The organism is Enterobacter sp. PTB (assembly GCF_051130085.1).
GTDB classification, from domain to species: Bacteria; Pseudomonadota; Gammaproteobacteria; order Enterobacterales; family Enterobacteriaceae; genus Enterobacter; species Enterobacter ludwigii.
Genome location: NZ_JBDKEE010000024.1, coordinates 1 through 57671, shown reverse-complemented (window position 1 = coordinate 57671; position 57671 = coordinate 1). Strand labels below are relative to the sequence as shown.

At 54.2% G+C, this 57671-nt stretch carries 51 protein-coding genes (1 of these 51 running past the window's edge); 34 read left to right on the top strand and 17 right to left on the bottom strand.

Annotation, left to right across the window (positions count from 1 at the left end):
- Together nagA and nagB are read right to left on the bottom strand one after the other, a co-directional pair.
- Positions 1-114, bottom strand: partial view of an N-acetylglucosamine-6-phosphate deacetylase gene (gene nagA / locus AAIR21_RS22330; RefSeq protein ID WP_044857290.1) — the start only. It extends 1035 nt beyond the left edge of the window; 114 of the gene's 1149 nt are visible here — the first part of the coding sequence; the start codon lies at positions 112-114; the stop codon falls past the left edge of the window.
- Between the two features lie 55 nt (positions 115-169).
- On the bottom strand, positions 170-970 hold the full coding sequence (gene nagB / locus AAIR21_RS22325) for a glucosamine-6-phosphate deaminase (RefSeq protein ID WP_008501061.1): 801 nt from the start codon (positions 968-970) through the stop codon (positions 170-172).
- Between the two features lie 326 nt (positions 971-1296).
- Between nagB and nagE the strand changes: the two genes are divergently transcribed.
- From nagE to chiQ, 4 genes are all read left to right on the top strand, one after another.
- On the top strand, positions 1297-3246 hold the full coding sequence (gene nagE, locus AAIR21_RS22320; RefSeq protein ID WP_183516528.1) for a PTS N-acetyl glucosamine transporter subunit IIABC: 1950 nt from the start codon (positions 1297-1299) through the stop codon (positions 3244-3246).
- Positions 3247-3415: 169 nt separating this feature from the next.
- Positions 3416-5083 carry a glutamine--tRNA ligase gene (glnS, locus tag AAIR21_RS22315; RefSeq protein WP_025204665.1) on the top strand — a complete coding sequence of 556 codons (1668 nt, stop codon included), beginning with the start codon at positions 3416-3418 and terminating at the stop codon, positions 5081-5083.
- A 446-nt stretch (positions 5084-5529) separates the two neighbouring features.
- Positions 5530-6927 carry a chitoporin ChiP gene (gene chiP / locus AAIR21_RS22310; RefSeq protein ID WP_020884980.1) on the top strand — a complete coding sequence of 466 codons (1398 nt, stop codon included), beginning with the start codon at positions 5530-5532 and terminating at the stop codon, positions 6925-6927.
- Between the two features lie 47 nt (positions 6928-6974).
- Positions 6975-7304, top strand: a complete 330-nt coding sequence (gene chiQ, locus AAIR21_RS22305; protein ID WP_183516661.1) for a ChiQ/YbfN family lipoprotein — start codon at positions 6975-6977, stop codon at positions 7302-7304.
- A 108-nt stretch (positions 7305-7412) separates the two neighbouring features.
- Here chiQ and fur read toward each other — a convergent pair whose 3' ends face one another.
- The 4 genes from fur to ybfF all read right to left on the bottom strand — a co-directional run bounded on the left by fur (position 7413) and on the right by ybfF (position 10023).
- On the bottom strand, positions 7413-7859 hold the full coding sequence (gene fur / locus AAIR21_RS22300) for a ferric iron uptake transcriptional regulator (RefSeq protein WP_014169146.1): 447 nt from the start codon (positions 7857-7859) through the stop codon (positions 7413-7415).
- Between the two features lie 288 nt (positions 7860-8147).
- Positions 8148-8678, bottom strand: coding sequence for a flavodoxin FldA (gene fldA, locus AAIR21_RS22295; RefSeq protein WP_008501067.1), 531 nt, complete (start codon positions 8676-8678; stop codon positions 8148-8150).
- A gap of 155 nt (positions 8679-8833) precedes the next feature.
- Positions 8834-9121, bottom strand: a complete 288-nt coding sequence (gene ybfE, locus AAIR21_RS22290; protein ID WP_014169148.1) for a LexA regulated protein — start codon at positions 9119-9121, stop codon at positions 8834-8836.
- A 128-nt stretch (positions 9122-9249) separates the two neighbouring features.
- Complete coding sequence (gene ybfF / locus AAIR21_RS22285) at positions 9250-10023, bottom strand: esterase (RefSeq protein ID WP_014169149.1); 774 nt, start codon at positions 10021-10023, stop codon at positions 9250-9252.
- A 183-nt stretch (positions 10024-10206) separates the two neighbouring features.
- On the opposite strand from ybfF, the gene seqA reads away from it, so the two are divergent.
- Together seqA and pgm are read left to right on the top strand one after the other, a co-directional pair.
- Positions 10207-10755, top strand: a complete 549-nt coding sequence (gene seqA / locus AAIR21_RS22280; protein ID WP_020884977.1) for a replication initiation negative regulator SeqA — start codon at positions 10207-10209, stop codon at positions 10753-10755.
- 24 nt (positions 10756-10779) lie between these two features.
- Complete coding sequence (pgm, locus tag AAIR21_RS22275) at positions 10780-12420, top strand: phosphoglucomutase (alpha-D-glucose-1,6-bisphosphate-dependent) (protein WP_183516527.1); 1641 nt, start codon at positions 10780-10782, stop codon at positions 12418-12420.
- Positions 12421-12489: 69 nt separating this feature from the next.
- On the opposite strand, the gene potE is transcribed toward pgm, so the two are convergent.
- From potE to kdpF, 9 genes are all read right to left on the bottom strand, one after another.
- Positions 12490-13803, bottom strand: coding sequence for a putrescine-ornithine antiporter (gene potE, locus AAIR21_RS22270; RefSeq protein WP_014169152.1), 1314 nt, complete (start codon positions 13801-13803; stop codon positions 12490-12492).
- The gene (gene speF, locus AAIR21_RS22265) at positions 13800-15998 is read right to left on the bottom strand and encodes an ornithine decarboxylase SpeF (RefSeq protein ID WP_020884975.1); all 2199 of its coding nucleotides are present in this window, start codon (positions 15996-15998) and stop codon (positions 13800-13802) included. The genes potE and speF overlap by 4 nt, the downstream gene beginning before the upstream one ends.
- 256 nt (positions 15999-16254) lie before the next feature.
- Positions 16255-16359 carry a leader peptide SpeFL gene (speFL, locus tag AAIR21_RS22260; protein ID WP_106503839.1) on the bottom strand — a complete coding sequence of 35 codons (105 nt, stop codon included), beginning with the start codon at positions 16357-16359 and terminating at the stop codon, positions 16255-16257.
- Positions 16360-16637: 278 nt separating this feature from the next.
- The gene (gene kdpE, locus AAIR21_RS22255) at positions 16638-17315 is read right to left on the bottom strand and encodes a two-component system response regulator KdpE (protein ID WP_014169154.1); all 678 of its coding nucleotides are present in this window, start codon (positions 17313-17315) and stop codon (positions 16638-16640) included.
- Positions 17312-19999 carry a two-component system sensor histidine kinase KdpD gene (kdpD, locus tag AAIR21_RS22250; RefSeq protein WP_014169155.1) on the bottom strand — a complete coding sequence of 896 codons (2688 nt, stop codon included), beginning with the start codon at positions 19997-19999 and terminating at the stop codon, positions 17312-17314. The genes kdpE and kdpD overlap by 4 nt, the downstream gene beginning before the upstream one ends.
- Complete coding sequence (gene kdpC, locus AAIR21_RS22245; RefSeq protein WP_020884974.1) at positions 20000-20575, bottom strand: potassium-transporting ATPase subunit KdpC; 576 nt, start codon at positions 20573-20575, stop codon at positions 20000-20002.
- Between the two features lie 12 nt (positions 20576-20587).
- Positions 20588-22636 carry a potassium-transporting ATPase subunit KdpB gene (gene kdpB / locus AAIR21_RS22240; protein WP_014169157.1) on the bottom strand — a complete coding sequence of 683 codons (2049 nt, stop codon included), beginning with the start codon at positions 22634-22636 and terminating at the stop codon, positions 20588-20590.
- A gap of 18 nt (positions 22637-22654) precedes the next feature.
- Positions 22655-24334, bottom strand: a complete 1680-nt coding sequence (gene kdpA / locus AAIR21_RS22235; RefSeq protein WP_020884973.1) for a potassium-transporting ATPase subunit KdpA — start codon at positions 24332-24334, stop codon at positions 22655-22657.
- Entirely contained in the window at positions 24334-24423 is a 90-nt protein-coding gene (gene kdpF / locus AAIR21_RS22230) for a K(+)-transporting ATPase subunit F (RefSeq protein WP_015386886.1), read from the bottom strand. The genes kdpA and kdpF overlap by 1 nt, the downstream gene beginning before the upstream one ends.
- 307 nt (positions 24424-24730) lie before the next feature.
- Here kdpF and AAIR21_RS22225 point away from each other — a divergent pair, with 307 nt between their 5' ends.
- The 7 genes from AAIR21_RS22225 (at position 24731) to nei (ending at position 30650) form a co-directional block, all read left to right on the top strand.
- Positions 24731-24937, top strand: a complete 207-nt coding sequence (locus AAIR21_RS22225) for a YbfA family protein (RefSeq protein ID WP_014883027.1) — start codon at positions 24731-24733, stop codon at positions 24935-24937.
- A 412-nt stretch (positions 24938-25349) separates the two neighbouring features.
- Entirely contained in the window at positions 25350-26762 is a 1413-nt protein-coding gene (gene phrB / locus AAIR21_RS22220) for a deoxyribodipyrimidine photo-lyase (protein WP_183516526.1), read from the top strand.
- A 10-nt stretch (positions 26763-26772) separates the two neighbouring features.
- The gene (locus AAIR21_RS22215) at positions 26773-27516 is read left to right on the top strand and encodes a type 2 GTP cyclohydrolase I (RefSeq protein ID WP_020884971.1); all 744 of its coding nucleotides are present in this window, start codon (positions 26773-26775) and stop codon (positions 27514-27516) included.
- Positions 27517-27530: 14 nt separating this feature from the next.
- Positions 27531-28187, top strand: coding sequence for a 5-oxoprolinase subunit PxpB (gene pxpB / locus AAIR21_RS22210; protein ID WP_014169163.1), 657 nt, complete (start codon positions 27531-27533; stop codon positions 28185-28187).
- Positions 28181-29113, top strand: coding sequence for a 5-oxoprolinase subunit PxpC (pxpC, locus tag AAIR21_RS22205; RefSeq protein ID WP_032677695.1), 933 nt, complete (start codon positions 28181-28183; stop codon positions 29111-29113). Before pxpB ends, pxpC begins: the two co-directional genes overlap by 7 nt.
- Positions 29100-29837 carry a 5-oxoprolinase subunit PxpA gene (pxpA, locus tag AAIR21_RS22200; protein ID WP_044857125.1) on the top strand — a complete coding sequence of 246 codons (738 nt, stop codon included), beginning with the start codon at positions 29100-29102 and terminating at the stop codon, positions 29835-29837. Before pxpC ends, pxpA begins: the two co-directional genes overlap by 14 nt.
- Positions 29838-29858: 21 nt before the next feature.
- The gene (nei, locus tag AAIR21_RS22195) at positions 29859-30650 is read left to right on the top strand and encodes an endonuclease VIII (protein ID WP_183516525.1); all 792 of its coding nucleotides are present in this window, start codon (positions 29859-29861) and stop codon (positions 30648-30650) included.
- Between the two features lie 100 nt (positions 30651-30750).
- Here the strand turns inward: nei and AAIR21_RS22190 are convergent, their stop codons facing one another.
- Positions 30751-32034, bottom strand: coding sequence for a citrate synthase (locus AAIR21_RS22190; RefSeq protein ID WP_014169167.1), 1284 nt, complete (start codon positions 32032-32034; stop codon positions 30751-30753).
- Between the two features lie 641 nt (positions 32035-32675).
- Between AAIR21_RS22190 and sdhC the strand changes: the two genes are divergently transcribed.
- From sdhC to sucD, 8 genes are all read left to right on the top strand, one after another.
- Positions 32676-33080: a succinate dehydrogenase cytochrome b556 subunit gene (gene sdhC / locus AAIR21_RS22185; protein WP_025204654.1), complete on the top strand. Its 405-nt coding sequence runs from the start codon at positions 32676-32678 to the stop codon at positions 33078-33080.
- Positions 33074-33421, top strand: coding sequence for a succinate dehydrogenase membrane anchor subunit (gene sdhD / locus AAIR21_RS22180; protein WP_010428702.1), 348 nt, complete (start codon positions 33074-33076; stop codon positions 33419-33421). The genes sdhC and sdhD overlap by 7 nt, the downstream gene beginning before the upstream one ends.
- On the top strand, positions 33421-35187 hold the full coding sequence (gene sdhA, locus AAIR21_RS22175; protein ID WP_014883036.1) for a succinate dehydrogenase flavoprotein subunit: 1767 nt from the start codon (positions 33421-33423) through the stop codon (positions 35185-35187). Before sdhD ends, sdhA begins: the two co-directional genes overlap by 1 nt.
- A gap of 15 nt (positions 35188-35202) precedes the next feature.
- Entirely contained in the window at positions 35203-35919 is a 717-nt protein-coding gene (sdhB, locus tag AAIR21_RS22170) for a succinate dehydrogenase iron-sulfur subunit SdhB (RefSeq protein WP_014169170.1), read from the top strand.
- Between the two features lie 226 nt (positions 35920-36145).
- Entirely contained in the window at positions 36146-38953 is a 2808-nt protein-coding gene (sucA, locus tag AAIR21_RS22165; RefSeq protein WP_014169171.1) for a 2-oxoglutarate dehydrogenase E1 component, read from the top strand.
- Positions 38954-38967: 14 nt separating this feature from the next.
- Positions 38968-40194: a 2-oxoglutarate dehydrogenase complex dihydrolipoyllysine-residue succinyltransferase gene (gene odhB / locus AAIR21_RS22160; RefSeq protein ID WP_020884966.1), complete on the top strand. Its 1227-nt coding sequence runs from the start codon at positions 38968-38970 to the stop codon at positions 40192-40194.
- An 85-nt stretch (positions 40195-40279) separates the two neighbouring features.
- Complete coding sequence (sucC, locus tag AAIR21_RS22155; RefSeq protein ID WP_006809579.1) at positions 40280-41446, top strand: ADP-forming succinate--CoA ligase subunit beta; 1167 nt, start codon at positions 40280-40282, stop codon at positions 41444-41446.
- Positions 41446-42315, top strand: a complete 870-nt coding sequence (gene sucD / locus AAIR21_RS22150; protein ID WP_014169173.1) for a succinate--CoA ligase subunit alpha — start codon at positions 41446-41448, stop codon at positions 42313-42315. The genes sucC and sucD overlap by 1 nt, the downstream gene beginning before the upstream one ends.
- Positions 42316-42398: 83 nt before the next feature.
- Here the strand turns inward: sucD and AAIR21_RS22145 are convergent, their stop codons facing one another.
- A complete protein-coding gene (locus AAIR21_RS22145) occupies positions 42399-43115 on the bottom strand; it encodes a GntR family transcriptional regulator (protein WP_020884965.1) in 717 nt (238 codons plus the stop codon).
- A 169-nt stretch (positions 43116-43284) separates the two neighbouring features.
- On the opposite strand from AAIR21_RS22145, the gene mngA reads away from it, so the two are divergent.
- The 13 genes from mngA (at position 43285) to cpoB (ending at position 57455) form a co-directional block, all read left to right on the top strand.
- The gene (gene mngA, locus AAIR21_RS22140; protein WP_020884964.1) at positions 43285-45201 is read left to right on the top strand and encodes a PTS 2-O-a-mannosyl-D-glycerate transporter subunit IIABC; all 1917 of its coding nucleotides are present in this window, start codon (positions 43285-43287) and stop codon (positions 45199-45201) included.
- Between the two features lie 21 nt (positions 45202-45222).
- Positions 45223-47859, top strand: a complete 2637-nt coding sequence (gene mngB / locus AAIR21_RS22135; protein WP_020884963.1) for a mannosylglycerate hydrolase — start codon at positions 45223-45225, stop codon at positions 47857-47859.
- A gap of 678 nt (positions 47860-48537) precedes the next feature.
- Complete coding sequence (cydA, locus tag AAIR21_RS22130; RefSeq protein ID WP_020884962.1) at positions 48538-50106, top strand: cytochrome ubiquinol oxidase subunit I; 1569 nt, start codon at positions 48538-48540, stop codon at positions 50104-50106.
- Between the two features lie 15 nt (positions 50107-50121).
- Positions 50122-51261 (top strand): cytochrome d ubiquinol oxidase subunit II, encoded by a 1140-nt coding sequence (cydB, locus tag AAIR21_RS22125; protein WP_014169180.1) that lies wholly within the window; start codon positions 50122-50124, stop codon positions 51259-51261.
- Positions 51262-51275: 14 nt separating this feature from the next.
- Complete coding sequence (gene cydX / locus AAIR21_RS22120; RefSeq protein ID WP_014169181.1) at positions 51276-51389, top strand: cytochrome bd-I oxidase subunit CydX; 114 nt, start codon at positions 51276-51278, stop codon at positions 51387-51389.
- The gene (gene ybgE, locus AAIR21_RS22115; protein ID WP_020884961.1) at positions 51389-51679 is read left to right on the top strand and encodes a cyd operon protein YbgE; all 291 of its coding nucleotides are present in this window, start codon (positions 51389-51391) and stop codon (positions 51677-51679) included. Before cydX ends, ybgE begins: the two co-directional genes overlap by 1 nt.
- Positions 51680-51827: 148 nt before the next feature.
- A complete protein-coding gene (gene ybgC, locus AAIR21_RS22110) occupies positions 51828-52232 on the top strand; it encodes a tol-pal system-associated acyl-CoA thioesterase (protein WP_014169183.1) in 405 nt (134 codons plus the stop codon).
- Positions 52229-52921 carry a Tol-Pal system protein TolQ gene (gene tolQ, locus AAIR21_RS22105; protein ID WP_014169184.1) on the top strand — a complete coding sequence of 231 codons (693 nt, stop codon included), beginning with the start codon at positions 52229-52231 and terminating at the stop codon, positions 52919-52921. Before ybgC ends, tolQ begins: the two co-directional genes overlap by 4 nt.
- Before the next feature lie 3 nt (positions 52922-52924).
- Positions 52925-53353 carry a colicin uptake protein TolR gene (tolR, locus tag AAIR21_RS22100; protein ID WP_014169185.1) on the top strand — a complete coding sequence of 143 codons (429 nt, stop codon included), beginning with the start codon at positions 52925-52927 and terminating at the stop codon, positions 53351-53353.
- Positions 53354-53381: 28 nt separating this feature from the next.
- Positions 53382-54671, top strand: a complete 1290-nt coding sequence (gene tolA / locus AAIR21_RS22095; protein WP_183516524.1) for a cell envelope integrity protein TolA — start codon at positions 53382-53384, stop codon at positions 54669-54671.
- A 130-nt stretch (positions 54672-54801) separates the two neighbouring features.
- The gene (tolB, locus tag AAIR21_RS22090) at positions 54802-56094 is read left to right on the top strand and encodes a Tol-Pal system beta propeller repeat protein TolB (RefSeq protein ID WP_025204648.1); all 1293 of its coding nucleotides are present in this window, start codon (positions 54802-54804) and stop codon (positions 56092-56094) included.
- 35 nt (positions 56095-56129) lie between these two features.
- Positions 56130-56651 carry a peptidoglycan-associated lipoprotein Pal gene (gene pal / locus AAIR21_RS22085; RefSeq protein ID WP_003858578.1) on the top strand — a complete coding sequence of 174 codons (522 nt, stop codon included), beginning with the start codon at positions 56130-56132 and terminating at the stop codon, positions 56649-56651.
- A gap of 9 nt (positions 56652-56660) precedes the next feature.
- Positions 56661-57455: a cell division protein CpoB gene (cpoB, locus tag AAIR21_RS22080; protein WP_040016950.1), complete on the top strand. Its 795-nt coding sequence runs from the start codon at positions 56661-56663 to the stop codon at positions 57453-57455.
- The last annotated feature ends 216 nt before the right edge of the window (positions 57456-57671 follow it).

The following is a 57671-nucleotide window of genomic DNA, read 5'->3' as shown; positions in this document are numbered from 1 at the left end:
CGGCAGCTCTGCCAGTGGGCAAACACGTTCAATCAGGCCATCGGCGATAACAATCGCATGGTCATCCAGAATATCATGGCCGGTATAAATCCGACCGTGGGTTAAAGCGTACATAACGACCCCCGGTTAAAAAAAGCGGCCGCCTCTTGATGAAGAGGCGGTTATTCAATTACAGACCTTTGATGTTCTCAGCTTCTAACTCGTTGAAGTATTTCAGCGTTTTCACTTTCAGCTCCATCGTGGACGGTTCGTCGCACACGATGACTGATTTTGGATGCAGCTGCAGGCAGCTGATGGTCCACATGTGGTTAACGTTGCCTTCAACGGCAGCCTGGAGCGCCTGCGCTTTCACACCGCCCAGAACCAGAATCATCACTTCTTCGGCATCCAGCAGGGTGCCTACGCCTACGGTCAGGGCGTATTTTGGAACCTGGTTAACATCACCGTCAAAGAAGCGGGAGTTTGCCACGCGCGTGTCATGGGTCAGGGTTTTAATACGCGTACGGGAAGCCAGAGAAGAGGCCGGTTCGTTGAACGCGATATGGCCATCGTTGCCCACGCCACCCATGAACAGGTGGATTTTACCGTAGGAACGGATTTTTTCTTCATACTGACGGCATTCTGCGTCAATATCAGGCGCGTTTCCATTCAGCAGGTTAATGTTTTCAGCCGGAATATCAACGTGATCAAAGAAATTACGGTGCATAAAGCTATGGTAGCTTTCCGGATGATCCTTGGGTAAGCCGACATACTCATCCATGTTGAAGGTCACAACATGTTTAAAGCTAACCTGGCCTGCTTTATGCATCTCAACCAGGGCTTTATACGCGGTCAGCGGCGTGCCGCCGGTAGGAAGGCCGAGAACGAAAGGACGATCGGCGGTGGGTTTGAACGCGTTAATACGGTTAACGATATGACGGGCGGCCCATTTACCGACTTGTTCAGCAGTTGCCAGGGGAATCAGTCTCATTGTTCACCTCAAGAGTTAAAGTAGAAGAGTGGGCGGATGGCTATCGGAACCTGAACTAAGCGTAACCTGGAACCTTTCAGGCCGGATCAATCCGTCTTGATTTTTTGAATGATAAAATAAGTTTTCACTGTTAGCCAGAGAAAGGGAGGGTTATTAACGATATTTGGTGACAAAAATCACAAAAAATACGTGTTTAATTTGCGATACGAATTAATTTTTCACACACTCACAATGCCAGTGAATCATCAACTGTATTTATCGTTGTCGACACAATAAAAACATAGTTTATGCACGAGCCTTAATAAGGGTCTCGTAGGGGGAATAGGATGAATATTTTAGGTTTTTTCCAGCGCCTCGGTAGGGCTTTGCAGCTCCCTATCGCCGTGCTACCGGTTGCAGCACTGCTGCTGCGATTCGGGCAACCCGATCTGCTTAATGTGCCATTTATCGCGCAAGCGGGTGGCGCGATTTTTGACAATCTGGCGCTGATTTTCGCCATCGGTGTGGCATCCAGCTGGTCAAAAGACAGCGCGGGTGCAGCGGCGCTGGCCGGGGCTGTCGGTTACTTCATCCTGACGAAAGCGATGGTGACGATAAACCCAGAAATTAACATGGGCGTTCTGGCAGGTATCATTACCGGTCTGGTCGGCGGGGCTGTTTATAACCGTTGGGCGGGGATCAAACTGCCAGACTTCCTGAGCTTCTTCGGTGGAAAACGTTTTGTACCGATTGCGACAGGCTTCTTCTGTCTGATTCTGGCCGCGATCTTTGGCTACATCTGGCCACCGGTGCAGCACGCTATCCATGCGGGCGGTGAGTGGATTGTTTCCGCTGGCGCAGTGGGTGCGGGTATCTTCGGTTTCATCAACCGTCTGTTGATCCCAACCGGCCTGCATCAGGTGCTGAACACCATTGCCTGGTTCCAGATTGGTGAGTTTACCAACGCCGCGGGCGCGGTATTCCACGGTGATATCAACCGCTTCTACGCAGGTGACGGCACCGCGGGCATGTTCATGTCGGGCTTCTTCCCTATCATGATGTTTGGTCTGCCGGGCGCGGCGCTGGCTATGTACCTGGCCGCACCGAAAGCGCGTCGTCCAATGGTTGGCGGGATGCTGTTGTCAGTTGCCATCACCGCATTCCTGACCGGTGTTACTGAGCCGCTGGAATTCCTGTTCATGTTCCTGGCTCCGCTGCTGTACCTCATGCACGCTGTGCTGACGGGTATTAGCCTGTTTGTTGCAACGCTGCTGGGTATCCATGCGGGCTTCTCCTTCTCCGCCGGCGCGATCGACTACGTGTTGATGTACAACCTGCCCGCGGCGAGCAAGAACGTCTGGATGCTGGTCGCAATGGGTCTGGTGTTCTTCGTTATCTACTTCGTTCTGTTCAGCGCAGTCATTCGTATGTTTAACCTGAAAACACCAGGCCGCGAAGATACGAAAGACGACATCGTTACTGGCGAAGCTAACAGCAATACCGAAGAAGGGCTGACCCAGCTGGCAACCAATTATATTGCCGCAGTAGGCGGTACGGATAACCTGAAAGCTATCGATGCATGTATTACCCGTCTGCGCCTGACGGTAGGTGATTCTGCGCGCGTTAACGATGCCATGTGTAAACGCCTTGGCGCATCCGGCGTGGTGAAACTGAACAAGCAGACCATCCAGGTTATCGTGGGTGCGAAAGCGGAATCGATTGGCGATGAAATGAAGAAAGTGGTTGCCCGTGGACCGATCGCGGCTTCTGCAGCGAACAGCGTGCCAGTGACGGAAGCCCCGGCGGCAAAACCGCAGGCCGTCCCTAACGCAACGACCATTGCCGCGCTGGTTTCACCGATTACCGGTGAAGTGGTTGCGATTGAGCAGGTGCCTGACGAAGCGTTTGCCAGCAAAGCTGTCGGTGACGGTGTGGCGGTGAAACCAACGGACAAAACCGTGGTGTCACCTGCTGCCGGGACCATCGTTAAAATCTTCAACACCAACCATGCGTTCTGCCTCGAAACTGAAAAGGGCGCGGAGATCGTTGTCCATATGGGTATCGATACCGTCGCGCTGAACGGTCAGGGCTTTACTCGCCTGGTGGAAGAGGGGGCCGACGTGGTGGCAGGTCAGCCGATTCTGGAAATGGATCTGGATTACCTGAACGCTAACGCGCGCTCCATGATTAGCCCGGTCGTTTGCAGCAATATCGACGACTTCAGCGGCCTGGTGATTCAGGCGAAAGGTCAGGTCGTTGCGGGCCAGACGCCACTGTATGAGATTAAAGGCAAGTAATCGCTCCTGAGTAGAGTCATGCCTTAAGCGGCGGGGGTTTTCCTCCGCCGCTTTTTTTTGCAGCAATTGCCCCCATTATTTTCTTCAGAGACGTTTTAAGGGTTGTCACTACGTCCGGCTTATAAGATCATATGCCGTTATACGTTGTTTACGCTTTGAGGAATCCACGATGAGTGAGGCTGAAGCCCGCCCGAGTAACTTTATTCGTCAGATCATCGATGAAGATCTGGCCAGTGGTAAGCACACCACAGTTCATACCCGTTTCCCGCCGGAGCCAAACGGCTACCTGCATATTGGTCATGCAAAATCGATCTGCCTGAACTTTGGCATCGCGCAAGACTACCAGGGACAGTGCAACCTGCGTTTCGATGACACCAACCCAGTAAAAGAAGACATCGAATACGTTGAGTCTATTAAGAATGACGTGCAATGGCTGGGCTTCAACTGGTCTGGCGATATCTGCTACTCCTCTGACTATTTTGATCAGCTGTATGCCTATGCGGTCGAGCTTATCAATAAAGGTCTGGCGTATGTCGACGAGCTGTCTGCTGAAGAGATCCGCGAATACCGCGGCACGCTGACCGCGCCGGGTAAAAACAGCCCGTTCCGCGATCGCAGCGTTGAAGAGAACCTGGCGCTGTTTGAAAAAATGCGTGCGGGTGGCTTCGAGGAAGGTAAAGCCTGCCTGCGTGCCAAAATCGACATGGCATCACCGTTCATCGTGATGCGCGATCCGGTTCTGTACCGTATCAAGTTCGCTGAACACCATCAGACCGGTAACAAGTGGTGCATTTACCCGATGTACGACTTTACCCACTGCATCAGCGATGCGCTGGAAGGCATTACGCACTCCCTGTGTACGCTGGAGTTCCAGGACAACCGCCGTCTGTACGACTGGGTTCTGGATAACATCACCATCCCGGTGCATCCGCGTCAGTACGAATTCTCTCGTCTGAATCTGGAATACACGGTGATGTCCAAGCGTAAGCTGAACCTGCTGGTGACCGACAAGCACGTTGAGGGCTGGGACGATCCGCGTATGCCAACCATCTCGGGTCTGCGTCGCCGTGGTTATACTGCCGCGTCTATTCGCGAGTTCTGTAAGCGCATCGGCGTGACCAAGCAGGATAACACCATTGAGATCGCCTCTCTGGAATCCTGCATCCGTGAAGATCTGAACGACAACGCGCCGCGCGCAATGGCCGTCATCGATCCGGTAAAACTGGTTATCGAAAACTACCCGCAGGGCGCGAGCGAAATGGTCTCCATGCCTAACCATCCGAACAAACCGGAAATGGGCACCCGTGACGTGCCGTTCAGCGGTGAAATCTGGATCGATCGTGCTGACTTCCGCGAAGAAGCGAACAAGCAGTACAAGCGTCTGGTGCTGGGTAAAGAGGTGCGTCTGCGTAACGCATACGTGATCAAAGCTGAGCGTGTTGAGAAAGATGCGGAAGGGAATATCACCACCATCTTCTGCTCTTACGACGCTGAAACCCTGAGCAAAGATCCGGCAGATGGCCGCAAAGTGAAAGGCGTGATCCACTGGGTAAGTGCAACACATGCGCTGCCGGTTGAAATTCGCCTGTACGATCGTCTGTTCAGCGTGCCTAACCCAGGTGCAGCAGAAGACTTCCTGGCGACAATCAACCCGGAATCTCTGGTCATCAAGCAGGGTTATGCTGAGCCGTCTCTGAAAGCCGCTGAAGCGGGCAAAGCGTTCCAGTTCGAACGTGAAGGCTACTTCTGCCTCGACAGCCGTCACAGTACCTCGGAAAAACCGGTGTTTAACCGTACCGTTGGTCTGCGTGATACCTGGACTAAAGTCGGCGAATAATAATGCTGCTCTGGTCAATGAGAGACAAACGCCGCGTAATGCGGCGTTTTTTTATTGAATGATCATATCGTTAAGCGCGAGCAAAAATAATGTCTGCGCAATATTCAGGTCAATGTGGTGCTACTTATTTTTCTAAAAAAAGTTTGTATGTTTCTGAAAAGAGTGAAGGCCTGAAAATAGCCAGTAATTTACACAATTACTGGCTTAAATTTAATGACTTGCCCCGCCAAATCTCGTCTCCCGCTAAATGTTACAAAGCACTACTAATTATGTGCACTTCGTCATAATCCTGACTTTTGCCCACGGAAAAGCATTGATAATTCGCGTCGCGAAAAATAACCTAAAGGCGGTAGTTAATTCGAGGGTATTTCTGACTACCCCTGACCTTTTGGTCTTTTATATTTTTCGCCGTTCAGGCGTTTTAATTCGTCAAAGAGGAATAATCTATGCGTACGTTCAGTGGCAAACGTAGTGCGCTGGCGCTGGCTATCGCCGGTGTGACAGCAATGTCAGGCCTGGTGATTGCGCCAGAGGCTAAGGCAGCAGGTTTCATCGAAGATTCTACCCTCACGGGCGGTATTTATTACTGGCAGCGTGAACGTGACCGTAAAGACGTTACCGAAGACAAATACAAAACCAACCTTTCTCACTCTACCTGGAACGCCAACCTCGACTTCCAGTCAGGCTATGCCGCCGATATGTTCGGCCTGGATATTGCCGCGTTCACGGCAATTGAAATGGCGGAAAATGGCGACAGCGGACACCCGAACGAAATTGCCTTCTCGTCCAGCAATAAGGCCTATAAAGAAGACTGGTCCGGCGATAAAAGCGGTATCAGCCTGTATAAAGCCGCTGCGAAATTCAAATATGGTCCAGTCTGGGCGCGCGGCGGATATATTCAGCCAACTGGCCAAACCCTGTTAGCGCCACACTGGAGTTTTATGCCTGGTACTTACCAGGGCGCTGAAGCTGGCGCTAACTTTGACTACGGTGATGCGGGTGCGTTGAGTTTCTCCTATATGTGGACCAACGAATACAAAGCCCCGTGGCATATCGAAATGGATAAGTTTTACCAGAACGATAAAAAGACCAAAGTGGATTACCTCCACTCGCTGGGTGCGAAGTACGATTTTAAAAACGACCTCGTGTTAGAAGCCGCCTTTGGTCAGGCTGAAGGCTATATCGATCAGTATTTTGCCAAAGCCAGCTACAAATTTGATATCGCAGGGAGTCCGTTGAGTACCAGTTACCAGTTCTACGGCACGCGAGACAAAGTCAGCGATGGTGGCGTCAACGATATTTATGACGGCACGGCCTGGCTGCAGGCGCTGACCTTTGGCTACAAAGTGGGTCAGGTGGATTTGCGTCTGGAAGGAACATGGGTGAAGGCGGAAGGGCAGCAGGGCTACTTCCTGCAGCGTATGACCCCGACTTACGCATCTTCCAACGGTCGTCTGGATATCTGGTGGGATAACCGCTCTGACTTCAACGCCGACGGCGAAAAAGCGGTCTTCTTCGGCGCAATGTATGACCTGAAAAACTGGAACCTGCCGGGCTGGGCGGTGGGCGCCTCCTACGCGTATGCCTGGGATGCCAAACCGGGCGACATGGCCACACCGGATGCGTACTACGATCCGAACTACCGTCTGAAAGAGTCCTCTTACAGCCTGGATGCCATCTATACCGTGCAGGATGGACGTGCGAAAGGCACGATGTTCAAGCTGCACTTCACGCAGTATGACAACCACTCTGATATTCCAAGCTACGCGGGCGGTTACGGCAACATCTTCCAGGATGAACGTGACGTGAAATTCATGGTTATCGCACCATTCACTATCTTCTGATGAACGCTCCGGCGGGTTCCGTCCCGCCGGAATGGAGACTGCACATGATGAAAAATATGGTAATCGTCGCGTTGCTGGCCTCGGGGCTGGTGGCTTGCGCCCAGGACCCGGCACCGAAAGAAGATTCTCGCCTGAAGGAGGCTTACAGCGCCTGCATTAACACCGCTGAAGGCTCACCGGAGAAAATTGAAGCCTGCCAGAGCGTGCTGAATGTGCTGAAGAAAGAGAAGGCGCATGAGCAGTTTGCGACGCAGGAAAATGTTCGCGTGATGGACTATCAGGCCTGTATTCAGGCGCGTAAAACCGGTAACGATCAGGAAGTGGCGAAGCGTTGCGACCAGATCTGGAAGGAAATACGCAGTAACAACGGAAATTAATTAAGCGTGTTAAGGCCCGGTGGCGCTGTGCTTACCGGGCTTTTTTTCGCCGGGTGACAGGCAAAAAAAAGCCAACCTTGCGGCTGGCTCAGAGTATGAAAGTTCGACTTATTTGGCGTCGTGTGCGTGATCGTCTTCGCGGCAATCACCTTCAGCACAGTGACCATACAGATACAGGCTATGGTTGGTCAGGCGGATACCATGACGAGCAGCGATTTCACGCTGACGTGCTTCGATGGAATCATCGCTAAATTCAATGACCTTGCCACAATCCAGGCAGATCAGGTGATCGTGGTGCTGCTGCTGGGTCAGTTCGAATACAGATTTACCGCCTTCGAAATTATGACGGGTAACAATGCCCGCGTCATCAAACTGGTTCAGCACGCGATAGACGGTTGCCAGCCCAATCTCTTCACCCATGTCGATAAGACGCTTGTAAAGGTCTTCCGCACTGACATGGTGATTGTCTGGACCCTGAAGCACTTCAAGGATTTTTAACCGAGGAAGCGTAACTTTCAGGCCAGCCTTCTTTAATGCGGTATTGTTGTCAGTCATGCGGAATCTGTCCTGTTGCTAAACGATTCACTTCTGGAGGAAGTGACAGAAAATGCACCTGGAATAATGCGTCTCATTATAGAACTGCCATGGCTAAATGAAAACTGCAAGTCTCAGGCAAAGTATGCTTATAAAAACGTGGTATCACCGACAAACTTACTCAATGGCACCCCATTTTACCTGGGAGACATTGTACAGGTCTGGGCGAAAAAGTTAAAAGATTGTAGCGATTAATTTAATCGTTTGACCCGGTTCCTGGGCGCAACCGGGGTTGCGCCACAATAACAATCAGGCGTTAAGAATATCGTCCAGGTGCAGTTCTTCGCGGATCTGCTTCACCCACTTCTCAACGCGCTCTGCGGTCAGTTCTGGCTGACGGTCTTCGTCGATCGCCAGACCCACGAAGTGGTCGTCATCGGCCAGGCCTTTAGACGCTTCGAAGTGGTAACCGGCAGTCGGCCAGTGGCCTACGATAACTGCACCATTCGGTTCAATGATATCGCGGATAGTGCCCAGCGCGTCACAGAAGTACTCAGCGTAGTCTTCCTGATCGCCGCAGCCAAACAGGGCGACCAGCTTGCCGTTGAAGTCCACTTCTTCCAGCGTCGGGAAGAAATCATCCCAGTCACACTGGGCTTCACCGTAGTACCAGGTTGGGATACCCAGCAACAGGATGTCATAGCCTTCGAGATCTTCTTTGCTGCTCTTGGCGATGTCATGCACATCGGCAACGTCTTTACCGAGCTGTTTTTGAATGTTTTTTGCGATATTTTCGGTATTGCCGGTATCACTGCCGAAGAAAATGCCGATGATTGCCATGAGTAAAATAACCTCTTGAAACTTAATGGTATGGTGGCGCAATTTGTCCACGGATAAGGGCAATAATAGCAGAACTGGCAACCCCGCGGAAACAGCTATCGCGCAGGACTGCACTCTGTGCTACATGAAAAGGGTAATAAAGGGGATTTTCAGACTTATGCCTGGCGGCGCAACGTCTCAAGCTGGGCGATCAACATCTCTTCAATGAGCTCGCTACGGCTGATATTACGCGCTTCAGCCAGTTCGTTAAGCGCATCGACGGCGTCGGCATTGAGCTTCAGTTCGACACGCTTAAGCCCACGATTTTTATCGCGTTTAAGCTGGTTGCGTTTATTAATACGCAGCTGTTCATCGCGCGAAAGCGGATTCGTTTTCGGTCGTCCCGGTCGACGCTCATTCGCGAACAGATCTAGTGTCGTACGGTCCGTTTGTTCTTTGGCCATGATTCTGAGACTTCGGGGGAAACAAGCCGCCCTGCTATTGCCCGGGCGATGAGCGCGCCATCATACATCACCAAAAACGGCACGCCAACGACTGGAAGCCCGCAACCTTCCAGTCGCTCTCTTTTTAATCAATTCGCAGTATCAGAGAGATAGCGTCGGATGGCGCGTAACACGGCGTCAGGTTTTTCCGCGTGAACCCAGTGTCCGGCACCGGCGATGACATGGGCGCGGGCCTGCGGGAATTGCGCCAGCAACGTGTCGCGGTAGGCGTCGGTGACATAAGGGGAGTTACCGCCGCGAATAAAGAGGGTAGGGTGTTGCCAGGCGGGCACCGTATCCCAGCCGACGATGTTGTTGTACTGCGCCCAGAGTACCGGCACGTTGAAACGCCACTGGCCGTCGACAAACGACTTCAGCAGAAACTGAATAACGCCTTCTTCATTTAGATGTTCGCGCATGACGGCTGTGGCCTGTTGGCGGGTTGAAACCCCAGCCTCTGTCACCGCATTGATGGCAGCAAAAATGTCGTCATGACGGCGCACGTCGTAATCCACCGGGGCAACGTCGATCACGACCAGACCGTTGATTCTGTCCGGTGCCAGCGCCGTCAGGGCCATTACCGCCTTGCCGCCCATAGAATGCCCGATGAGCGTCACCTTCTGAAGATGGTTGGCATCAAGCGTATCGAGCAGATCCTGGGCCATTGCCGCGTAGGTCATCTCCTCTGAACGCCCGGAAAGACCGTGATTTCGCATATCGACCTGCAGAATATCGTGATCGGTAACCAGATCGCGCGCCAGCACCCCCAGGTTATCCAGGCTGCCAAAAAGCCCGTGAACCAGTACGATGGGAGAATTATTGTTCGGCGATTGTGCAGTTTGCGCTCGGGTATTCAATTTCATGGCAAAGTTCTTTTTTTACGTATGTCAGGTTAGGGTATCATGTTGACCATTCTGCCGCCCGGCTGCAAGGTTCCAGTTTAATCTGACTTTTGCCGCCAACCTGGTTTGACGCTATCCGCTGTTGGAATTTAACTTTATAATCCCAACGACTTGTATTCAGATAAGATATCGCACTGGATTAAGATGAAAACAATCGAAGTTGATGACGAACTCTATCAGTATATTGCCAGCCAGACGCGGCATATCGGGGAGAGTGCGTCCGACATTTTACGGCGCATGCTTAAAATTTCCGCCGCCTCACAGCCTGCTACCCCAGTCACTAAAGATGTCGTGTCTCAACAAAACGTTGTTGCACAAGCAAAACCTGCCGTCGCGCAAGTGAAAGACAAAGTACGTGCGATGCGCGAGTTGCTGCTCTCTGATGAGTACGCCGAGCAGAAAAAAGCGGTTAACCGCTTCATGCTGGTGCTGTCTACACTCTATTCACTGGATAACAAAGCGTTTGCTGAAGCGACCGAGTCGCTGCACGGTCGTACCCGCGTCTATTTCGCGGGCGACGAGCAAACGCTGCTGCAAAATGGCAACCAAACCAAACCTAAACATGTCCCGGGCACACCGTACTGGGTCATCACCAATACCAATACGGGCCGCAAGTGCAGCATGGTTGAACACATCATGCAGTCCATGCAGTTCCCGGCGGAATTGATTGAAAAGGTTTGCGGTACAATTTAACCCTTGCATCAGAAGGACCCGGTAATGGCAAATCACAGCCGTGCAGGCCAACCTGCACAACAAAGCGATTTGATTAACGTCGCTCAGCTGACCGCGCAGTATTACGTGCTGAAACCGGTCGTGGGCAACGCAGAACACGCAGTGAAGTTTGGTACATCTGGCCACCGCGGTAGCGCGGCGCGCCATAGCTTTAACGAACCGCACATTCTGGCTATTGCTCAGGCCATCGCGGAAGAGCGCGCTAAAAACGGCGTTACCGGTCCGTGCTATGTGGGAAAAGATACCCATGCTCTGTCTGAACCGGCGTTCATTTCCGTGCTGGAAGTGCTGACGGCGAATGGCGTTGACGTCATTGTTCAGGAAAATAACGGCTTCACGCCGACCCCTGCGGTCTCTAACGCGATCCTTGTCCACAACAAAAAAGGCGGCGCGCTGGCTGACGGGATTGTGATCACCCCATCACACAACCCGCCGGAAGACGGTGGGATCAAATACAACCCGCCTAACGGTGGACCGGCAGACACGAACGTCACGAAAGTGGTTGAAGATCGTGCCAATGCGCTGCTGGCGGATGGACTGAAAGGGGTGAAACGCCTCTCTCTGGATGCGGCCATGGCATCCGGCCATGTGAAAGAGCAGGATCTGGTGCAGCCATTTGTGGAAGGTCTGGCGGATATCGTCGATATGGCGGCCATCCAGAAAGCCGGTCTGAAGCTGGGCGTTGACCCTCTCGGCGGCTCCGGTATCGAATACTGGAAACGCATCGCAGAGTATTACAAGCTGAACCTGACCATCGTTAACGATCATGTTGATCAGACCTTCCGCTTTATGCACCTGGATAAAGACGGCGCAATCCGTATGGACTGCTCTTCCGAGTGCGCGATGGCGGGCCTGCTGGCGCTGCGTGATAAATTCGACCTGGCGTTTGCCAACGACCCGGATTATGACCGCCACGGTATTGTCACCCCGGCAGGGCTGATGAACCCGAACCATTATCTTGCGGTTGCCATCAACTACCTGTTCCAGCATCGTCCGCAGTGGGGCAAAGAGGTGGCTGTAGGTAAAACGCTGGTCTCCTCGGCGATGATTGACCGCGTGGTTGAGGCGCTGGGCCGTAAGCTGGTGGAAGTACCGGTAGGCTTCAAATGGTTTGTTGACGGTCTGCACGACGGCAGCTTCGGTTTTGGCGGTGAAGAGAGCGCGGGCGCATCCTTCCTGCGTTTCGACGGCACGCCATGGTCTACCGATAAAGACGGGATCATCATGTGCCTGCTGGCGGCGGAAATCACCGCTGTCACCGGTAAAAATCCGCAGGAACACTATAACGAACTGGCGGCACGCTTTGGCGCGCCAAGCTATAACCGTATTCAGGCTGGCGCGACCTCCGCGCAGAAAGCAGCGCTGTCTAAACTCTCTCCGGAGATGGTTAGTGCCAGCACGCTGGCCGGTGATCCTATCACGGCCCGTCTGACGGCGGCCCCGGGTAACGGTGCCTCTATCGGTGGTCTGAAAGTGATGACCGAAAACGGCTGGTTTGCCGCGCGTCCATCCGGTACGGAAGATGCGTACAAAATCTATTGTGAGAGCTTCCTCGGTGACGAACATCGTAAGCTGATTGAGAAAGAAGCGGTAGAGATTGTCAGCGAAGTGCTGAAAAACGCGTAAATCGCTGTGGGCTAATGCCCTCACGATGCAGTCAAAACGGCAACCTGGGGTTGCCGTTTTGCTTTTGCATTAACTGTGTTTATTTTTCAATTCAAACCGCGGTGATACCAGACCGTACAGCGTCCAGCCCATAAAGGTCACCATCGCACCATATAGCATGGCTTCCTGGCCGGAAGAGTAGAGCGCATAGAAGCTGTAAATTGCCCCAATCAGCGCCACAATATTCGCCACCCTCGCTTTGCCTGCGTCCACCTTCGCCACCTTCTGAATGATGACCAGCGCCGCCATCGACAGAATATACGGAATGATATTGGTCACTACCGCCAGGTTGACCAGCACGTTGAACTGGCTGTTCAGCGACGGGCTGATGGTCATCAAAGATAACCCACTCTGGAAGATAACAATCGCCAGCATGCCCTGAACCGGTGCCTCTGCTTTGCTGACCCGGGAGAAGATTTTTGGGAAATACCCTTCGTCAGCGGACGATTTAAAGACCTGAGCGATGGTGAACTGCCAGCCGAGGAGCGAGCCGCAGCAGGACATCACCATCAGCCCCATGATCACTTTCCCGACACCCGGCGTAAACATCTGCGCAAAGGCCAGACCGAACGGTGCCGTGGAACTGGCAAGATCCATGTTCGGTACAATCCCTGCAATCACGTTGGTTGAGACAATGTAAATGGCCGCAGCGCCCAGCGTACCGCCAAGCACGGCAATCGGTACGTTCTTCTCCGGGTTTTCCACCACTTCGGCGTTAGCACACGCAGATTCCAGCCCCAGGAAGGCCCACAGCGTCATGGCGATGGAAGAGCCCACTGCGGTGAAGAACGGAACATGGTGTGGGTTCCAGGAGTTGACGTACAGCGTGGGGCTAAACCAGAACCAGCCGATGATGCACAGCCCAACCACCGGGATAATGACCCCCCAGACGGTAATACTGCTGATCTGTCCGGTAATGCGCGCGCCGCCAAAGTTAGCCACGGTGCAGATCCACAGCACGCCGATGGTCGCCAGCCCGATTTGCACCGGGGTCAGCGCCACACCGAATAGCTCAGTACCGTAACCCACGGCGGAAATGGCAATCGCCACGTTAGCGATCAGCAAAGAGACGCCGTAGGTGTAGTTGGCCATGAAGTTCCCGGATTTGCCAAAGGCATATTCGGCGTAGCCGCCCATCCCGCCGGGCTTGCGGCTGAACATACCGCACTTGGCGAATGCCCAGGCCAGTGCCATTGACCCCACGGCGGTCACCATCCAGGAGATAATCGAAATGGTTCCTACTTCCGCAAGCTTGGTGGGCAGCATGATGATCCCGGACCCCATCATGTTTACCATGGTGAGAATGGTCAGCTGCACCACGCCCATTTTATTGGACTTGCTCATAATTTTTCTCCTTTCAGCAGCGATGGCTGAGCGGCAGCGTGTTTGATGACGTTACAACGAACCTGTTTACGACCGTCACACTCCTCAACGTAAACGCCCTGCAGTTCCGGCGCGAAGCCCGGTAAAAGGTTGATACCCTCTTCCAGCGCAGCAAAGTAGCGCAGCACGGAACCGCCCCAGACTTCACCCGGCACAACGCACAACACCCCCGGTGGATAAGGAAGGGCACCTTCGGCGGCAATGCGACCTTCCGCATCGCGCAGCGAGACCAGCTCGACCTCACCCCGCAGGTAGGCATAGTTCGCCTCTTGCGGGTTCATCATGACGCGCGGGAAGTGAGACTTGCGGAACATCTCTTTTTGCAGCTGCTTCACGTTGTGGCGGGCGTACAGCTCATGCATTTCCTGGCAAATCTGGCGCAGGGTGTAATCTGCATAGCGCTCCGGATACTGTTTACAGACAGAAGGCAGTACCTCTTTGAGAGGGGCATCCGTCTCGAGCAGTTTTTCGAAGCGTACCAGTTGCGCGACCAGTTGCTGCAGTTTGCCCATATCCTCGGCAGGCGTGAGCAGGAACAGGATGGAGTTGAGATCGCATTTTTCCGGCACGATGCCGTTTTCACGCAGGAAGTTGGCGAGAATAGTGGCGGGGACGCCGAAATCCTCGTACTCACCGGTCCTGGCGTTAATACCCGGCGTGGTCAGCAGCAGTTTGCACGGGTCGATAAAATACTGATGTTCGGCATAGCCTTCGAAGGCGTGCCAGTGTTCACCGGGCACGAAGTGGAAGAAGCGCAGGTCCGTGGCAATCTCAGCGGTGTCCCAGCTTTCCCACGGACGGCCATCAACCAGTTCCGGCACGAATGGGCGAAGATACTGGCAGTTCTGCAGGATCAGCTTACGGGCTTCGATACCGGTCACCACGCAGTCCATCCACATGTTGCGGCCGCTCTGGCCCTCATGCATGCGGGCGTTGATGTCCAGTGCAGCAAACAGCGGATAGAACGGGCTGGTGGACGCGTGCATCATGAAGGCATTATTCAGCCGCTTATGCGGAACATAGCGCTGCTGGCCTTTGATGTGGCTGTCCTTCTTGTGGATTTGCGAGGTCTGCGAGAAACCGGCCTGCTGTTTATGGACTGACTGGGTGACCAGAATCCCCGGATCGTTTTCATTCAGTTCCAGCAGCAGCGGAGAGCAATCGGCCATCATCGGAATAAACTGCTCGTAACCCACCCAGGCAGAGTCAAACAGGATGTAGTCGCACAGATGGCCGATGTTATCCACGACCTGGCGAGCGTTATAGATGGTGCCATCGTAGGTACCCAGCTGGATCACCGCCAGGCGGAACGGACGCGCGTCGCGGGCACGGCCCGGCGCCACTTCGGATACCAGCTCACGCAGATAATTCTCCTCGAAGCAGTGGGCGTCGATGCCGCCAATAAAGCCGTACGGGTTACGTGCGGTTTCCAGATAGACCGGCGTTGCGCCCGCCTGAAGAAGTGCTCCGTGGTGGTTGGATTTATGGTTGTTGCGATCGAACAGGACCAGGTCGCCCGGAGTGAGAAGGGCGTTGAGCACCACTTTGTTGGACGATGAGGTTCCGTTCAGCACGAAGTAGGTTTTATCGGCATTAAAGACTTTCGCCGCATGCTGCTGCGCAATGCAGGGTGCCCCTTCGTGGATCAGCAGATCGCCCATCGCCACGTCGGCGTTGCACAGGTCTGAGCGGAAAAGGGTTTCGCCAAAGAAATCGACAAACTGATTGCCGGCAGGGTGACGGCGGAAGAATTGCCCGCCCTGGTGACCCGGACAGTCGAAGGCGCTGTTACCCTGTTTGACATAGTCGACCAGAGCCCGGAAAAACGGCGGACGCAGTTGGGTTTCATACTTTTGTGCGGCCGCTTCCAGTTGGCGTCCGTGGAAGTCGTTGCTGGTGTCTGATGCTTCGAATACGCCGTGGATCCGCGATAAATACTCTGCCGGGATAATTTCTTCTTTATGCGTCGCGACAAAAACAGGAATGCCAAATCCGGTTGCTTCTATTTCTTCTATACGACCAGTGAAAATATCGCTGACGGCCAGAACAATGGCGGCAACATCAATATAATCCGTGGCGTTGATATCCACCAGTTCACGGTGAGTGGTAAAGCAATCAGGGCAAGCGCGGCTGGCTGCAATTTTTAAACTTTTCATCTTTCTCTCTTTATTTTAGGTAATAACAGTCCCTCGATTTCTTGCAGAAAAGAAATCGATAATATGCCGGAAAACAGCAAAAGGAGGCCGCTGATTAAAAAAATCAGTAATGCGTTTTTTGCTGAATAGAATTCAGTCCGCCCGGTCGCGGATGAGCCTGAATTAAGATGAATGAGCGCACGGGTTCACAGGCAAAGGCCTGTAAAATAGGGTGTTTCAGGATAACCTGTAAGCGGGTGCGCCAGAAGTCGAAGGACTACCGGGCATTAAAGATATGAAAGTCAAAACAGTTTCGGTGGGCAAACATCATGATATGAGTTGTCCGCCTTATATGGGGCATTAAACGATTATTGTTTTCCATGTTTCATTTCCTTTCAGTAATTGAAAGCATGGACATTTTATCCTGGAAAAAGCGATTAACTGTGAAACAGATCACCGTTAACCGATCAAATCAGAAATAAATATTCGCTTTTGATGAATATCGCAGATCAAAATGCTGATATGTTGATGTTGCGTTAACGAATTGTGTTATGAATGTGCTGAATGGACATAAATACACCAAAAAATAACCCGGAGATTATTTTCGCGCGTATTTTATAGAGGGGTGGGTGTTTATTTAAAAATAAACTGAATAGTTATTCAAAGCATGAACCGATAACCGATACCGGTTTCAGTTAATAAATGACGAGGACGCGCGGGGTCAACTTCCAGTTTTTGTCGAAGGTGTCCCATATATATGCGTAAATAGTGACTATGTTCCACGGCGTTTGGTCCCCACACCTGACTCAACAGCTGGCGCTGGGTGAGTACCTTACCGTGATTATTGAGCAAAACGGCGAGTAGCCGAAACTCGATGGGGGTGAGATGGATTTCCTCTTCACCGCGAACAATGCGCCGTGCTGCCAGATCAACCCGAATATCACCAAACGTGTATGTTGGGTCGGCAGGGGTGGTGGCGCTGTGACGACGCAGCGCGACACGAAGGCGAGCCTGCAGTTCGCCAATACCAAAAGGCTTAATCAGATAGTCATCCGCTCCGGCATCCAGCGCCGCGATTTTATCCGACTCTTCGGTACGGGCTGACAGCACCAGAATGGGCATCTGACTCCACTGTCGAACCTCACGAATAAAATCGATGCCGTCGCCATCCGGCAGGCCGAGATCGAGGATCACCAGATCAGGTTTGCGCGTGGCCGCTTCAATCAAACCCCGCTGGAGCGTGCCGGCGTCATGAACGCGCAGACCATCGCCTTCCAGCGCAGCACGCAGAAACCGGCTAATGGCGATCTCATCTTCAACAATCAGAACGTTGATCACAAATCCTCTGGTAATTCATTAAGTTCTGGCGGGGCTTCCAGAGGAAGTTTAACACAAAAACGTGCGCCGCCTTCCGGGCGATTCTCCGCCGAAATGGTACCGCCATGAACGTCAATAATCGCCTGGCAAATCGCCAGACCCAGACCCACGCCGGGAATGGCCGACTCTTTATTACCGCGGGCAAATTTCTCGAAAATAGCGAACTCCTGTCCGGCAGGGATACCCGGCCCGGTATCCCAGACGTCAAGCCGTAGCGTGTGATCTTCCACTGTGGCATCCACCCCAATCCGGGCGTTTGCTCCTGCGTATTTGCCGGCATTTTCCAGCAGATTGATCAGCACGCGTTCAAACAGCGGGCCATCAACGTGAATTAACGTCAGCGGTTCGGGCATGTTCAGCGCAATATGGCGCCCACCGAGGCCCGGCTCCAGCATTTTCAGGGCGCTACCCACCACCTCTTCGAGCGTGAGCCACTCTTTTTTGAGGTTAAATCCGCCCGACTGAATACGCGCCATATCAAGCAGATTATTTACCAGGCGTGTGGTGTTCAGCACATGCTGGCGGATCTCGCTGGCCTGCAACGCATGTTTCGAGCCTTCTGCTGCCAAATCGAGCGTCAAAATTTCTGACTGGCCAAACAGCACGGTGAGTGGGGTGCGAAGGTCGTGGGAGAGGGCGGCCAGCAATGAGTTACGAATGCTCTCGCGCTCGCTTGCCAGACGGGCCTGTTCTTCGCTGGCGGTAAGCGCCAGCCGTTCCAGCGCGCTTGCCACCAGAAGGGTAAATGTCTCCAGCAATCGCTGCTGTTCGGGGATCATCAACTGGCGCAGATTCGACGGTTCAACGATCACCAGCCCCTGATTTTTATCGGCACTGCGCAGCGGCAGAATTTGATACGGTACGCCGGGCAGGGTGTCCGTCCCTGCACCCGCAGGAAGTCCTTTATCAAAGCTCCAGCGCGCAATGGCTTCATCCCAGGGCGTCATACCTGAGGCCGAGGTCAGCGGGCGCAGTTTTCCGTGTTCGTCCGGGAGTAAAATCAGGTTGCTGGCGTGAAAGGTCGAGCGGATAAACTGCTCGCTGGTCTGCACAATATCCAGCGGCGTACGGCCAACCGCCAGCGATTTAGACATCTCATAAAGATGCCGTGTGCGCTGTTCGCGGTAGCGCGCGATACGGGCCTGATAGCGTACGCCCGCCGTCAGATTACCGATCACCAGCCCAACGGTGAGCATCACGGCAAAGGTGAGAATGTATTGCACATCCGAAACGGCGAGCGTTCCGCGGGGTGCGATAAAGAACAGATCGAAGCTGATGACGTTGATGAACGTTGCCAGTACCGAGGGCCAGCGCCCGTAAAAGAGCGCCACCACGACCACGCCGAGCAGGTAGATCATCACCAGATTGGCCGCGTCGAAGGCAATCAGCCAGTGGCTGGCAATCACGGTGATCAGCGCGCAGAGCACGACGGCGACAAGACAGCCGCGGATCTGAATTCGCCATTTATCATTAAAAGTGCGGCTGTCCGGTGCGCGGTTGGGTAAAGGGGTGGGTTTGTCATCCAGTGCGACAATCACCAGATCGAGGTCGGGGGCACGCCGGGCCAGTTTGTCAGCAAAGGATTCGCGGCTAAACCAGCGACGATGCTGACGACGGCCAATGACAATTTTCCCGAGGTTGTGCTCACGCGCGTAGCGCAGAATGGCTTTATCTTCCTGGGGATCGGAGAGGGTGGCGGTTTCTGCGCCCAGCTCCTGTGCCAGACGCAGCGAACTTAAGATCGCGCGGCGCTGGTTTTCAGGCAGCGCGTGAAGCTGCGGCGTCTCGACATAGACTGCATGCCAGACGCTGCCAAACTTAGCCGCCAGGCGCGCGGCGGTGCGGACGAGCTTTTCATTGCCGCTGCCGTGACCCACACACAGCAGAATGGCATCCCGCGTATGCCAGACGCGCTCCTGCCCTTGCAGGTCACGCCAGGCGCGCATCTGATCGTCCACGCGATCCGCCGTGCGACGCAGGGCCAGCTCGCGCAGGGCTATCAGGTTGCCTTTGCGAAAGAAATGTTCGATGGCGCGTTCGGCCTGACCTGCAATATAGACTTTTCCTTCATGCAGTCGCTGGCGCAGATCGTCTGGAGGCAGATCGACCAGCACCACTTCGTCCGCAGAGTCGAAAAAGGGATCGGGTACGGTTTCGCGAACCTGAATCCCGGTCACGCCGCTGACCACGTCGTTCAGGCTTTCGAGATGCTGAACATTTACCGTGGTGAAAACATCAATGCCTGCTTCAAGCAGTTCTTCAACGTCCTGCCAGCGTTTGGGGTGGCGCGAGCCTGAGGCATTACTGTGTGCCAGTTCGTCCATCAGGATAAGCGCGGGCCTGCGGGCGAGGGCGGCGTCGAGATCGAACTCCGTGACCAGACGCCCACGATGGCTGATACGGCGAGGCGGCTGTGTCGCCAGCCCCTTCAACAGTGCTGCCGTCTCTTTCCGGCCGTGGGTTTCCACCACGCCGATAAGAATATCGAGCCCCTGCGCCCGAAGCCGCTGGGCTTCTGTCAGCATGGCGAAGGTTTTCCCGACGCCAGCACAGGCGCCGAAGAAGATTTTCAGTTTGCCGCGATGGGCTTCAGCCGTCTGTTCGAGCAGCCTGTCCGGATCCGGGCGCATGGGCTCGTCGGTCATTTAGTTTTTCCTTAGCGCGTCCAGCGCCAGATTCAGCTCAACAATATTCACCACGGGCATGCCGATGAAGCTGACCAGCGGTTTTTGCGTATGCTCTGCGACCAGCTTGCTCACCTGTTCCACCGTCAGCTGACGGGCCGCCGCGACGCGGGGGATCTGCCATGCCACCGCCTTCGGCGTCAGGCTGTAGTCCAGCCCGCTTGCAGAGGCCGTCACCAGCTCCACAGGCACCTCCCGGCTGGCCTGTGGATTTGCGGCGCGCAGGGCGGCTACACGTTCGGCAATGGCTTTATCCAGCTCCGGGTTGCTGCCGGCCAGGTTACTGCCACCGGATGCCATCGGATTATACGGGCTTTCGGCAGTGGCGGAAGGGCGTCCCTGGAAGTAACGGGCGTCGGTAAAATTCTGTCCAATCAGACGCGAACCGCGGTTTTCACCGTTTTGCATGATCAGCGAGCCGTTGGCCTGATCCTTAAACCACCACTGCCCCAGCGCGGTGGTCACCAGCGGGTAAAGCCCGCCGGTAATAAGCGACAACAGAATAAACAGAAGTATAGCGGGACGTAACATCGTCATTTGATTCACCTTTTAAACCAGCCCAAACAGCGTCAACAACAGGTCGATAACCTTGATACCGATGAAGGGGACAATCAGCCCACCTAGCCCGTAAATCCACAGGTTGCGGCGCAGCATGGCCGCCGCGGTCAGCGGTTTGTAGCTCACCCCTTTGAGCGCCAGCGGGATCAGGAAGACAATAATCAGGGCGTTAAAAATAACCGCACTGAGAATGGCTGATGCTGGCGAGTGCAGATGCATCACGTTCAGCGCATTAAGCTGCGGATAGGTGGCTGCAAACGCCGCGGGAATGATGGCAAAGTATTTTGCGACGTCGTTGGCGATACTGAACGTTGTCAGTGAACCGCGCGTCATCAGCATCTGCTTACCGATGTGCACAACTTCAATCAGCTTGGTCGGGTTCGAGTCGAGGTCGACCATGTTGCCCGCCTCTTTCGCCGCCTGGGTACCGGAGTTCATGGCCACCGCCACGTCGGCCTGTGCAAGGGCTGGGGCATCGTTGGTGCCATCACCCGTCATCGCCACCAGGCGACCTTCCGCCTGATACTGACGAATTAACGCCAGCTTGGCTTCAGGCGTTGCCTCCGAGAGAAAATCATCCACGCCCGCTTCGGCAGCAATCGCGGCGGCGGTCAGACGGTTGTCCCCGGTGATCATCACCGTTTTGATCCCCATTTTCCGCAGCTGGGCAAAGCGCTCTTTGATCCCGCCTTTTACGATATCCTTCAGCGAAATCACCCCCAGCACATGTGCCCCTTCAGCCACCACCAGCGGCGTCGCGCCCTGACGTGCCACGCTCTCGACCAGATTGTCCACTTCTGGTGGGAAATGACCATTATTGGCTTCAATGTGGCGACGAATTGCGTCGACGGAGCCTTTACGGATCATGCGGTCCTGAATGTTGATGCCGCTCATTCGGGTTTGTGCCGTGAAGGGAACGAAAGTCGCATGGAGACTCTGAACGTCGCGCTGGCGCAGGTTAAAGCGCTGCTTGGCGAGGATCACGATACTGCGGCCTTCCGGCGTTTCATCGGCGAGGGAAGAGAGTTGCGCCGCATCCGCCAGCGTTTTTTCATCCACGCCGGGGGCAGGTAAGAACTCTGACGCCTGGCGGTTACCGAGGGTAATTGTCCCGGTTTTATCCAGCAGCAGAACGTCCACATCCCCTGCGGCCTCGACCGCACGTCCGCTGGTCGCGATGACGTTCGCGCCCAGCATACGGCTCATACCGGCCACACCGATGGCCGACAGCAGCCCCCCGATGGTGGTCGGGATCAGGCAGACCAGCAGCGCCACCAGAACGGTGGTGGTGACCGCGGTACCGCCGTAAGCGGAGAATGGCCACAACGTGGCGGTTGCCAGCAGAAAGACAATCGTCAGCGCCACCAGCAGGATGGTCAGGGCAATTTCGTTTGGTGTTTTACGACGCTGCGCGCCTTCCACCATGGCAATCATACGGTCAAGGAAGGTTTCACCCGGGTTGACGCTACACTGGATCACCAGCCAGTCGGAGAGAATGCGTGTCCCGCCCGTTACGGAGGCGAAATCACCCCCGGATTCACGTATGACGGGAGCGGATTCCCCGGTGATGGCACTTTCATCTACCGACGCGCCGCCTTCGATGACTTCACCGTCGCAGGGGATAATGTCCCCGGCTTCGACCAGCACCACGTCACCTTTACGCAGTTCATCTGCCGGGACATGGTCCATCTGGGCACCGTATTTCGGTTCGCGTAATTTGCGCGCAAAAGCGGTCTTTTTCACCCCTTTGAGGCTATTGGCCTGCGCTTTGCTGCGGCCTTCCGCCAGCGCTTCCGCAAAGTTGGCAAACAGTACGGTGAACCACAGCCACAGGCTGATAGCGCCGGTGAACATCGCATTCCCCTGCAGATGACCCGTTCCCATGGCAATCGCCAGCGCGGTGGTGAGTAAACTCCCTATCCAGACGATAAACATCACCGGGTTGTGCCACTGCACGCGCGGGCTCAACTTTTTCACCGCATCCATGAGGGCCTGTCGAACTAACGACGGTTCGAACAGGGCCATTTGTTTACGACTCATGACAAATTCTCCGCAAAATCAGCGTAAAGAGAGGTATTCCGCGACCGGGCCTAACGCGAGGGCGGGGATAAAGGTCAGGGCACCGACCAGCAGCACGGTACCGGCCAGCAGTCCGATAAACAGCGCGCCGTGGGTCGGCAACGTCCCGCTGGTGGTCGGTTGAATTTTTTTGCTCACCAGCGACCCGGCAATCGCCAGCACCGGCACAATGACCCCGAAACGGCCCACGAACATGCAGAACGCCAGCAGACAGTTCCAGAACGGTGAGTTAGCGCTTAAGCCTGCGAAGGCACTACCGTTATTGTTAGAAGCAGAAGAGACGGCATAAAGCACTTCGCTAAAGCCGTGGATGCCAGGGTTGAAGATGCCGCTGCGTCCGGCCTCCGTCATCAGTGCCAGTGCGGTACCAGCCAGCACGAGGGCAGGGGTGACCAGAATAGCCAGCGCGGTTAACTTCATTTCACGGACATCGATTTTTTTGCCCAGATATTCCGGGGTGCGACCAATCATCAGACCCGCAATGAACACCGCCAGCAGAACAAACAGCAGCATGCCGTAAAGACCCGAGCCTACGCCGCCGAATACCACTTCGCCGATCTGCATCAGCCACATCGGGATCATGCCGCCCAGTGCCGTGAAGGAGTCGTGCATAGCATTGACCGCCCCGCAGGATGCCGCCGTCGTGACCACGGCATAAAGGCTGCTGGCGAGAATGCCAAAGCGGCTCTCTTTCCCTTCCATATTCATGGTGCCGTCAGCGCCCAGCGTCAGGAAATGCGGGTTACCTTGCCATTCGGCCCACATCACCAGCGCAACACAGACGACAAAGATGAGCGACATGGTCCAGAGCAGGGTGCGACCCTGACGACGATCGTTCACCACATCGCCAAAAGCAAAGCACAGCGCTGCGGGGATCAGGAAGATCGCCAGCATTTGCACAGCGTTGGTCAGTGCCGTTGGGTTTTCAAACGGATGCGATGAGTTGGCATTGAAGAAACCGCCACCATTCGTACCGAGCATCTTAATGGCTTCCTGTGAGGCCACAGGCCCCATCGGCAGAAGCTGTTTTGCCCCTTCAAGCGAGGTATAAGGCGCGTAAGGCAGCAGGTTTTGCAGCGTACCTTGCTGAATAAAGAACAGCGCGATGAGCAGAGCAATCGGAAGTAAGACCCACAGAGTAATGCGCGTGAGATCAACCCAGGCATTGCCCAGCGTACCCATATTCTGACGTGCAAACGCACGCGTCAGCGCGAAGACAACCGCGATGCCGCTGGCTGCTGAGAGGAAATTTTGTACGGTTAATCCCACCATCTGGCTGAAGTAGCTCAGCGTGGTTTCGCCGGCGTAGGATTGCCAGTTGGTATTGGTGACAAAGCTGACGGCCGTATTAAGCGCAAGATGCCAGGACAGGCCCGGTAACTGTTGCGGGTTCAGCGGCAGGCTACCCTGCAACATCAGCATGACAAAGAGCGCGACCAGCCCAACGATATTCAGCAGCAGAATAGCGACCAGATACTGACGCCAGTTCATCTCCTGATCGCGTATTCCCAGTACGCGCCAGATCCCTTTTTCGATACTTCCCGTACCCGGTAAGGACACGTTGTTGATCAGCCGCGCGAGCCCCGTTCCCAGCGGTCTGGCAAGCACCAATAAGACCAGTAAAAAGCTGGCTATAAGTAAAAACGCCTGAGCAGCCATCAGAAGGCCTCCGCATTAATCAGGGCGTAGACCAGATAACCCAATAACAGGAACACCAGCACGATGCCGGTAATCAGACCTGCACTCACAATCCACCTCCGAGTGACATTTGTATTTGTGTTAACGGTAGGATTTATGGCGCAAAGATTTCGCAAAAATCGGCAGGGTGGGTGTAAAAAAAGTATAAAAATGGAAAAGGCACAATTTAACTGTTGGTAAGTAAATCGTTAACTTTTTTGTAACTTACTTACGGCGGAAATGTAAATATTCACTAAATGGATGAAAATAACTGGTCTGATGAGTAGTAAAATTACAAGCAAAGCGGTATTATTTTAGCCAGATCACAGATTTCAAATTTTCCGGAGCATGTTTCCGGCCAACTATAGGGGAGAAAATATGGATCTTTATAAAGCGTATCCGGCTCATATCGTTTTCATGCGTCGCACTTTCGCCGTAGTGGCTGGCGTGCTGGCCCTGCCGGTGATGCTCTTCTGGAAAGACCGCGCACGTTTTTATAGCTATTTGCACCGCGTCTGGGCCAAAACCAGCGAGAAGCCGGTGTGGATGGATCAGGCCGAGAAAGCGACCTGCGATTTTTACTGATACGAAGACGACACACAGCAATAAAAAAACCGCCTACAGCAATGTGGCGGTTTTTTTTATCCCTCAGGATCCGCGGTCCGTTGGGCCGTTTTTGGGCACCCGTCAGAGCGTGTATCCACCGACTTATCACCGGTGGTGAACGGTGGAGCGGTTAGCAGCAGGGACCGCATGATGAAACGCTCTTTTTGCATTGCGTTCATTATCGCCAGCGTACTCGTGGTAAGACGTGATGAACCGACACTGTTTATTGCTTTTACCATGATGGCGCAAGATACGTAGCGTTAAGGCCGCATCGGGCGGCCTTTTTTATTTCATCGCGTCTACACTTCATGGCAAAGTAGATAAAAGCCAGCCGCATTTTCTCTTTAGTGGCATGGCCTTACGGACATAATGGATAATTGCCAGGAGTTTTATGCCCACCCATCTGGTTTGGTTTCGCGCGGATCTGCGCGTACATGACAATCTCGCCCTTGCGGCTGCCTGCCGCTCCCCGGAAGCCCGCGTGCTGGCGGTGTTTATCGCCACCCCCGGGCAGTGGCAGCAGCATGCTATGGCACCACGCCAGGCGGCTTACCTCAGCTCACATCTGAATGGCTTGCAGTGTTCGCTTGCCGAAAAAGGGATCCCGCTCATTTATAAAGAGGTCAGTGACTTCTCCGCACAATGCCAGGCCGTGCAGGCGATCTGTGAGCAGTACGCTGTCACCCACCTTTTTTACAACTATCAGTACGAATTCAATGAACGTCAGCGGGATCGTCAGCTGGAGAAAATCCTGCAGGATGTAGAGTGTCAGGGTTTTGATGACAGCGTCATGCTGCCGCCGGGCAGTGTCATGACCGGCAACCACGAGATGTATAAAGTCTTTACGCCGTTTAAAAATGCCTTCATTAAAAGACTGAAGGAGGCGCTGCCGGAATGTGTGGCTGCACCCACCGTGAGGGGAGAGGCCATAACGGAGATACCCGAGCGGGAGTTTGACTATCCGCAACAGGCGTTTGATGAGACTCTGTTCCCGGCTACCGAAAAAAACGCTATCGCGAAGCTGCGCCAGTTTTGTAAAGCGGGCGCAGGCGATTACGACGCGCGCAGGGATTTTCCCGCGACAGAGGGCACCAGCCGTTTATCGGCCTGTCTGGCGCTGGGCGTGCTCTCTCCGCGCCAGTGTCTGCATCGTCTTCTGGCGGAACAACCGCAGGCACTGGACGGGGGCCCCGGCTCCGTCTGGCTTAACGAACTTATCTGGCGCGAGTTTTATCGCCATTTGATGACGTATCACCCTGATTTATGTAAGCATCGTCCGTTTATACCCTGGACTGATAACGTAAACTGGCAACACAACGAGAGCCACTTACAGGCCTGGCAGAAAGGCGAAACGGGCTTCCCGATTGTTGATGCCGCGATGCGCCAGCTCAATGAAACCGGATGGATGCACAACCGGCTGCGAATGATTACCGCCAGCTTCCTGGTGAAAGATCTGCTTATCGACTGGCGTGTCGGGGAGCGGTATTTTATTTCTCAGCTGATCGATGGCGATCTGGCGGCGAATAACGGCGGCTGGCAGTGGGCGGCGTCCACTGGAACCGACGCCGCGCCCTATTTCCGTATTTTTAATCCTGCCACGCAGGGACAAAAATTTGATGCAGACGGCGAGTTTATCCGCCGCTGGTTGCCCGCGCTGAGCAGTGTCCCTGCAAAAGCGATCCACGACCCGTGGGCATGGGCGGATAAACAGGGCGTGAAGCTCGATTATCCCCGTCCGATTGTTGACCATAAACAGGCGCGTGTCGCCACGCTGGCGGCGTACGAGGCCGCCCGCAAAGCTTAAGAGAGTGATGATGAAAAACAGCGAACTGGAAAGCCTGATTAACGAAAAACTGAACAGCGCCTCCTTCAGCGATTACGGCCCGAACGGCCTCCAGGTTGAAGGACGCGAAACGGTGCAGAAAATTATCACTGGCGTGACGGCAAGCCAGGCGCTGCTGGACGAAGCTGTCCGTCAGGAAGCGGATGCCGTTATTGTCCATCACGGTTATTTCTGGAAAAACGAAGCACCGATCATTCGCGGTATGAAGCGAAACCGCCTGAAAACGCTGCTGGCAAATGATATCAACCTGTACGGTTACCATCTGCCGCTGGATGCGCACCCGGAGCTGGGCAATAACGTACAGCTCGCGCAGCTGTTGGGGATTACCGTCATGGGTGAAATTGAGCCGCTGGTGCCCTGGGGAGAGCTGGCCATGCCGGTGCCCGGCCTGGAGCTGGCTTCCTGGATTGAAGCGCGTCTGGGACGCCGTCCGCTCTGGTGCGGTGACACCGGTCCGGATACGGTGAAGCGGGTTGCCTGGTGTACTGGTGGTGGTCAGGGTTTTATTGATAGCGCGGCACGCTTTGGTGTCGACGCCTTCATCACTGGAGAAGTGTCCGAGCAGACCGTCCATTCGGCGCGTGAGCAAGGTCTGCATTTTTATGCGGCAGGTCACCATGCCACCGAGCGTGGCGGAATTCGCGCCCTCAGTGAATGGCTGACCGAAAATACCGATCTGGATGTCACGTTTATTGATATCCCTAACCCGGCCTGATGAGAGGTATCTGAGTGCAGCGAGCGCGTTGTTATCTTCTGGGCGAAACGGCAGTGGTTCTGGAGCTGGAACCGCCAGTGACCCTTGCCACGCAAAAGCGTATCTGGCGGCTAACGCAGCGCCTGGCCGATGTGCCGGAAGTGGTTGAAGCGATTCCGGGTATGAATAACATCACCGTGGTGCTGCGTAATCCGCATACGCTGGCGCTGGATGCTATTGAACGTTTGCAGCGCTGGTGGGAAGAGAGCGAGGCGCTGGAGCCGGATTCCCGGACAATTGAGATCCCGGTGGTGTATGGCGGCGAGCATGGACCCGATCTTGGCGTGGTGGCGGAACACTGCGGATTAACGGAAAAGCAGGTGGTTGAATTGCACGCCTGCGTTGATTACGTGGTCTGGTTCTTAGGTTTCCAGCCGGGCTTCCCCTATCTGGGGGGGCTCTCACCGCAGTTGCATACGCCGCGTCGCGCCGAACCCCGCCTGAGCGTGCCGGCGGGCACGGTGGCTATCGGTGGTGAACAGACCGGCATTTATCCTCTGACGTCACCGGGTGGCTGGCAGCTTATCGGGCATACGTCCAGGCCGTTATTTGAACCAGGGCAGGAGGTTCCCATACTCCTCCGTCCCGGCGATACCCTGCGCTTTATCCCGCAGAAGGAGGGGGTATGTTAACGCTGATTCGCGCCGGGCTTTACACGTCCGTACAGGATGCCGGCCGCTTTGGCATGCGCCAGTCGGGCGTGAGCTACTGTGGGGCGCTGGACAGGCCTGCGCTGGAGATTGCAAACGTGTTGGTGGGCAACCCTGGCAGCACGGCGGCACTCGAAATTACGCTTGGCCAGTGTGTGATTGAATTCGGCGAGGAAACCTGGTTTGCCTTAACCGGGGCCGCCTGTGACGCCGAGCTGGATGGCAAAGCGGTCTGGACAGGCTGGCGGCTGCGGGCGAAAGCCGGGCAGCGTCTGACCCTTAAACGTCCTGTGCACGGCGTGCGAAGCTATCTTGCGGTCGCAGGAGGGATTGATGTGCCAGAAGTGCTGGGTTCATCCAGTACCGATCAGAAAGCCGGCATTGGCGGTCATGAAGGGCGCCTGCTGCGTGACGGCGATCGTCTGGCGGTTAAACCCTCAACGCGCCACTTCTCGACGGCCCAGGGGGTAAAACAGCTGTTATGGACCAACCAGATCCGTGCCTTACCGGGGCCGGAATATCAGGAGTTCGATGAAGTCGCTCAGGAGACGTTCTGGCGTTCGCCGTGGAAGATCAGCCCGCAAAGTAACCGTATGGGATACCGCCTTCAGGGGCAGCCATTGACCCGTACGACAGATCGGGAATTGCTCTCACACGGTTTATTACCTGGTGTCATTCAGGTACCGGGTAACGGTCAGCCGATCGTGCTGATGAACGATGCGCAAACCACGGGGGGATACCCGCGTATTGCCTGCATCATTGAAGCAGATCGCTACCATCTGGCGCAAATTCCTCTCGGACAGCCGATTCATTTTGTGCAATGTTCGCTGGAGGAGGCGCTGAAGGCACGCCAGGATCAGCAGCGTTATCTGGAACAACTGGCATGGAGGCTCGATGGCAAAGATTGATTTAAACGCCGATCTGGGTGAGGGCGGAAGTGCCGATGCTGAACTGATGACGCTGGTCTCTTCGGTCAATATTGCCTGCGGGTTTCACGCGGGTGACGCGCAAACCATGCTGGTCAGCGTGCGTAATGCGATTAAGCACGGCGTGGCGATAGGGGCACATCCCAGTTTTCCTGACAGGGATAATTTTGGCCGCACGGCAATGGATCTCCCTCCTGAGACGGTGTATGCCCAGACGCTCTATCAAACGGGCGCGCTGGAGGCGATTGTGCGTTCCCAGCAGGGCGTGCTGCGCCATGTGAAACCCCACGGCATGCTCTACAATCAGGCGGCCAAAGATCCGGCTCTCGCGGATGCCATTGCCCGCGCGGTGCGGGACTGCAACCCGCAGCTCATCCTGGTGGGGCTGGCGGGGAGCGAGCTTATTCGCGCGGGACAGCGGCTGGGGTTAACCACCCGTCAGGAAGTTTTTGCTGACAGAGGGTACCAGCCGGATGGCAGCCTGGTTCCCCGTTCACTGCCCGGTGCGCTTATTACCGATGAATCACAGGCGCTGGCGCAAACGCTGGCGATGGTGTGTGAGGGGTCGGTAAAGGCAATTGATGGTTCAACGGCCAGAGTCCAGGCGGATACGGTGTGTTTACACGGCGATGGTGAGCATGCGCTGCAGTTTGCACGCCGCTTACGGACGGCCTTTGCGGAGCAGGGTATTCTCGTGAGTGCATGACATAACGATAAGGACAGAAAAATGCCTGAAGGCCCGGAGATCCGCCGTGCAGCGGATAGCCTCGAGGCGGCGATAAAGGGCAAACCGCTGACGGATGTCTGGTTTGCTTTTCCTCAACTGAAACCGTTTGAAGCCCAGCTGGTGGGGCAGACGGTGACGCACATTGAAACGCGCGGCAAAGCGCTGCTCACGCATTTCTCCCATAACCTGACGTTATATAGCCATAATCAGCTGTACGGCGTTTGGCGCGTGGTGAAGGCAAACGAGCAGCCGCAAACTACCCGCGTGCTGCGCGTCAGGCTCCAGACGGCAGACAACGCGATTCTGCTCTACAGCGCATCCGATATCGAAATGTTAACGCCAGAGCAGCTGCTCACTCATCCATTCCTGCAGCGCGTCGGGCCGGATGTGCTGGATATGAGCCTGACCCCGTGCGAGGTGAAAACCCGTCTGGTGTCACCTCGGTTTCGTAACCGACAGTTTTCCGGATTGTTGCTCGATCAGGCGTTTCTGGCTGGATTAGGAAATTACCTGCGGGTGGAAATCCTCTGGGAAGTGGGCCTGGCGGCGCAGCATAAGGCATCGCAACTCAGTGATGAACAGCTGGAGGCGTTATCCCACGCACTGCTGGATATCCCGCGCCTGTCCTACAACACGCGTGGCGTGGTGGATGACAACAAGCACCATGGGGCATTGTTCCGCTTTAAGGTGTTTCATCGTGAAGGGAAGGCGTGTGAGCGGTGCGGCGGGTTAATTGCGAAAACCACGCTGTCATCGAGACCGTTTTACTGGTGTCCGCACTGCCAGAAGTAAAATGAAAACGGTAACCCAGGGGGTTACCGTTTTTAATGTCTTCACTCTCTCGGAGTAAGAGAGGGATGGGGTGAGGACATCAGGCCACACCCCGTTAACATCAGCGTTTGATGTCAGACTTAAAATCACGCTGCTCGTAGCCAGTATACAGCTGACGAGGACGGGCGATTTTCATGCCTTCGCTGTGCATTTCGTTCCAGTGCGCAATCCAGCCAACGGTACGTGCCATGGCGAAGATCACGGTGAACATGGAAGACGGAATGCCCATCGCTTTCAGAATAATGCCAGAGTAGAAATCGACGTTCGGGTAGAGTTTCTTCTCGATGAAGTACGGGTCGTTCAGCGCGATGTGCTCAAGCTCCATCGCCACTTCCAGCAGGTCGTCTTTTGTACCCAGCTCTTTCAGCACTTCGTGGCATGTTTCACGCATAACGGTAGCGCGTGGGTCGTAGTTTTTGTACACACGGTGACCGAAGCCCATCAGACGGAAGGAGTCATTCTTGTCTTTCGCGCGACGCACGAATTCAGGAATGTGCTCAACGGAGCTGATCTCTTCCAGCATCTTCAGTGCCGCTTCGTTCGCGCCGCCGTGCGCCGGTCCCCACAGGGAGGCGATACCCGCAGCGATACAGGCGAACGGGTTCGCGCCTGAAGAGCCTGCGGTACGGACGGTGGAGGTGGAGGCGTTCTGTTCGTGGTCGGCGTGCAGGATCAGAATACGGTCCATCGCACGTTCCAGTACCGGATTCACTTCGTACTCTTCACACGGTGTGGAGAACATCATGCGTAGGAAGTTACCGGCGTAGGAGAGGTCGTTACGTGGATAAACAAACGGCTGGCCGATGGAGTATTTGTAACACATCGCTGCCATTGTCGGCATTTTGGACAGCAGGCGGAACGCCGCGATATCGCGGTGACGTGGATTATTCACGTCCAGCGAGTCGTGGTAGAACGCTGCCAGCGCACCGGTAATACCGCACATCACCGCCATTGGGTGAGAATCACGACGGAAAGCATGGAACAGACGGGTGATCTGCTCATGAATCATGGTGTGACGGGTGACGGTGGTTTTGAATTCATCGTATTGTGCCTGCGTCGGTTTTTCGCCGTTCAGCAGGATGTAGCACACTTCCAGATAGTTGGATTCGGTGGCTAACTGATCGATGGGGAAGCCGCGATGGAGCAGGATACCTTCGTCACCATCAATGAAGGTGATTTTGGATTCGCAAGATGCGGTAGAGGTAAATCCAGGGTCGAAGGTGAATACACCTTTAGAACCCAGCGTACGGATATCAATAACATCCTGACCGAGCGTGCCTTTTAGCACATCCAGTTCAACAGCAGTGTCACCATTTAGGGTGAGCGTTGCCTTTGTATCAGCCATTTACGGTCTCCTTAGCGCCTTATTGCTTAAGACTGCCAATTACCGGATTTGCATTCTGCTGATTTCTCACCGTTACCAGTTTGTTATTTGGCTTACCGCTCAGCTCACGAGGAGAAACCAGGGTACAGAGCTATGGCGCCTTGCAGGTAAAAACATGAAAAATCAGTGAAACAACAGCAAATCAGTGTCTTCGCAGTCCGAATTATTCAAACCTGTATATCACTAATAACTGTCCTGATAACTTCGGTCAATACCATCACACTGTTACATAACTATTTGTCAGGTGAAAGTGAGACCTCATAACTTTTGCGCATTATATGCCTTTTCTGATGACGTTTGTAACAATATTGTTTAACATTTGTCAAATCAGATGATTAAAAATTAAAAAGATGTTGTTATCGTGACCCTGATCACTGTTCCAGAGAAAACCCGACAAACTGTATGTAGGTTAATTGTAATGATTTTGTGAACGGCCTATACTGCCGCCAGGTCTCCGGAACACCCTGCAATCCCGAGCCACCCAGCGTTGTAACGTGTCGTTTTAGCATTTGGAAGCAATGTTTTGCATGACGCGCAGTTATAGAAAAGGAACGCTGTCTGACCCGCATCGCAGTCCGGAGGAAGGAAACAATAAGAACAGCATGTGGGCGTTATTCATGATAAGAAATGTGAAAAAACAAAGACCTGTCAATCTGGATCTCAAAACGATCCGGTTCCCTGTAACAGCAATAGCGTCCATTCTGCACCGCGTTTCTGGTGTGATTACGTTTGTGGCGGTCGGCATTCTGCTGTGGTTACTGGGTACCAGCCTCTCTTCTCCTGAAGGATTCCTCCAGGCCTCTGCCATCATGAACAGCTTCTTCGTGAAATTTATCATGTGGGGCATTCTGACTGCGCTGGCGTACCACGTTGTCGTGGGCATTCGCCATATGCTGATGGACTTTGGCTACCTGGAAGAGACTTTCGAAGCCGGTAAACGCTCCGCTAATATTTCATTTGTATTGACTGTCGTGCTTTCACTTCTCGCAGGAGTTCTCGTATGGTAAGCAACGCCTCCGCATTAGGACGCAACGGCGTACATGACTTCATTCTGGTCCGTGCTACCGCCATCGTTCTCACCCTTTATATCATCTATATGATTGGTTTCTTCGCGACCAGCGGCACGCTGACGTGGGAAATCTGGAGTGGGTTCTTCGGATCTGCCTTCACCAAAGTGTTCACCCTGCTGGCTCTGTTCTCCATCCTTATTCATGCCTGGATTGGTATGTGGCAGGTGTTGACCGATTACGTTAAACCACTGGCGATTCGCCTTCCTCTGCAGCTGGTCATTGTCGTTGCACTGGTGGTTTACGTTATTTATGGATTCGTTGTGGTGTGGGGTGTGTAATGAAACTGCCAGTCAGAGAATTTGATGCTGTTGTGATTGGTGCTGGTGGCGCAGGTATGCGCGCAGCACTGCAAATTTCCCAGAGCGGCCAGACCTGTGCGCTGCTCTCTAAAGTCTTCCCGACCCGTTCCCACACTGTCTCCGCGCAGGGCGGTATTACCGTTGCGCTGGGCAATTCCCATGAAGATAACTGGGAATGGCACATGTATGACACGGTCAAAGGTTCCGACTACATCGGCGACCAGGATGCTATCGAATATATGTGTAAGACTGGCCCGGAAGCGATTCTGGAGCTGGACCACATGGGTCTGCCGTTCTCCCGTCTGGAAAATGGCACCATTTATCAGCGTCCGTTTGGCGGCCAGTCGAAAAACTTCGGCGGCGAGCAGGCGGCACGTACCGCAGCTGCGGCTGACCGTACCGGTCACGCACTGCTGCACACGCTCTATCAACAGAACCTGAAAAACCACACGACTATTTTCTCCGAGTGGTACGCGCTGGATCTGGTGAAAAACGCCGATGGCGCCGTTGTGGGGTGTACTGCGCTGTGTATTGAAACCGGTGAAGTGGTCTACTTCAAAGCGCGTGCTACCGTGCTGGCGACCGGCGGTGCAGGCCGTATTTATCAATCTACCACCAACGCCCATATCAACACCGGTGACGGCGTAGGTATGGCTATCCGCGCCGGCGTACCGGTGCAGGATATGGAAATGTGGCAGTTCCACCCAACCGGCATCGCCGGTGCCGGCGTGCTGGTAACAGAAGGCTGCCGTGGTGAAGGGGGTTACCTGCTGAACAAACACGGCGAGCGCTTCATGGAGCGTTATGCCCCGAATGCGAAAGACCTGGCGGGTCGTGACGTGGTGGCGCGTTCCATCATGATCGAAATCCGTGAAGGCCGCGGCTGTGACGGCCCATGGGGTCCACACGCGAAGCTGAAACTCGACCATCTGGGTAAAGAGGTTCTGGAATCACGTCTGCCAGGCATTCTGGAGCTGTCTCGTACCTTCGCGCACGTCGATCCAGTGAAAGAGCCCATCCCGGTAATCCCAACCTGTCACTACATGATGGGCGGTATTCCGACCAAAGTGACTGGCCAGGCGCTGACCGTGAACGAGCAGGGTGAAGACGTTGTTATCCCGGGCCTGTTTGCCGTCGGTGAAATTGCCTGCGTATCCGTACACGGTGCAAACCGTCTGGGCGGGAACTCCCTGCTTGACCTGGTGGTATTTGGTCGTGCGGTGGGGCTGCATCTGCAAGAGTCTATTGCCGAGCAGGGTGCGCTGCGTGATGCCACCGACGATGAAATTGATGCGTCGCTTGAGCGTCTGAACCGCTGGAACGGCAACCGTAATGGTGAAGATCCGGTGGAAATCCGCAAAGCGCTGCAGGAATGTATGCAGCACAACTTCTCGGTATTCCGTGAAGGGGATGCGATGGCCAAAGGTCTTGAGCAGCTGAAAGCGATCCGCGAGCGTCTGAAAAATGCCCGTCTGGACGACACATCCAGCGAGTTCAATACCCAGCGCGTTGAGTGTCTGGAGCTGGATAACCTGATGGAAACGGCGTTCGCTACTGCGATGTCGGCAAACTTCCGTACCGAGAGCCGTGGCGCGCATAGCCGCTTCGACTTCCCGGATCGTGACGATGAAAACTGGCTGTGCCATTCCCTGTATCTGCCAGAGTCGGAATCCATGACGCGTCGTAGCGTCAATATGGAACCGAAACTGCGTCCGGCGTTCCCGCCGAAGATTCGTACTTACTAATGCGGAGACAGGATAATGAAACTCGAATTCTCAGTTTATCGTTATAACCCGGATGTAGATGATGCTCCGCGTATGCAGGATTACACCCTGGAAGCGGAAGAAGGCCGTGACATGATGTTGCTGGATGCCTTAATCCAGCTGAAAGAAAAAGATCCGACACTGTCGTTCCGTCGCTCATGCCGTGAAGGCGTTTGTGGCTCTGACGGTGTGAACATGAACGGTAAAAATGGTCTGGCCTGCATCACGCCAATTTCAGCGTTGCAGCGCGCGGGTCAGAAAATTGTTATCCGTCCTTTGCCAGGTCTGCCAGTCGTTCGCGATTTGGTGGTAGACATGGGGCAATTCTATGCTCAATATGAGAAGATTAAGCCTTACTTATTGAATAATGGGCAAAATCCACCGGCTCGTGAGCACTTACAGTCTCCTGAGCAGCGTGAAAAACTCGACGGTTTGTACGAGTGTATTCTCTGTGCATGTTGCTCGACCTCTTGCCCGTCGTTCTGGTGGAACCCGGACAAGTTTATCGGCCCGGCCGGTCTGCTGGCTGCCTATCGCTTCCTGATCGATAGCCGCGACACCGAAACCGACAGTCGTCTGGAAGGACTGAGTGATGCTTTCAGCGTATTCCGCTGCCATAGCATCATGAACTGCGTCAGTGTATGTCCTAAGGGGCTGAACCCGACGCGCGCCATCGGCCATATTAAGTCGATGCTGCTGCAGCGCAGTGCATAAGTAACAGGAGGGGAGCGTTGTTCCCCTCACCCTGACCCTCTCCTGACAGGAGAGGGGATAAAATGTAGGAAACCTCTAAAAACTGCCCCGAGGTGCAGACAGTTTTTAAAGGTTCCTTCGCGAGCCCAAGACAACATAAGAGCTCGCAGGTGAACCCCGGCACGTACGTGTTGTACGTGGTAGTTTCTACGGCGAAAGTAAGCATAAAAATGCTTAAGGGATCACGATGCAGAACGGCGCAATGAAAGCCTGGCTGGACTCTTCTTACCTCTCTGGTTCAAACCAGAGCTGGATAGAACAGCTCTATGAAGACTTCTTAACCGATCCTGACTCAGTGGACGCAAACTGGCGTTCCATGTTCCAGCAGTTACCTGGCACTGGAGTCAAACCGGATCAATTCCATTCCAAAACACGTGATTATTTCCGTCGTCTGGCGAAGGATGCCTCACGTTACTCTTCTGCGATTTCCGACCCTGACACCAATGCGAAGCAGGTTAAAGTCCTGCAGCTTATCAACGCTTATCGCTTCCGTGGTCACCAGCATGCGAATCTCGATCCGCTGGGACTGTGGAAACAAGATCGTGTGGCGGATCTCGATCCGGCGTATCACGATCTGACCGAGGCCGATTTCCAGGAAAGCTTTAACGTAGGTTCCTTTGCCATCGGCAAAGACACGATGAAGTTGGGCGAGCTGATTGACGCGCTCAAGCAAACCTACTGCGGCTCCATCGGCGCGGAATATATGCACATCACCTCTACAGAAGAGAAACGCTGGATCCAGCAGCGCATCGAATCTGTGGCGGGCCACGCGAATTTCTCTGCTGAAGAGAAAAAACGCTTCCTCAGCGAACTGACCGCAGCAGAAGGCCTTGAGCGCTATCTGGGCGCGAAATTCCCGGGTGCGAAACGCTTCTCGCTGGAAGGCGGCGACGCGCTGGTACCTATGCTGAAAGAGCTGATTCGTCACGCGGGCAAAAGCGGTACCCGTGAAGTGGTGCTGGGTATGGCGCACCGCGGTCGTCTGAACGTACTGGTCAACGTGCTGGGTAAAAAACCGCAGGACCTGTTCGACGAATTCGCGGGCAAACATAAAGAACACCTCGGCACCGGTGACGTGAAGTACCACATGGGCTTCTCGTCTGATATCGAAACCGAAGGCGGTCTGGTTCACCTGGCGCTGGCGTTTAACCCGTCACACCTGGAAATCGTGAGCCCGGTGGTTATCGGTTCTGTGCGTGCGCGTCTGGATCGTCTGGACGAGCCGAGCAGCAACAAAGTTCTGCCAATCACCATTCACGGTGACGCGGCGGTCACAGGGCAGGGCGTGGTTCAGGAAACGCTGAACATGTCCAAGGCGCGTGGTTACGAAGTGGGCGGTACCGTTCGCATTGTTATCAACAACCAGGTGGGCTTCACGACCTCTAACCCACTGGATGCGCGTTCTACCCCGTACTGCACCGACATCGGTAAGATGGTTCAGGCGCCGATCTTCCACGTTAACGCGGATGACCCGGAAGCCGTGGCGTTCGTTACCCGTCTGGCGCTGGACTACCGTAACACCTTCAAACGCGATGTGTTCATCGACCTGTTCTGCTACCGCCGTCATGGCCACAACGAAGCTGACGAGCCAAGTGCAACGCAGCCGCTGATGTATCAGAAAATCAAAAAACACCCGACGCCACGCAAAATCTATGCTGACAAGCTGGAAGGCGACAACGTGACGACGCTGGAAGATGCGACCGAAATGGTCAACCTCTACCGCGACGCGCTGGATGCGGGTGAATGCGTAGTGAAAGAGCTGCGCCCGATGAACATGCACTCCTTTACCTGGTCGCCGTACCTCAACCACGAGTGGGATGAGAGCTACCCGAACAAGGTAGAGATGAAGCGCCTGCAGGAGCTGGCTAAACGCATCAGCACCGTACCAGACGCTATCGAGATGCAGTCTCGCGTAGCGAAAATTTATGCTGACCGTCAATCAATGGCGGCGGGCGAGAAGCTGTTCGACTGGGGCGGGGCGGAAACACTGGCTTACGCAACGCTGGTTGATGAAGGCATTCCTGTTCGTCTGTCCGGTGAAGATGCGGGCCGTGGCACCTTCTTCCACCGTCACGCGGTAGTTCACAACCAGACTAACGGTTCAACCTATACTCCGCTGCAGCATGTCCATAACGGTCAGGGTCAGTTCAAGGTATGGGACTCCGTCCTGTCTGAAGAAGCGGTACTGGCATTCGAATACGGCTACGCCACCGCGGAACCGCGCACCCTGACTATCTGGGAAGCGCAGTTCGGTGACTTCGCCAACGGTGCCCAGGTCGTTATCGACCAGTTCATCTCGTCCGGCGAGCAGAAATGGGGCCGTATGTGTGGCCTGGTGATGCTGCTGCCACACGGTTACGAAGGTCAGGGTCCGGAGCACTCCTCTGCCCGTCTGGAACGTTATCTGCAGCTCTGTGCTGAGCAGAACATGCAGGTCTGTGTGCCGTCCACCCCGGCTCAGGTCTACCACATGCTGCGTCGTCAGGCGCTGCGCGGTATGCGCCGTCCGCTGGTGGTCATGTCGCCAAAATCCCTGCTGCGCCACCCGCTGGCGGTGTCCAGCCTGGACGAACTGGCGAACGGCACCTTCCTGCCTGCCATCGGTGAGGTTGACGAACTGGATCCGCAGGCCGTTAAGCGTGTTGTGATGTGTTCTGGTAAGGTTTATTACGACCTGCTGGAACAGCGCCGTAAGAACGACCAGAAAGATGTCGCCATCGTGCGTATCGAACAGCTTTATCCATTCCCGCACCAGGCGGTGCAGGAAGCGTTGAAACCGTATGCTCACGTGCATGATTTTGTCTGGTGCCAGGAAGAGCCGCTCAACCAGGGCGCCTGGTACTGCAGTCAGCATCATTTCCGTGAAGTCATTCCATTTGGGTCTGCCCTGCGTTATGCAGGTCGCCCGGCCTCCGCCTCTCCGGCGGTAGGGTATATGTCCGTTCACCAGAAGCAGCAACAAGATCTGGTCAATGACGCGCTGAACGTCGATTAATTAAAGGATACATAATGAGTAGCGTAGATATTCTTGTTCCCGACCTGCCTGAGTCCGTAGCAGATGCGACCGTCGCCACCTGGCACAAAAAACCGGGCGATAGCGTTAAGCGCGATGAAGTGCTGGTAGAAATCGAAACTGACAAAGTGGTACTGGAAGTACCGGCTTCAGCGGATGGCATTCTGGATGCAGTCCTGGAAGACGAAGGGACAACCGTAACCTCCCGTCAGATCCTGGGTCGCCTGCGTGAAGGCAACAGCGCGGGCAAAGAGTCCAGCGCGAAGTCTGACGAAAAAGCGTCTACCCCAGCCCAGCGTCAGCAGGCCTCTCTGGAAGAGCAAACTAACGACGCGCTCAGCCCGGCGATCCGTCGCCTGCTGGCCGAGCACAACCTGGATGCGGCTGCCATTAAAGGCACCGGTGTCGGTGGTCGTCTGACCCGTGAAGATATCGAGAAGCACCTGGCGAAAGCCCCTGCTCAGGCAGAAACGAAAGCGCCAGCAGCGGCAGCGGCGCCGGCAGCACAGCCTGCGCTGGGTGCCCGTAGCGAAAAACGCGTGCCGATGACTCGCCTGCGTAAGCGTGTGGCTGAGCGTCTGCTGGAAGCGAAAAACTCCACCGCGATGCTGACCACCTTCAACGAAGTGAACATGAAGCCAATCATGGACCTGCGTAAGCAGTACGGTGACGCGTTTGAAAAACGTCACGGTATCCGTCTGGGCTTTATGTCCTTCTACGTGAAAGCGGTTGTTGAAGCGCTGAAACGCTACCCGGAAGTTAACGCCTCTATCGATGGCGATGACGTGGTTTACCACAACTACTTCGACGTCAGCATGGCAGTCTCTACGCCACGTGGTCTGGTTACCCCGGTTCTGCGTGATGTCGATACTCTGGGTATGGCTGACATCGAGAAAAAGATTAAAGAGCTGGCTGTAAAAGGTCGCGACGGCAAGCTGACCGTAGACGATCTGACCGGCGGTAACTTCACCATTACCAACGGCGGCGTTTTCGGTTCACTGATGTCTACCCCGATCATCAACCCGCCGCAGAGCGCGATCCTGGGTATGCATGCCATTAAAGATCGTCCAATGGCGGTAGACGGCAAAGTGGAGATCCTGCCAATGATGTATCTGGCACTCTCTTACGATCACCGTCTGATCGACGGCCGCGAGTCCGTGGGCTTCCTGGTGGCCATCAAAGAGCTGCTGGAAGATCCAACGCGTCTGCTGCTGGACGTCTAGTTTTAGCAGTCTTGCCCGGCGGCGCGTTGTCTGCCGGGCCTACAAAAGCACTACCTAACGATTACCTGAAGGATGGATAGAACACATGAACTTACATGAATATCAGGCCAAACAGCTGTTTGCCCGGTATGGCTTACCGGCTCCGGTGGGTTATGCCTGTACTACCCCGCGTGAAGCAGAAGAAGCCGCATCTAAAATCGGTTCCGGCCCTTGGGTAGTTAAGTGTCAGGTTCACGCTGGTGGCCGTGGTAAAGCGGGCGGTGTGAAGGTTGTTAAGAGTAAAGAAGAGATTCGTGCGTTTGCTGAACATTGGCTCGGCAAGCGTCTGGTAACGTACCAGACAGATGCGAACGGCCAGCCTGTCAACCAGATCCTGGTTGAAGCTGCAACTGACATCGCGAAAGAACTGTACCTGGGCGCGGTTGTTGACCGTAGCTCCCGTCGTGTGGTGTTCATGGCGTCTACCGAAGGCGGCGTGGAAATCGAGAAAGTGGCAGAAGAGACGCCACACCTGATCCACAAAGTGGCGATCGATCCGCTGGCAGGCCCTATGCCTTACCAGGGTCGTGAGCTGGCGTTCAAACTGGGCCTGGAAGGCAAGCTGGTTCAGCAGTTCACCAAGATCTTCATGGGTCTGGCCACCATCTTCCTGGAGCGCGACCTGGCGCTGATCGAGATCAACCCGCTGGTCATCACCACTCAGGGCGACCTGATCTGCCTCGACGGCAAACTGGGCGCTGACGGCAACGCACTGTTCCGCCAGCCGGATCTGCGTGAAATGCGCGACCAGTCTCAGGAAGACCCGCGTGAAGCGCAGGCTGCACAGTGGGAACTGAATTACGTGGCGCTGGATGGCAACATCGGCTGCATGGTTAACGGCGCAGGCCTGGCGATGGGCACCATGGACATCGTTAAGCTGCACGGCGGTGAGCCTGCAAACTTCCTCGACGTGGGCGGTGGCGCAACCAAAGAGCGTGTAACCGAAGCGTTCAAAATCATCCTCTCTGACGACAACGTCAAAGCCGTGCTGGTTAACATCTTCGGCGGTATCGTGCGTTGCGACCTGATCGCAGACGGTATCATCGGTGCGGTAGAAGAAGTGGGTGTTAACGTCCCGGTTGTGGTGCGTCTGGAAGGTAACAACGCTGAACTCGGCGCGAAAAAACTGGCTGACAGCGGCCTGAATATTATTGCAGCGAAAAGTCTGACGGATGCAGCTCAGCAGGTTGTTGCCGCAGTGGAGGGGAAATAATGTCAGTTTTAATTAATAAAGATACCAAGGTTATCTGCCAGGGCTTCACCGGTAGCCAGGGGACTTTCCACTCCGAACAGGCGATTGCCTACGGCACGCAGATGGTTGGCGGCGTAACGCCAGGTAAAGGCGGCACCACGCACCTGGGCCTGCCGGTATTCAACACCGTGCGCGAAGCGGTTGAAGCGACGGGCGCGACCGCGACCGTTATCTACGTTCCGGCTCCGTTCTGCAAAGACTCGATTCTGGAAGCGATTGACGCGGGCATCAAGCTCATCATCACCATCACCGAAGGTATCCCGACGCTGGATATGCTGACCGTGAAAGTGAAGCTGGATGAAGCTGGCGTGCGCATGATCGGCCCGAACTGCCCGGGCGTTATCACCCCAGGCGAATGTAAAATCGGCATCATGCCGGGTCACATTCACAAACCGGGTAAAGTGGGTATCGTCTCCCGTTCCGGTACGCTGACCTATGAAGCGGTTAAGCAGACTACCGACTACGGTTTCGGCCAGTCCACCTGTGTGGGCATCGGTGGTGACCCCATCCCAGGTTCTAACTTCATTGATATCCTGAAAATGTTCCAGGAAGATCCGCAGACCGAAGCGATCGTGATGATCGGTGAGATCGGCGGTAGCGCAGAAGAAGAAGCGGCTGCGTATATCAAAGAACATGTGACCAAGCCGGTCGTCGGTTATATCGCAGGTGTGACAGCGCCGAAAGGTAAGCGTATGGGTCACGCAGGCGCGATTATCGCAGGCGGTAAAGGTACGGCTGATGAGAAATTCGCCGCGCTGGAAGCCGCAGGTGTGAAAACCGTTCGCAGCCTGGCGGATATCGGCGAAGCACTGAAATCCATCATTAAGTAAATCCTCTCTGCTCCCTGTAAAAGGGAGCGTTGAAGTAATAAGTGTCCGTTTCGACATGGTTGGCCGCTGTAAAGCGGCCTTTTTTAATGCCTGCGTTTTGCGACCAGCGTGAATTTGTAATCGTCGCTGTTAAACACGTTACGGCTGTATTCAAACACCCGCCCATCCTTCAGAAAGCCGCGTGACACCTTTTCCAGTATCGGTTTTGCCGGATCCAGCGCCAGCGCGTCGATCGCCTCCTGAGAGGGCATGATCGGAACCAGTTCCTGTTCACTGCGATCGATAACCATCTTCTTGATCTGTTCGATGTAGTGATATTTGGAATTTTCCATCACCTCCCAGGTGAGGTCGGCGAACATCGCCAGCGGCATCCACGTCTCTTCCAGATTCACCGGTTTTTGCTTAATAAAGCGCACCCGTTTGACATGCCACACTTTGTCATCCGGGCGAATGTTAAGCGTCTCAGCCAGTTTCACATCCGCTTTGATCACTTCGAATGTTTTTACGTCGCTGTGGGTATCGACGTTTCGGTCCACCAGTTTTTCATAAAAGCCGGTAAGCTGATAAATGTCGTAATTGACGCGCTCCTCTTTCACATAGGAGCCGCTGCCCTGAATGCTCTCGATAATCTGCTCTTCAGTGAGGAGCTTCAGTGCCTGCCTCACCGTGACGCGACTGACGCTAAATGTCTCCTGCAGGCTGGATTCCGTCGGTAACGCATCACCGGGTTTTAACTCACCGGCGGTAATTTTCTCGCGAAGCGCATCCGCTATCTGCCGGTACATCGGTTTATTGCCCATGTCGTCTGCCTTCTAATACCTTTTCACGGAATTATGCCTCCAGCACAGAATTTGTAAATAATACAAGTTAAATACAAATTGTTGGTGTTAGTGAAAATGATCACATAAAGGTATCATTTTGTCTGTCACAATTGATCCGGAATAATTCCCCTTGAGTGTGAGGATCCTGATGAACCTGACGACCCTGACCCATCCCGACGCTGTCTGCGTGCAGGCGCAGTACACCAGTCGTGATGAAGCAATACGCCAGCTCACGATGCGGCTGGTGACGCTCGGCAAAATTACCGACGGCAATGCGTTTTTAACCGAAGTCTTTCATCGGGAATCGCTAGGCCCTACCGCGCTTGGCGAAGGGCTGGCAGTCCCGCATGGTAAATCAGAGGTGGTGAAAGAGGCGGCTTTTGCCGTAGCCACCCTGTGTGAACCGCTGAGCTGGGAAGGCGTGGATGGCCCGGAAAATGTCGAGCTGATTTTCCTGCTTGCCATTCCGCCGGCTGAAGCTGGCTCAACCCATATCCAGGTGCTGACGGAACTTACTTCTCGTCTGGCGGATGAAACTCTTCGGGCGCGCGTCATGGCGGCTACCACGGCAGCAGCGCTACTCGCCGCGCTGGACGATGTGCCACAGGAAGATGACGCTGTCGCGTTCGTGGATGCGCCAACCATCGTTTGTGTAACTGCATGCCCCGCCGGCATTGCGCATACCTATATGGCAGCTGAGTATCTGGAAAAAGCGGGGCGTAAGCTTGGCGTAAACGTGGTGGTGGAAAAGCAGGGGGCGAACGGTATCGAAGGGCGGTTGACCGCGCAGCAGTTACGCACTGCGCAGGCCTGTATCATTGCCGCAGAAGTGGCTCTCAAAGAGAGCGAGCGTTTTCAGGGCATCCCGACGCTGTCCGTGCCGGTCGCGGAACCGCTTCGCCATGCCGAAGCGCTTATTAAGCGTGCGTTGGCCTTACCCCCCGCGGAAACGGATCGCCAGGTGCACACCGGCAATGATGTGAGCAAGAGCCTTAAGACGGAGCTTAAGCAGGCCCTGCTCAGCGGTATTTCCTTTGCCGTGCCGCTGATTGTGGCGGGAGGCTCGGTGCTGGCCGTCGCGGTATTGCTGGCACAGATGTTGGGATTACAGCATCTGTTTGAGCAGGAGAACTCATGGCTGTGGATGTATCGCAAACTCGGCGGGGGGATGTTAGGCACGTTAATGGTGCCGGTGCTGGCCGCGTATACCGCCTACTCGCTGGCAGATAAACCTGCTCTGGCGCCGGGTTTTGCGGCCGGTCTTGCCGCCAATATGATCGGTTCAGGTTTTTTAGGGGCGATTGCAGGTGGCCTGATTGCCGGCTATCTGATGCGCTGGGTGAAAAACCATATCCGTCTGAGTCAGCGTTATAACGGCTTTTTAACCTATTACCTCTACCCGGTGATTGGCGTGCTGGGCGCGGGCAGCCTGATGCTGTTCGTGATCGGCGAGCCGGTCGCGTGGATCAACACCTCCCTCACGGCATGGCTTAACGGGCTCTCCGGTGCCAATGCGCTGCTACTGGGCACTCTGCTCGGTTTTATGTGCTCGTTCGATTTGGGGGGACCGGTCAACAAAGCGGCCTATGCGTTCTGTCTGGGGGCGATGGCCAACGGCGTTTACGGGCCGTATGCCATTTTTGCTTCCGTCAAAATGGTCTCGGCTTTTACCGTCACGGCTTCAACCATGCTGGCACCGCATCTCTTTAAACCGTTTGAAATCGAAACCGGCAAGTCGACGTGGCTGCTGGGCCTTGCGGGGATCACCGAAGGGGCAATTCCGATGGCCATTGAAGATCCGCTGCGGGTGATTGGCTCGTTTGTTGTTGGCTCGATGGCAACAGGGGCGATTATCGGTGCAATGGGCATCGGGTTGTCTACGCCAGGGGCGGGCATCTTCTCTCTCTTTTTACTGCATGACGCGGGGATGGGGGGCGCGATCGCGGCGGCAGGCTGGTTTGGCGCTGCGCTGGGGGGAACGATGCTCTCTACGCTCATCTTACTGTTCTGGCGACGTCAGGGCGTAAAAAAAGGCAAATACCTGACGGAAGACGTCACGCCATAAATTCATTTACAGGAAACGAAGATGAAAGCTGTATCTCGCGTTCATATCACGCCACATATGCACTGGGACCGTGAGTGGTATTTCACCACCGAAGCGTCGCGGATCCTTTTGGTCAATAACATGGAGGAGATCCTGACCCGTCTGGAGCAGGACGAAGAGTATAAATACTACGTTCTTGATGGACAGACCGCGGTACTGGAGGATTACTTCGCCGTCGTGCCGGACAACCGGCCCCGGGTAAAAGCGCTGGTTGAGCGCGGAAAGCTGATTATCGGGCCGTGGTATACCCAGACCGACACCACGATTGTCAGTGGCGAATCGATCGTTCGCAATCTGATGTACGGGATGCGCGACTGCATGGAATTCGGTGAGCCGATGAAAATAGGGTATCTGCCGGATTCGTTTGGCATGTCCGGGCAACTTCCGCATATCTATAACGGCTTTGGTATCACCCGCACGCTGTTCTGGCGCGGATGTTCTGAGCGTCACGGCACCGATAAAACAGAATTTTTATGGCAGAGCGCAGACGGCAGCGAAGTCACGGCGCAGGTACTACCGCTGGGCTACGCGATTGGTAAGTACTTACCGGAGGATGAAGCGGGGCTGCGTAAACGGCTCGATACCTGGCTCACATTGCTGGAGAACGCTTCCGTGACGAAAGAGATTCTGCTGCCTAACGGCCACGACCAGATGCCCCTCCAGCAGAACATTTTCGCGGTGATGGATACCCTTCGAAAGATGTACCCGCAGCGGAAATTTGTGATGAGCCGGTTTGAGGAGGTCTTTGAACATACTGAAGCGCACCGTGATGAACTGGCGACGCTGAAAGGGGAGTTTATCGACGGCAAATACATGCGTGTACACCGGACAATCGGCTCCACACGGATGGACATCAAAATTGCCCATGCCCGCATTGAAAACAAAATCGTGAATATCCTCGAACCGCTGGCGGCGCTCGCCTGGATGCTGGGCTTCGAGTATCACCACGGTTTGCTGGAGAAAATGTGGAAAGAGATCCTCAAGAATCATGCTCACGACAGTATTGGCTGCTGCTGCAGCGACAAAGTGCATCGTGAGATTATGGCCCGGTTTGCGCTCGCTGAAGACATGGCCGATAACCTCACGCGTTTCTCGATGCGCAAGATTGTCGACAATATGCCGCAAAGCGAGGCCGACAAGCTGGTGATGTTCAATCTGATGCCCTGGCCCCGTGAAGAGGTGATTAACACCACTCTTCGTCTGCGCGCGAGCCAGTTCCGGTTGCGGGATGATAAAGGCAATGAGATCCCCTGTTTTATTCGCAGCGCCCGGGAAATTGACCCGGGGCTGATTGACCGGCAAATCGTGCACTATGGTAATTACGATCCGTTTATGGAGTTTGATATCCAAATCTGTCAGATCCTGCCCGCGATGGGATATCGCACGCTTTACATCGAGCCCCAGGCTCCTGAAAAGAGGCTTCCCGCGAGGGCAAAAACGGATGCTCTGCTGGAAAATGCCTTCTGGCAAATTGATATAAATGACGATGGCACGCTGCGCCTGCGTGATAAAGAATCCGGACTTATTTATGACCGCGTACTGGAAATTGAAGAGGGGTCGGATGATGGCGATGAGTACGACTACTCGCCTTCCCGGGAAGAGTGGCGGCTCACTTCAGCGCACGGGCTGCATCATGTTGAGGTGATACAGGAAGCCTGGCAGAGCAGGGCGGTGATCCAGCATCGCATCGCCGTTCCGGCAAACCTGGTCGAGCGGTCGGCCCACCTGCGCAATGGCGCTCTTGCGGTTGAATTTGAGGTTACTCTCAGCCATAACAGCAGGCGTGTAGATGTTGTGGCGCGTCTGGATAATCAGGCTGACGATCACCGGGTCCGCGTGCTTATCCCGACGCCGTTTATGACGGAGCAGGTACTGTCAGATACGCAGTTTGGCTCCATAACGCGCCCGGTTCGCGATGACGCGATGGCTAACTGGCAAGAAGAGGGCTGGAAAGAGGCACCGGTTCCCGTCTGGAATTTACTTAACTACGCCGTGCTGCAGCAGGAACGAAACGGGCTCGCCCTGTTCACAGAAGGGTTACGCGAATTTGAAGTGGTGGGGGAGGCAGAAAAAGCGTTTGCTCTGACCCTTCTACGCGGTGTGGGCGTGCTGGGAAAGGAAGATTTGCTGTTGCGCCCGGGCCGACCGTCCGGCATAAAAATGGCCGTTCCGGACTCGCAGCTTCGGGGCCGGCTCGATTGCCGTTTTAGCCTTCTGAGTTTTAGCGGCTCTCCCGAGAACGCCGGCGTTGCTCAGCAGGCGAAAGCGTGGCTTACCCCCGTCCAGTGTTATAACAAAATCCCCTGGGATGCCATGAAGCTTAACCGTGCGCCGTTCAGCACGCCGGATAGATACAGCCTGCTGACCCTTTCGCCGACAGGCTGTGTTATGAGCGCGATAAAAAAGGCGGAGGATCGGGACGCGCTTATCCTTCGTCTGTTCAATCCGTCGGAATCTGTGTCCTGTGATGCCTCTTTATCGTGGAATCAGGCCCTTAAAGGCTGTTGCGAGACGGATTTAAATGAACAGGTGCTGGCAGGCAGGGGAGAAGAAAAGGGCATTACGGGCCTGTTCAGGCCTGGGCAATCGCGGACTTTTAGCCTGAAAACGGAAAGGTAGCGTCTGAAGTGAACAAAAGGCTGCACGCAGGGCAGCCTTTTTTATTGAATAGTCACATTGAGGTGTTAATTTTAAGCGTGTCGCAGGTAAAATAAATGTAATTATCTGCGGCTGTCGTCGCACAATGGAAAAAAAACGCGCTGACGACTACCTTTATACGTTAACGCGAATGTAAAGATGCGTTGTTCTTCAGCGTTAAAATAAATCACGTCTGTTTATATTCTTTCTTGCTTTTGATAACTCCAAATATCTCGTCGTACACATAGCATTAACAAGGTTTTTACCATTCACACCACATTTAAACATGGTTAACAGAAACGGTGCTTTTTGATTTAAATCAAAGTTTAATCCTTGGAAAAAGGTGTCGAAAGGCGGTAAATTGTCCCCGATCAAAATGGCTGAAAAGTGGTAATTTTGCTATAAATTGATCGCCGTCGAAAAACGTAAATGTGATTCAATAAAAACCTGTTTATTGTAAGGGTTTTGCAGCGTATTATATTTGCGGGATCAATTTGAGTTTTTTATTAACGTATTTGTAACCTATCGTCATTGCTTTTATCCTTTCTCAGGCTAAGCGCGACGACATGGATGCGAATAATTTGTATTGGGGCATGTGTGTGAATCCTTTTCTAACGGGGTTCACTCTCGGAGTCTTCATGCGATGAGCAAGGAGTCATGATGTTAGATATAGTCGAACTGTCGCGCTTACAGTTTGCCTTGACCGCGATGTACCACTTCCTGTTTGTGCCACTAACGCTCGGTATGGCGTTCCTGCTGGCCATCATGGAAACGGTCTACGTCCTCTCCGGCAAACAGATTTATAAAGATATGACCAAGTTCTGGGGCAAGTTGTTTGGTATCAACTTTGCACTGGGCGTGGCTACCGGTTTGACCATGGAGTTCCAGTTCGGGACTAACTGGTCTTACTATTCTCACTACGTTGGGGATATCTTCGGTGCGCCGCTGGCCATTGAAGGTCTGATGGCCTTCTTCCTCGAATCCACCTTTGTAGGTCTGTTCTTCTTCGGTTGGGACCGTCTGGGCAAAGTCCAGCATATGGCGGTGACCTGGCTGGTGGCACTCGGTTCGAACCTGTCCGCACTGTGGATCCTGGTCGCGAACGGCTGGATGCAGAACCCTATCGCGTCTGATTTCAACTTCGAAACTATGCGTATGGAGATGGTCAGCTTTGCCGAACTGGTGCTGAACCCGGTCGCACAGGTTAAATTCGTTCACACCGTGGCGTCTGGCTATGTGTGCGGTGCGATGTTTGTACTGGGCATCAGCTCTTACTACATGCTGCGTGGTCGTGACTTCGCGTTTGCTAAGCGCTCCTTTGCTATCGCTGCAAGCTTCGGTATGGCTGCAATCCTCTCTGTTATCGTGCTGGGTGATGAATCCGGTTACGAAATGGGTGACGTGCAGAAAACCAAACTGGCCGCTATCGAAGCCGAATGGGAAACCCAACCCGCGCCTGCTGCCTTTACTCTGTTCGGTGTTCCCGACCAGGATGCACAGGAAAACCGCTTCGCCATTCAAATTCCTTACGCGCTCGGCATCATTGCTACCCGCTCCGTCGACAAGCAGGTGACGGGTCTGAAAGAGCTGATGGTGCAGCATGAAGGCCGTATCCGTAACGGTATGAAAGCCTACGCGCTGCTGGAGCAACTGCGTGCGGGTTCTACCGACCAGGCCGTGCGTGACCAGTTCAACGATGTGAAGAAAGATCTGGGTTACGGTCTGCTGCTGAAACGCTATACCCCGAACGTCTCCGACGCGACGGAAGCGCAGATCCAGATGGCGACCAAAGACTCCATTCCACGCGTGGCGCCACTGTACTTCGCATTCCGTATCATGGTGGGCTGCGGCATCATCATGCTGCTGATCATTGCGGCGTCCTTCTGGTCCGTGATTCGTAACCGCATCGGTGAGAAAAAATGGCTGCTGCGTACCGCGCTGTATGGTATCCCACTGCCGTGGATTGCTATCGAATCCGGCTGGTTTGTTGCGGAATATGGCCGTCAGCCATGGGCGATCGGTGAGGTGCTGCCAACGGCGGTAGCGAACTCCTCTCTGACTGCAGGCGATCTGATCTTCTCCATGCTGCTGATTTGTGGTCTGTACACCCTGTTCCTGGTGGCTGAACTGTTCCTGATGTTCAAGTTCGCGCGCCTTGGCCCAAGCAGCCTGAAAACCGGTCGCTATCACTACGAGCAGTCCGGTGCGACTACTCAGCCGGCACGCTAAGACAGGAGTCATCAAATGATCGATTATGAAGTATTGCGTTTTATCTGGTGGCTGCTGGTCGGTATTCTGCTGATCGGTTTCGCAGTCACTGATGGTTTCGACATGGGGGTGGGGATGCTCACCCGTTTCCTCGGTCGTAATGACACCGAACGTCGAATCATGATTAACTCCATCGCCCCGCACTGGGACGGTAACCAGGTGTGGCTGATCACCGCAGGCGGCGCGCTGTTCGCTGCCTGGCCGATGGTCTACGCGGCTGCGTTCTCCGGTTTCTATGTGGCGATGATTCTGGTGCTGGCTTCTTTATTCTTCCGTCCGGTTGGTTTCGACTACCGTTCCAAGATTGAAGACACCCGCTGGCGCAACATGTGGGACTGGGGCATCTTCATTGGTAGCTTCGTTCCACCGCTGGTGATTGGCGTGGCGTTCGGTAACCTGCTGCAGGGTGTACCGTTCCACATCGATGAATACATGCGTCTTTACTACACCGGTAACTTCTTCCAGCTGCTGAATCCGTTTGGTCTGCTGGCAGGCGTGGTGAGTGTGGCAATGATCATTACTCAGGGTGCGACCTATCTGCAGATGCGTACCGTAGGTGAATTGCATCTTCGCTCTCGTGCAACGGCGCAGGTTGCTGCGCTTATTACCCTGGTGTGCTTCGCACTGGCCGGCGTATGGGTGATGTACGGTATCGACGGTTATGTCATTACGTCTGCAATTAACCACACGGCACCGTCTAACCCGCTGACGAAAGAAGTGGCACGACAGGCTGGCGCGTGGCTGGTGAACTTCAACAATATGCCTGTTCTGTGGGCTATTCCGGCTCTGGGTGTGTTGCTGCCGCTGCTGACGATACTGACGTCACGTCTGGAAAAAGGTGCCCTGGCATTTGTATTTTCCTCACTGACGCTGGCGTGCATTATTCTGACTGCAGGTATCGCGATGTTCCCATTCGTCATGCCGTCCAGCACGATGATGAATGCAAGCCTGACCATGTGGGATGCAACGTCCAGCCAGCTGACGCTTAACCTGATGACGTATGTTGCTTGCGTGTTCGTACCGATTATCCTGCTGTACACCGCCTGGTGTTACTGGAAAATGTTCGGTCGTATCACGAAAGAAGATATTGAAAGCAACACTCATTCTCTGTACTAAGTAAGGAGCTGAATATGTGGTATTTCGCATGGATTTTAGGGACGCTTCTTGCCTGTGCATTTGGTGTCATTACTGCCCTGGCGCTTGAGCACGTCGAAGCGTCTAAAGCAGGTGAAGACAAACACTAATGAACATTATCGCGACGCTTTACGCGGTAATGGATAAGCGCCCGTTAAGGGCGCTTTCTTTAGTGATGGCATTACTGCTGGCAGGTTGTATCTTCTGGGACCCTTCGCGCTTTGCAGCGAAGACCAGCGAGCTTGAGATCTGGCACGGCTTCCTCATTATGTGGGCGGTGTGCGCAGGTGTGATCCACGGCGTAGGCTTTCGTCCGAAAGCGCTGCACTGGCAGGGGATTTTCTGCCCACTTATCGCCGATCTGGTGCTTCTCGCTGGCTTGATTTTCTTCTTCTTCTGAATAAGAAATGTCCGTTAATGATATGGGCTTACCCTGGCCCATAAAAATTTACTCTCCGTTTACTTTCTCCCATTCCAAACCATCTTTCCCGCGCGTATAGTAGCGAAGTTTAAAAGCTCTAACTTTTGTTGCATTACCGGGATGTAAAGTGAATACAACGCTGTTTCGATGGCCGGTTCGTGTCTATTACGAAGATACCGATGCCGGGGGTGTGGTTTACCACGCCAGCTACGTTGCTTTTTATGAACGGGCACGCACAGAGATGCTGCGCCATCATCACTTTAGTCAACAGGAGCTGTTGGCTGAGCGAGTTGCCTTCGTGGTTCGCAAGATGACGCTTGAGTATTTTGCGCCTGCCAGACTCGACGATATGCTCGAAGTCCAAACTGAAATTACATCAATGCGCGGAACCTCAATGGTTTTCACGCAGCGGATAGTCAATGCAGAAAATACGGTACTGAACTCAGCTGAAGTCCTGATCGTCTGTGTTGATCCAACCATAATGAAGCCTCGTGCGCTTCCTAAGTCTATTGTCGCGGAGTTTAAGCAGTGACTGACATGAATATCCTTGATTTGTTCCTGAAGGCAAGCCTTCTGGTTAAACTTATCATGTTGATTTTGATTGGTTTTTCAATCGCATCCTGGGCCATCATCATCCAGAGAACGCGTATCCTCAATGCGGCTGGCCGTGAAGCAGAAGCGTTTGAAGATAAGTTCTGGTCGGGTATTGAGCTTTCTCGTCTGTATCAGGAAAGCCAGGGACGCCGTGATAACCTCGTAGGCTCCGAACAGATTTTCTATAGCGGATTCAAAGAGTTTGCTCGTTTGCATCGCGCAAACAGCCACGCGCCTGAAGCGGTTGTGGAAGGTGCCTCGCGTGCGATGCGTATCTCCATGAATCGCGAGCTGGAAAACCTTGAAACGCATATTCCTTTCCTGGGGACTGTTGGTTCCATCAGCCCGTATATTGGTCTGTTTGGTACGGTCTGGGGGATTATGCACGCCTTTATCGCCCTGGGGGCGGTGAAGCAGGCGACGTTGCAGATGGTTGCCCCGGGTATTGCAGAAGCACTGATTGCGACCGCTATCGGTCTGTTTGCGGCGATCCCGGCGGTTATGGCTTACAACCGTCTGAACCAGCGCGTGAATAAACTGGAACTGAACTACGACAACTTTATGGAAGAGTTCACCGCGATTCTGCACCGTCAGGCGTTTACCAGTACCGAGAGTAACAAGGGGTAAACCATGGCCAGATCGCGTGGACGAAATCGTCGCGAGCTCAAGTCCGAAATCAATATCGTTCCACTGCTGGACGTTCTGTTGGTACTGCTGCTGATCTTCATGGCGACAGCACCCATCATTACCCAGAGCGTGGAGGTTGATCTGCCGGATGCGACAGAATCACAGGCGGTAAGCACCAATGACGATCCTCCGGTCATCATTGAGGTTTCCGGTGTAGGGCAATACAGCGTAGTGGTAGAAAAAGATCGTATGGATCAACTGCCACCTGAGCAGGTTATTGCTGAAGCGCAGCGACGCCTGGAGTCAAATCCGAAAACGGTCTTCTTAATCGGTGGCGCGAAAGACGTACCATACGATGAAATTATTAAAGCGCTGAACTTGCTACATAGCGCGGGCGTTAAGTCAGTTGGCTTAATGACTCAGCCTATTTGATCATCTGCGTAGTTTTTGGGAACCGATAGTGTCAAAGGCAACCGAACAGAACGACAAGCTTAAGCGAGCGATAATCGTCTCCGCAGTGCTGCACGTTATTCTTTTTGCAGTGCTGATCTGGAGTTCGTTCGACGAGCACATTGATGCATCATCGGGCGGCGGTGGAGGCTCTTCCATTGACGCCGTCATGGTGGATCCCGGTGCGGTAGTGCAGAACTATAACCGCGAGCAACAGCAGAAGGCGAGTGCAAAACGGGCTGAAGAGCAGCGTGAAAAACAGGCGCAACAGCAAGCGGAAGAACTGCGTGAAAAGCAGGCCGCTGAGCAGGAGCGACTGAAGCAGCTTGAGAAAGAACGTTTGCAGGCGCAGGAAGCGGCGAAAGAGCAGGCGGAACAGCAAAAGCAAGCTGAAGAGGCCGCGAAGAAAGCTCAGGAACAGCAGAAGCAGGCGGAAGACGCGGCAGCCAAAGCCGCGGCGGACGCGAAAGCACAAGCTGATGCCCAGGCAAAATTAGCGGCGGAAGCGGCGAAGAAAGCCGCAGCCGATGCTCAGAAGAAAGCTGAAGCCGAAGCGGCGAAGAAAGCCGCTGCTGATGCTCAGAAGAAAGCTGAAGCGGAAGCGGCAAAAAAAGCTGCTGCTGATGCTCAGAAAAAAGCTGAAGCGGAAGCCGCGAAGAAAGCCGCTCAGGAAGCAGAGAAGAAAGCTGCTGCCGATGCTGCGAAGAAAGCGGCTGCTGCTGAGAAGGCTGCAGCCGAAAAAGCGGCCGCTGCTGAAAAAGCCGCAGCAGAGAAGAAAGCCGCCGCCGAGAAAGCGGCTGCTGACAAAAAAGCTGCAGCAGAAAAAGCCGCTGCCGATAAGAAAGCTGCTGCAGAGAAAGCCGCCGCCAAAAAAGCGGCCGCCGCTGAGAAAGCCGCGGATGCCGCTGGCGTTGACGATCTCCTGGGCGACCTGAGTTCTGGTAAGAATGCGCCGAAAGCGGGCGGTGGTGCGAAAGGCAGTGGTCAGCCCTCTAAAGACAGTGGTACTTCTGGTGCCAATGGTGGGGCGACGGGTGCTGATATCAGCGCTTATGTTAAGCAAATCCAGGTTGCGATTCAGAACCGCCTGTTTGATGCAAGCATCTATCAGGGCAAACAATGTGTACTGCATATCAACCTTGCGCCAGATGGTAGGTTGAAAAGCGTGACCTCTGAAGGGGGCGATCCTGCGCTTTGTCAGGCAGCATTGGCCGCTGCAAGGTCGGCGAACATTCCTAAACCGCCTAGTGAGGCTGTTTATGAACGGATAAAAGATGCCAAACTGGACTTTAAACTGTAATCGACTGTCCTTACGGAAGTATGAAAAACAGTCTATTGTCCTAACGAGTGTTTAGTAGTTTTGTCTATTTGGGTTTGTTAACATTCTGCTAAATTATCGTGGGTAAGGTTACCCGGATAAGGGAGATATGATGAAGCAGGCATTACGTGTAGCATTTGGTTTTTTAATGCTGTGGGCAGCAGTACTGCACGCAGAAGTACGTATCGAGATCACCCAGGGGGTGGATTCGGCACGCCCAATCGGTGTTGTTCCGTTCCAGTGGGCCGGTCCTGGCGCTGCGCCTGAAGATGCCGGTGGCATCGTTGCGGCTGACCTGCGTAACAGCGGTAAATTCAACCCATTAGATCGTTCTCGTCTGCCTCAGCAGCCGGGCAGCGCGCAGGAAGTACAGCCTGCCGCATGGTCTGCACTCGGTATTGATGCTGTCGTTGTTGGTCAGGTTACACCTAACCCGGACGGCTCTTACAACGTTGCATGGCAGCTGGTTGATACCGGCGGTGCACCGGGTACCGTTCTGGCACAGAACTCTTACAAGGTCACTAAACAGTACCTGCGCTACGCGGCACACGCTGCCAGCGATGCGGTATTTGAAAAACTGACCGGCATTAAAGGTGCGTTCCGTACCCGTATTGCTTATGTGGTACAGACCAATGGCGGTCAGTTCCCGTATGAGCTGCGCGTATCTGACTACGATGGTTACAATCAGTTCCTGGTGAAACGTTCTTCTCAGCCGCTGATGTCTCCAGCCTGGTCTCCGGACGGTTCTAAACTGGCTTATGTTACCTTCGAAAGCGGTCGTTCAGCGCTGGTTATCCAGACGCTGGCTAACGGTGCTGTTCGTCAGGTTGCGTCGTTCCCTCGTCACAACGGTGCGCCTTCGTTCTCTCCGGACGGTACCAAACTGGCGTTTGCGCTCTCTAAAACCGGTAGCCTGAACCTGTACGTGATGGACATTGGCTCTGGTCAAATTCGCCAGGTGACCGATGGTCGCAGCAACAACACCGAACCGTCCTGGTTCCCGGACAGCCAGAACCTGGCATTTACGTCTGACCAGGCAGGTCGTCCACAAATCTATAAAGTGAACGTCAACGGCGGTGCTCCACAGCGTATTACCTGGGAAGGTTCGCAGAACCAAAACGCAGATGTGAGCAGCGACGGTAAATTTATGGTAATGGTCAGCTCCAACGGTGGGCAGCAGCACATTGCCAAACAAGATCTGGTAGCGGGTGGCGTTCAAGTTCTGTCGTCAACGTTCCTGGATGAAACGCCAAGTCTGGCACCTAACGGCACTATGGTAATCTACAGCTCTTCTCAGGGGATGGGATCTGTGCTGAATCTGGTTTCTACAGATGGGCGTTTCAAAGCGCGTATTCCGGCAACTGATGGACAGGTAAAATCACCTGCCTGGTCGCCGTATCTGTAAATAATAATTAATTGATTACTAAAGGAATCATAGAAATGCAACTGAACAAAGTGCTGAAGGGGCTGATGATCGCTCTGCCTGTAATGGCAATCGCAGCGTGTTCTTCTAACAAGAATGCAAGCAATGACCAGAGCGGCGAAGGCATGATGGGTGCCGGTACCGGTATGGACGCGAATGGCAATGGCAACATGTCTTCTGAAGAGCAAGCGCGTCTTCAGATGCAGCAGCTGCAGCAGAACAACATCGTTTACTTCGATCTGGATAAATACGACATCCGTTCTGACTTCGCTGCGATGCTGGATGCTCACGCTAACTTCCTGCGTAGCAACCCGTCTTACAAAGTCACCGTAGAAGGTCACGCGGACGAACGTGGTACTCCAGAGTACAACATCTCCCTGGGTGAGCGTCGTGCTAACGCCGTTAAAATGTACCTGCAGGGTAAAGGCGTTTCTGCTGACCAGATCTCCATCGTTTCTTACGGTAAAGAAAAACCTGCAGTACTGGGTCACGACGAAGCGGCTTACTCCAAAAACCGTCGTGCCGTACTGGTTTACTAAGAGAATTGCATGAGCAGTAACTTCAGACATCATCTGTTGAGTCTGTCGTTACTGGTTGGAATAGCGGCCCCCTGGGCCGCTTTTGCTCAGGCACCAATCAGTAGTGTCGGCTCAGGCTCGGTAGAAGACCGGGTCACTCAACTCGAGCGTATTTCTAACGCTCACAGTCAGCTTTTAACCCAACTCCAGCAACAACTTTCCGACAACCAAAACGATATTGACTCTCTCCGTGGTCAGATTCAGGAAAGCCAGTATCAGCTTAACCAGGTTGTGGAACGTCAGAAGCAAATCTTGCTGCAGATGGATAGCCTCAGCAGCGGTGGCGCAGCTGCGCAGCCAGCAGCAGGCGATCAGAGCGGTGCGGCGACGTCAACCCCTGCTCCTGCGGCAGATGCTTCGGCCTCGACGGGAGCGCCTGTTCAGAGCGGTGACGCGAATACGGACTACAACGCGGCCATTGCCCTGGTACAGGATCAATCTCGTCAGGATGACGCTATCGCTGCGTTTCAGAACTTTGTGAAGAAATACCCTGATTCCACTTATCTGCCAAATGCAAATTATTGGCTGGGTCAGCTGAATTACAACAAGGGTAAAAAGGACGATGCGGCGTTTTATTTTGCCTCAGTGGTGAAAAATTACCCGAAATCGCCAAAAGCGCCTGATGCGATGTTTAAAGTCGGCGTCATCATGCAGGACAAAGGTGACACTGCGAAAGCGAAAGCGGTTTATCAGCAGGTGGTTGCTAAATTCCCTGGCACCGAAGGTGCGAAGCAGGCGCAAAAACGTCTGAATTCGATGGGATGATTATCGCATGACCAGAAATCGCGTTATTTCTGGTCGTGCAGCATGATTCGTAAGCAGTTAAGTGATCTTCATCGAAATTTTTGTTGCGCTGAATTCTTAAATCAGTAATATATGCCGCCGTTGCCACGGGATATCAAACAACGTGAAAACAGCGTAAAAGTGGGTCGTTAGCTCAGTTGGTAGAGCAGTTGACTTTTAATCAATTGGTCGCAGGTT

Excerpts from the sequence above, each read along its gene's own strand:
- sucD (WP_014169173.1), top strand. The coding sequence starts at position 41,446 with ATGTCAGTTTTAATTAATAAAGATACCAAGGTTATCTGCCAGGGCTTC.
- AAIR21_RS22215 (WP_020884971.1), top strand. The coding sequence starts at position 26,773 with ATGAAAAACAGCGAACTGGAAAGCCTGATTAACGAAAAACTGAACAGC.
- cydB (WP_014169180.1), top strand. The coding sequence starts at position 50,122 with ATGATCGATTATGAAGTATTGCGTTTTATCTGGTGGCTGCTGGTCGGT.
- nei (WP_183516525.1), top strand. The coding sequence starts at position 29,859 with ATGCCTGAAGGCCCGGAGATCCGCCGTGCAGCGGATAGCCTCGAGGCG.
- sdhD (WP_010428702.1), top strand. The coding sequence starts at position 33,074 with ATGGTAAGCAACGCCTCCGCATTAGGACGCAACGGCGTACATGACTTC.
- mngA (WP_020884964.1), top strand. The coding sequence starts at position 43,285 with ATGAACCTGACGACCCTGACCCATCCCGACGCTGTCTGCGTGCAGGCG.
- potE (WP_014169152.1), bottom strand. The coding sequence starts at position 13,803 with ATGAGCAAGTCCAATAAAATGGGCGTGGTGCAGCTGACCATTCTCACC.
- odhB (WP_020884966.1), top strand. The coding sequence starts at position 38,968 with ATGAGTAGCGTAGATATTCTTGTTCCCGACCTGCCTGAGTCCGTAGCA.
- kdpA (WP_020884973.1), bottom strand. The coding sequence starts at position 24,334 with ATGGCTGCTCAGGCGTTTTTACTTATAGCCAGCTTTTTACTGGTCTTA.
- ybfF (WP_014169149.1), bottom strand. The coding sequence starts at position 10,023 with ATGAAATTGAATACCCGAGCGCAAACTGCACAATCGCCGAACAATAAT.
- sucA (WP_014169171.1), top strand. The coding sequence starts at position 36,146 with ATGCAGAACGGCGCAATGAAAGCCTGGCTGGACTCTTCTTACCTCTCT.
- chiQ (WP_183516661.1), top strand. The coding sequence starts at position 6,975 with ATGAAAAATATGGTAATCGTCGCGTTGCTGGCCTCGGGGCTGGTGGCT.
- phrB (WP_183516526.1), top strand. The coding sequence starts at position 25,350 with ATGCCCACCCATCTGGTTTGGTTTCGCGCGGATCTGCGCGTACATGAC.
- fldA (WP_008501067.1), bottom strand. The coding sequence starts at position 8,678 with ATGGCAATCATCGGCATTTTCTTCGGCAGTGATACCGGCAATACCGAA.
- nagB (WP_008501061.1), bottom strand. The coding sequence starts at position 970 with ATGAGACTGATTCCCCTGGCAACTGCTGAACAAGTCGGTAAATGGGCC.
- pal (WP_003858578.1), top strand. The coding sequence starts at position 56,130 with ATGCAACTGAACAAAGTGCTGAAGGGGCTGATGATCGCTCTGCCTGTA.
- ybgE (WP_020884961.1), top strand. The coding sequence starts at position 51,389 with ATGAACATTATCGCGACGCTTTACGCGGTAATGGATAAGCGCCCGTTA.
- cydX (WP_014169181.1), top strand. The coding sequence starts at position 51,276 with ATGTGGTATTTCGCATGGATTTTAGGGACGCTTCTTGCCTGTGCATTT.
- speFL (WP_106503839.1), bottom strand. The coding sequence starts at position 16,359 with ATGGAAAACAATAATCGTTTAATGCCCCATATAAGGCGGACAACTCAT.
- sdhA (WP_014883036.1), top strand. The coding sequence starts at position 33,421 with ATGAAACTGCCAGTCAGAGAATTTGATGCTGTTGTGATTGGTGCTGGT.
- chiP (WP_020884980.1), top strand. The coding sequence starts at position 5,530 with ATGCGTACGTTCAGTGGCAAACGTAGTGCGCTGGCGCTGGCTATCGCC.
- pxpC (WP_032677695.1), top strand. The coding sequence starts at position 28,181 with ATGTTAACGCTGATTCGCGCCGGGCTTTACACGTCCGTACAGGATGCC.
- mngB (WP_020884963.1), top strand. The coding sequence starts at position 45,223 with ATGAAAGCTGTATCTCGCGTTCATATCACGCCACATATGCACTGGGAC.
- cydA (WP_020884962.1), top strand. The coding sequence starts at position 48,538 with ATGTTAGATATAGTCGAACTGTCGCGCTTACAGTTTGCCTTGACCGCG.
- sucC (WP_006809579.1), top strand. The coding sequence starts at position 40,280 with ATGAACTTACATGAATATCAGGCCAAACAGCTGTTTGCCCGGTATGGC.
- tolB (WP_025204648.1), top strand. The coding sequence starts at position 54,802 with ATGAAGCAGGCATTACGTGTAGCATTTGGTTTTTTAATGCTGTGGGCA.
- nagE (WP_183516528.1), top strand. The coding sequence starts at position 1,297 with ATGAATATTTTAGGTTTTTTCCAGCGCCTCGGTAGGGCTTTGCAGCTC.
- AAIR21_RS22190 (WP_014169167.1), bottom strand. The coding sequence starts at position 32,034 with ATGGCTGATACAAAGGCAACGCTCACCCTAAATGGTGACACTGCTGTT.
- seqA (WP_020884977.1), top strand. The coding sequence starts at position 10,207 with ATGAAAACAATCGAAGTTGATGACGAACTCTATCAGTATATTGCCAGC.
- sdhC (WP_025204654.1), top strand. The coding sequence starts at position 32,676 with ATGTGGGCGTTATTCATGATAAGAAATGTGAAAAAACAAAGACCTGTC.
- pgm (WP_183516527.1), top strand. The coding sequence starts at position 10,780 with ATGGCAAATCACAGCCGTGCAGGCCAACCTGCACAACAAAGCGATTTG.
- AAIR21_RS22225 (WP_014883027.1), top strand. The coding sequence starts at position 24,731 with ATGGATCTTTATAAAGCGTATCCGGCTCATATCGTTTTCATGCGTCGC.
- kdpB (WP_014169157.1), bottom strand. The coding sequence starts at position 22,636 with ATGAGTCGTAAACAAATGGCCCTGTTCGAACCGTCGTTAGTTCGACAG.
- kdpD (WP_014169155.1), bottom strand. The coding sequence starts at position 19,999 with ATGACCGACGAGCCCATGCGCCCGGATCCGGACAGGCTGCTCGAACAG.
- pxpA (WP_044857125.1), top strand. The coding sequence starts at position 29,100 with ATGGCAAAGATTGATTTAAACGCCGATCTGGGTGAGGGCGGAAGTGCC.
- tolR (WP_014169185.1), top strand. The coding sequence starts at position 52,925 with ATGGCCAGATCGCGTGGACGAAATCGTCGCGAGCTCAAGTCCGAAATC.
- sdhB (WP_014169170.1), top strand. The coding sequence starts at position 35,203 with ATGAAACTCGAATTCTCAGTTTATCGTTATAACCCGGATGTAGATGAT.
- glnS (WP_025204665.1), top strand. The coding sequence starts at position 3,416 with ATGAGTGAGGCTGAAGCCCGCCCGAGTAACTTTATTCGTCAGATCATC.
- ybfE (WP_014169148.1), bottom strand. The coding sequence starts at position 9,121 with ATGGCCAAAGAACAAACGGACCGTACGACACTAGATCTGTTCGCGAAT.
- cpoB (WP_040016950.1), top strand. The coding sequence starts at position 56,661 with ATGAGCAGTAACTTCAGACATCATCTGTTGAGTCTGTCGTTACTGGTT.
- AAIR21_RS22145 (WP_020884965.1), bottom strand. The coding sequence starts at position 43,115 with ATGGGCAATAAACCGATGTACCGGCAGATAGCGGATGCGCTTCGCGAG.
- kdpC (WP_020884974.1), bottom strand. The coding sequence starts at position 20,575 with ATGACGATGTTACGTCCCGCTATACTTCTGTTTATTCTGTTGTCGCTT.
- speF (WP_020884975.1), bottom strand. The coding sequence starts at position 15,998 with ATGAAAAGTTTAAAAATTGCAGCCAGCCGCGCTTGCCCTGATTGCTTT.
- fur (WP_014169146.1), bottom strand. The coding sequence starts at position 7,859 with ATGACTGACAACAATACCGCATTAAAGAAGGCTGGCCTGAAAGTTACG.